50 protein-coding genes and 6 pseudogenes (1 of these 56 only partly in view) are annotated in these 56,208 nt (G+C 60.9%); 34 read left to right on the top strand and 22 right to left on the bottom strand.

The window, feature by feature from the left end; translation table 11 throughout:
* From pfkA to elyC, 3 genes are all read right to left on the bottom strand, one after another.
* A protein-coding gene (gene pfkA / locus ACF2JD_RS10680; protein ID WP_005326082.1) for a 6-phosphofructokinase crosses the window boundary here: on the bottom strand, window positions 1-184 show its beginning. Its footprint begins 788 nt before the window's first position; the window shows 184 of its 972 coding nt (coding positions 1-184); the start codon lies at window positions 182-184; the stop codon falls past the left edge of the window.
* A gap of 142 nt (window positions 185-326) precedes the next feature.
* On the bottom strand, window positions 327-1,082 hold the full coding sequence (gene tpiA, locus ACF2JD_RS10675; protein WP_106886694.1) for a triose-phosphate isomerase: 756 nt from the start codon (window positions 1,080-1,082) through the stop codon (window positions 327-329).
* Window positions 1,083-1,217: 135 nt separating this feature from the next.
* Window positions 1,218-1,988, bottom strand: a complete 771-nt coding sequence (gene elyC, locus ACF2JD_RS10670) for an envelope biogenesis factor ElyC (RefSeq protein ID WP_440987387.1) — start codon at window positions 1,986-1,988, stop codon at window positions 1,218-1,220.
* A 129-nt stretch (window positions 1,989-2,117) separates the two neighbouring features.
* Here elyC and cmoM point away from each other — a divergent pair, with 129 nt between their 5' ends.
* From cmoM to ACF2JD_RS10625, 9 genes are all read left to right on the top strand, one after another.
* Entirely contained in the window at window positions 2,118-2,894 is a 777-nt protein-coding gene (cmoM, locus tag ACF2JD_RS10665) for a tRNA uridine 5-oxyacetic acid(34) methyltransferase CmoM (protein WP_234690628.1), read from the top strand.
* Window positions 2,895-3,033: 139 nt separating this feature from the next.
* Entirely contained in the window at window positions 3,034-4,353 is a 1,320-nt protein-coding gene (gene mukF, locus ACF2JD_RS10660; RefSeq protein ID WP_163138011.1) for a chromosome partition protein MukF, read from the top strand.
* Window positions 4,334-5,071 (top strand): chromosome partition protein MukE, encoded by a 738-nt coding sequence (mukE, locus tag ACF2JD_RS10655; protein ID WP_440987386.1) that lies wholly within the window; start codon window positions 4,334-4,336, stop codon window positions 5,069-5,071. The genes mukF and mukE overlap by 20 nt, the downstream gene beginning before the upstream one ends.
* A 45-nt stretch (window positions 5,072-5,116) precedes the next feature.
* Window positions 5,117-9,544 carry a chromosome partition protein MukB gene (gene mukB / locus ACF2JD_RS10650; protein WP_440987385.1) on the top strand — a complete coding sequence of 1,476 codons (4,428 nt, stop codon included), beginning with the start codon at window positions 5,117-5,119 and terminating at the stop codon, window positions 9,542-9,544.
* Between the two features lie 169 nt (window positions 9,545-9,713).
* Window positions 9,714-10,103, top strand: a complete 390-nt coding sequence (locus ACF2JD_RS10645; RefSeq protein WP_106886699.1) for a septal ring lytic transglycosylase RlpA family protein — start codon at window positions 9,714-9,716, stop codon at window positions 10,101-10,103.
* A gap of 177 nt (window positions 10,104-10,280) precedes the next feature.
* The gene (locus ACF2JD_RS10640; RefSeq protein ID WP_411649803.1) at window positions 10,281-10,754 is read left to right on the top strand and encodes a cupin domain-containing protein; all 474 of its coding nucleotides are present in this window, start codon (window positions 10,281-10,283) and stop codon (window positions 10,752-10,754) included.
* A 35-nt stretch (window positions 10,755-10,789) separates the two neighbouring features.
* Window positions 10,790-11,239 (top strand): GNAT family N-acetyltransferase, encoded by a 450-nt coding sequence (locus ACF2JD_RS10635; protein ID WP_411649802.1) that lies wholly within the window; start codon window positions 10,790-10,792, stop codon window positions 11,237-11,239.
* A gap of 222 nt (window positions 11,240-11,461) precedes the next feature.
* Window positions 11,462-11,791, top strand: a complete 330-nt coding sequence (locus ACF2JD_RS10630; RefSeq protein ID WP_393938256.1) for a putative quinol monooxygenase — start codon at window positions 11,462-11,464, stop codon at window positions 11,789-11,791.
* Window positions 11,792-11,961: 170 nt separating this feature from the next.
* Window positions 11,962-12,453, top strand: coding sequence for a histidine phosphatase family protein (locus ACF2JD_RS10625; RefSeq protein WP_440987384.1), 492 nt, complete (start codon window positions 11,962-11,964; stop codon window positions 12,451-12,453).
* A 115-nt stretch (window positions 12,454-12,568) separates the two neighbouring features.
* On the opposite strand, the gene ACF2JD_RS10620 is transcribed toward ACF2JD_RS10625, so the two are convergent.
* Window positions 12,569-13,162 (bottom strand): hypothetical protein, encoded by a 594-nt coding sequence (locus ACF2JD_RS10620; RefSeq protein ID WP_394293438.1) that lies wholly within the window; start codon window positions 13,160-13,162, stop codon window positions 12,569-12,571.
* Between the two features lie 188 nt (window positions 13,163-13,350).
* Window positions 13,351-13,554, bottom strand: coding sequence for a hypothetical protein (locus ACF2JD_RS10615; protein ID WP_440987383.1), 204 nt, complete (start codon window positions 13,552-13,554; stop codon window positions 13,351-13,353).
* Window positions 13,555-13,754: 200 nt separating this feature from the next.
* On the opposite strand from ACF2JD_RS10615, the gene ACF2JD_RS10610 reads away from it, so the two are divergent.
* A complete protein-coding gene (locus ACF2JD_RS10610) occupies window positions 13,755-14,624 on the top strand; it encodes a PhzF family phenazine biosynthesis isomerase (protein WP_440987382.1) in 870 nt (289 codons plus the stop codon).
* Window positions 14,625-14,674: 50 nt separating this feature from the next.
* On the top strand, window positions 14,675-15,688 hold the full coding sequence (locus tag ACF2JD_RS10605; protein ID WP_404836392.1) for a Wadjet anti-phage system protein JetD domain-containing protein: 1,014 nt from the start codon (window positions 14,675-14,677) through the stop codon (window positions 15,686-15,688).
* A 452-nt stretch (window positions 15,689-16,140) separates the two neighbouring features.
* Here the strand turns inward: ACF2JD_RS10605 and ACF2JD_RS10600 are convergent, their stop codons facing one another.
* Window positions 16,141-16,719 carry a PhnA domain-containing protein gene (locus ACF2JD_RS10600; RefSeq protein ID WP_025327068.1) on the bottom strand — a complete coding sequence of 193 codons (579 nt, stop codon included), beginning with the start codon at window positions 16,717-16,719 and terminating at the stop codon, window positions 16,141-16,143.
* A gap of 192 nt (window positions 16,720-16,911) precedes the next feature.
* Here ACF2JD_RS10600 and ACF2JD_RS10595 point away from each other — a divergent pair, with 192 nt between their 5' ends.
* The 6 genes from ACF2JD_RS10595 to ACF2JD_RS10570 all read left to right on the top strand — a co-directional run bounded on the left by ACF2JD_RS10595 (window position 16,912) and on the right by ACF2JD_RS10570 (window position 21,594).
* The gene (locus ACF2JD_RS10595; protein ID WP_404836336.1) at window positions 16,912-18,105 is read left to right on the top strand and encodes a methyltransferase; all 1,194 of its coding nucleotides are present in this window, start codon (window positions 16,912-16,914) and stop codon (window positions 18,103-18,105) included.
* Between the two features lie 163 nt (window positions 18,106-18,268).
* Complete coding sequence (locus tag ACF2JD_RS10590) at window positions 18,269-19,714, top strand: chitinase (protein ID WP_404836337.1); 1,446 nt, start codon at window positions 18,269-18,271, stop codon at window positions 19,712-19,714.
* Between the two features lie 174 nt (window positions 19,715-19,888).
* Window positions 19,889-20,254 carry a VOC family protein gene (locus tag ACF2JD_RS10585; protein WP_440987381.1) on the top strand — a complete coding sequence of 122 codons (366 nt, stop codon included), beginning with the start codon at window positions 19,889-19,891 and terminating at the stop codon, window positions 20,252-20,254.
* 218 nt (window positions 20,255-20,472) lie between these two features.
* Window positions 20,473-20,871 (top strand): GFA family protein, encoded by a 399-nt coding sequence (locus ACF2JD_RS10580; RefSeq protein ID WP_025327064.1) that lies wholly within the window; start codon window positions 20,473-20,475, stop codon window positions 20,869-20,871.
* 47 nt (window positions 20,872-20,918) lie between these two features.
* Complete coding sequence (locus ACF2JD_RS10575) at window positions 20,919-21,146, top strand: DUF4287 domain-containing protein (protein WP_440987380.1); 228 nt, start codon at window positions 20,919-20,921, stop codon at window positions 21,144-21,146.
* Window positions 21,147-21,183: 37 nt separating this feature from the next.
* The gene (locus ACF2JD_RS10570) at window positions 21,184-21,594 is read left to right on the top strand and encodes an SRPBCC domain-containing protein (RefSeq protein ID WP_440987379.1); all 411 of its coding nucleotides are present in this window, start codon (window positions 21,184-21,186) and stop codon (window positions 21,592-21,594) included.
* A gap of 40 nt (window positions 21,595-21,634) precedes the next feature.
* Here the strand turns inward: ACF2JD_RS10570 and smrB are convergent.
* Window positions 21,635-22,161, bottom strand: a pseudogene (gene smrB, locus ACF2JD_RS10565) (endonuclease SmrB).
* A 65-nt stretch (window positions 22,162-22,226) separates the two neighbouring features.
* Between smrB and prmB the strand changes: the two are divergent.
* Both prmB and aroC read left to right on the top strand, forming a co-directional pair.
* A complete protein-coding gene (gene prmB / locus ACF2JD_RS10560; protein WP_106887942.1) occupies window positions 22,227-23,162 on the top strand; it encodes a 50S ribosomal protein L3 N(5)-glutamine methyltransferase in 936 nt (311 codons plus the stop codon).
* A gap of 16 nt (window positions 23,163-23,178) precedes the next feature.
* Window positions 23,179-24,267: a chorismate synthase gene (gene aroC, locus ACF2JD_RS10555; protein ID WP_025327059.1), complete on the top strand. Its 1,089-nt coding sequence runs from the start codon at window positions 23,179-23,181 to the stop codon at window positions 24,265-24,267.
* Between the two features lie 162 nt (window positions 24,268-24,429).
* Here aroC and ACF2JD_RS10550 read toward each other — a convergent pair whose 3' ends face one another.
* The gene (locus tag ACF2JD_RS10550; protein ID WP_440987378.1) at window positions 24,430-24,708 is read right to left on the bottom strand and encodes a hypothetical protein; all 279 of its coding nucleotides are present in this window, start codon (window positions 24,706-24,708) and stop codon (window positions 24,430-24,432) included.
* Between the two features lie 783 nt (window positions 24,709-25,491).
* On the opposite strand from ACF2JD_RS10550, the gene ACF2JD_RS10545 reads away from it, so the two are divergent.
* Window positions 25,492-26,880 carry a DEAD/DEAH box helicase gene (locus tag ACF2JD_RS10545; protein ID WP_111910662.1) on the top strand — a complete coding sequence of 463 codons (1,389 nt, stop codon included), beginning with the start codon at window positions 25,492-25,494 and terminating at the stop codon, window positions 26,878-26,880.
* A gap of 94 nt (window positions 26,881-26,974) precedes the next feature.
* Here ACF2JD_RS10545 and ACF2JD_RS10540 read toward each other — a convergent pair whose 3' ends face one another.
* Both ACF2JD_RS10540 and ACF2JD_RS10535 read right to left on the bottom strand, forming a co-directional pair.
* A complete protein-coding gene (locus tag ACF2JD_RS10540; protein ID WP_440987527.1) occupies window positions 26,975-27,118 on the bottom strand; it encodes a hypothetical protein in 144 nt (47 codons plus the stop codon).
* A 70-nt stretch (window positions 27,119-27,188) separates the two neighbouring features.
* Window positions 27,189-27,362: pseudogene (locus ACF2JD_RS10535) on the bottom strand (MAPEG family protein); the annotation flags it as partial.
* 590 nt (window positions 27,363-27,952) lie between these two features.
* On the opposite strand from ACF2JD_RS10535, the gene ACF2JD_RS10530 reads away from it, so the two are divergent.
* The 4 genes from ACF2JD_RS10530 (at window position 27,953) to ACF2JD_RS10515 (ending at window position 30,260) form a co-directional block, all read left to right on the top strand.
* Complete coding sequence (locus tag ACF2JD_RS10530) at window positions 27,953-28,402, top strand: DUF637 domain-containing protein (RefSeq protein ID WP_440987377.1); 450 nt, start codon at window positions 27,953-27,955, stop codon at window positions 28,400-28,402.
* A 117-nt stretch (window positions 28,403-28,519) separates the two neighbouring features.
* On the top strand, window positions 28,520-28,993 hold the full coding sequence (locus tag ACF2JD_RS10525) for a hypothetical protein (RefSeq protein WP_440987376.1): 474 nt from the start codon (window positions 28,520-28,522) through the stop codon (window positions 28,991-28,993).
* A 14-nt stretch (window positions 28,994-29,007) separates the two neighbouring features.
* Entirely contained in the window at window positions 29,008-29,337 is a 330-nt protein-coding gene (locus ACF2JD_RS10520) for a hypothetical protein (protein WP_339385209.1), read from the top strand.
* 20 nt (window positions 29,338-29,357) lie between these two features.
* Entirely contained in the window at window positions 29,358-30,260 is a 903-nt protein-coding gene (locus tag ACF2JD_RS10515) for a PoNi-like cognate immunity protein (RefSeq protein WP_111910658.1), read from the top strand.
* A gap of 77 nt (window positions 30,261-30,337) precedes the next feature.
* On the opposite strand, the gene ACF2JD_RS10510 is transcribed toward ACF2JD_RS10515, so the two are convergent.
* The 4 genes and pseudogenes from ACF2JD_RS10510 to cra form a co-directional block, all read right to left on the bottom strand.
* On the bottom strand, window positions 30,338-31,030 hold the full coding sequence (locus ACF2JD_RS10510) for an RES family NAD+ phosphorylase (protein WP_440987375.1): 693 nt from the start codon (window positions 31,028-31,030) through the stop codon (window positions 30,338-30,340).
* Entirely contained in the window at window positions 31,030-31,434 is a 405-nt protein-coding gene (locus ACF2JD_RS10505) for an MbcA/ParS/Xre antitoxin family protein (protein WP_111910656.1), read from the bottom strand. The genes ACF2JD_RS10510 and ACF2JD_RS10505 overlap by 1 nt, the downstream gene beginning before the upstream one ends.
* A gap of 230 nt (window positions 31,435-31,664) precedes the next feature.
* Window positions 31,665-32,858 (bottom strand): aromatic amino acid transport family protein, encoded by a 1,194-nt coding sequence (locus ACF2JD_RS10500; protein WP_368169579.1) that lies wholly within the window; start codon window positions 32,856-32,858, stop codon window positions 31,665-31,667.
* 329 nt (window positions 32,859-33,187) lie between these two features.
* A pseudogene (cra, locus tag ACF2JD_RS10495) lies at window positions 33,188-34,185 on the bottom strand (catabolite repressor/activator).
* Between the two features lie 306 nt (window positions 34,186-34,491).
* Between cra and fruB the strand changes: the two are divergent.
* Genes fruB through fruA form a run of 3 tightly spaced genes read left to right on the top strand, consistent with a single transcriptional unit; the run spans window position 34,492 to window position 38,314 of the window.
* Window positions 34,492-35,595 carry a fused PTS fructose transporter subunit IIA/HPr protein gene (gene fruB, locus ACF2JD_RS10490; protein ID WP_440987374.1) on the top strand — a complete coding sequence of 368 codons (1,104 nt, stop codon included), beginning with the start codon at window positions 34,492-34,494 and terminating at the stop codon, window positions 35,593-35,595.
* The gene (gene pfkB / locus ACF2JD_RS10485; RefSeq protein WP_440987373.1) at window positions 35,592-36,581 is read left to right on the top strand and encodes a 1-phosphofructokinase; all 990 of its coding nucleotides are present in this window, start codon (window positions 35,592-35,594) and stop codon (window positions 36,579-36,581) included. Before fruB ends, pfkB begins: the two co-directional genes overlap by 4 nt.
* Window positions 36,578-38,314: a PTS fructose transporter subunit IIBC gene (gene fruA, locus ACF2JD_RS10480; RefSeq protein ID WP_440987372.1), complete on the top strand. Its 1,737-nt coding sequence runs from the start codon at window positions 36,578-36,580 to the stop codon at window positions 38,312-38,314. Before pfkB ends, fruA begins: the two co-directional genes overlap by 4 nt.
* 81 nt (window positions 38,315-38,395) lie before the next feature.
* Here the strand turns inward: fruA and ACF2JD_RS10475 are convergent, their stop codons facing one another.
* A complete protein-coding gene (locus tag ACF2JD_RS10475; protein ID WP_111910651.1) occupies window positions 38,396-38,647 on the bottom strand; it encodes a DUF1289 domain-containing protein in 252 nt (83 codons plus the stop codon).
* A gap of 150 nt (window positions 38,648-38,797) precedes the next feature.
* On the opposite strand from ACF2JD_RS10475, the pseudogene mltA reads away from it, so the two are divergent.
* Window positions 38,798-39,950: pseudogene (gene mltA / locus ACF2JD_RS10470) on the top strand (murein transglycosylase A).
* Between the two features lie 112 nt (window positions 39,951-40,062).
* Here the strand turns inward: mltA and yfaE are convergent.
* From yfaE to ubiG, 5 genes are all read right to left on the bottom strand, one after another.
* A complete protein-coding gene (yfaE, locus tag ACF2JD_RS10465) occupies window positions 40,063-40,383 on the bottom strand; it encodes a class I ribonucleotide reductase maintenance protein YfaE (RefSeq protein WP_234690337.1) in 321 nt (106 codons plus the stop codon).
* A gap of 36 nt (window positions 40,384-40,419) precedes the next feature.
* On the bottom strand, window positions 40,420-41,553 hold the full coding sequence (nrdB, locus tag ACF2JD_RS10460) for a class Ia ribonucleoside-diphosphate reductase subunit beta (RefSeq protein ID WP_033130037.1): 1,134 nt from the start codon (window positions 41,551-41,553) through the stop codon (window positions 40,420-40,422).
* Window positions 41,554-41,636: 83 nt separating this feature from the next.
* The gene (gene nrdA, locus ACF2JD_RS10455) at window positions 41,637-43,904 is read right to left on the bottom strand and encodes a class 1a ribonucleoside-diphosphate reductase subunit alpha (protein ID WP_005329715.1); all 2,268 of its coding nucleotides are present in this window, start codon (window positions 43,902-43,904) and stop codon (window positions 41,637-41,639) included.
* A gap of 690 nt (window positions 43,905-44,594) precedes the next feature.
* Window positions 44,595-45,278 (bottom strand): HAD family hydrolase, encoded by a 684-nt coding sequence (locus ACF2JD_RS10450; RefSeq protein ID WP_262110451.1) that lies wholly within the window; start codon window positions 45,276-45,278, stop codon window positions 44,595-44,597.
* Complete coding sequence (gene ubiG / locus ACF2JD_RS10445) at window positions 45,278-45,994, bottom strand: bifunctional 2-polyprenyl-6-hydroxyphenol methylase/3-demethylubiquinol 3-O-methyltransferase UbiG (protein ID WP_162520018.1); 717 nt, start codon at window positions 45,992-45,994, stop codon at window positions 45,278-45,280. The genes ACF2JD_RS10450 and ubiG overlap by 1 nt, the downstream gene beginning before the upstream one ends.
* Before the next feature lie 199 nt (window positions 45,995-46,193).
* Here ubiG and gyrA point away from each other — a divergent pair, with 199 nt between their 5' ends.
* Window positions 46,194-48,992, top strand: a complete 2,799-nt coding sequence (gene gyrA, locus ACF2JD_RS10440) for a DNA topoisomerase (ATP-hydrolyzing) subunit A (protein ID WP_440987371.1) — start codon at window positions 46,194-46,196, stop codon at window positions 48,990-48,992.
* A 534-nt stretch (window positions 48,993-49,526) separates the two neighbouring features.
* Here the strand turns inward: gyrA and ACF2JD_RS10435 are convergent.
* Window positions 49,527-50,579, bottom strand: a pseudogene (locus ACF2JD_RS10435) (PA0069 family radical SAM protein).
* Between the two features lie 172 nt (window positions 50,580-50,751).
* On the opposite strand from ACF2JD_RS10435, the pseudogene ACF2JD_RS10430 reads away from it, so the two are divergent.
* The 5 genes and pseudogenes from ACF2JD_RS10430 to rplT form a co-directional block, all read left to right on the top strand.
* Window positions 50,752-51,330: pseudogene (locus ACF2JD_RS10430) on the top strand (tetratricopeptide repeat protein); the annotation flags it as partial.
* 264 nt (window positions 51,331-51,594) lie between these two features.
* Entirely contained in the window at window positions 51,595-53,523 is a 1,929-nt protein-coding gene (thrS, locus tag ACF2JD_RS10425; RefSeq protein WP_043131783.1) for a threonine--tRNA ligase, read from the top strand.
* A 3-nt stretch (window positions 53,524-53,526) separates the two neighbouring features.
* Window positions 53,527-54,075, top strand: a complete 549-nt coding sequence (infC, locus tag ACF2JD_RS10420; RefSeq protein WP_041204270.1) for a translation initiation factor IF-3 — start codon at window positions 53,527-53,529, stop codon at window positions 54,073-54,075.
* Window positions 54,076-54,160: 85 nt separating this feature from the next.
* Window positions 54,161-54,358: a 50S ribosomal protein L35 gene (gene rpmI / locus ACF2JD_RS10415; RefSeq protein ID WP_005315535.1), complete on the top strand. Its 198-nt coding sequence runs from the start codon at window positions 54,161-54,163 to the stop codon at window positions 54,356-54,358.
* A 14-nt stretch (window positions 54,359-54,372) separates the two neighbouring features.
* Window positions 54,373-54,729, top strand: a complete 357-nt coding sequence (rplT, locus tag ACF2JD_RS10410) for a 50S ribosomal protein L20 (RefSeq protein ID WP_010674800.1) — start codon at window positions 54,373-54,375, stop codon at window positions 54,727-54,729.
* Between the two features lie 248 nt (window positions 54,730-54,977).
* Here rplT and ACF2JD_RS10405 read toward each other — a convergent pair whose 3' ends face one another.
* Window positions 54,978-55,775 carry a PA3715 family protein gene (locus ACF2JD_RS10405; RefSeq protein ID WP_440987370.1) on the bottom strand — a complete coding sequence of 266 codons (798 nt, stop codon included), beginning with the start codon at window positions 55,773-55,775 and terminating at the stop codon, window positions 54,978-54,980.
* Window positions 55,776-56,208 lie beyond the last annotated feature (433 nt).

Genomic DNA, 56,208 nt, shown 5'->3' with positions numbered 1-56,208 from the left:
AGACGCTGTGGCGCTCGAGCTTGACGATCCTGTCCTGATGCAGACCGAGGTAGCCATCATAGATGCCGTAGACTTCCAGGCCATGATGCAGACCGGCGCGCACCACGGCGCGAATGGCTGCGTTCATACCCGGTGCGTCACCACCACTGGTCAAAACACCAATACGTTTGATTTGTTTGGTCATGAGTGCCTCTGGATCTGAGTTGTCGAATATCAATATCTGAAAATGGGGCCAGCCGTTTTTACTATATCGGCTTTCCTATGGAAGAAGGGGACCCATAGGAAAGCGATATCAAGAGAGGGGCCAGGCCCCTCTCTTGCGTCACTTACTGGGCGGCGCCAGCGATGATCTGGGAGAAGTCGTCCACTTTCAGGGACGCACCACCCACCAGGCCACCGTCGATGTCCGGCTGACCGAACAGATCGGCAGCGGTTGCGCCAGTGACGGAGCCACCGTACAGGATCTGTACTTTGGCAGCCACGGCGGCGTCGAAACCGGCCAGGTACTGACGGATGTGAGCGTGAACGGATTGCGCGATTTCCGGGGTGGCAGTCTTGCCGGTGCCGATGGCCCATACCGGCTCGTAAGCCACGACGGCGTTCTCGAAGGAGGCGATGCCGCAACGGTCGATGACGGCTTTGAGCTGGGTCTCGACCACGTTCTTGGTCACGCCGGCTTCGAACTGCTCCAGGGTCTCACCGATGCACAGTACCGGGATCAGGCCGCCCTTCTGGATGGCTTCGTACTTGGCAGCCACCACGTCATCGGTCTCTGCGTGCAGGGTGCGGCGCTCGCTGTGGCCGACCAGGGAGTAGGTGCAACCGAAGGCTTTGAGCATGGAGGGAGCGTTCTCGCCGGTGAAGGCGCCAGACTCGTGAACGTCGGCGTTCTGGGCACCGTAAGCAATCTTGCTGCCAGCGGTCAGCTGTTCAACCAGACCCAAAAAGATAACCGGCGGGCAGACGGCGACTTGCACGGAAGGATGAGCGGCAGCAGCCGGGGTCAGTCCTTTGATCAGAGCTTCGACAGAAGCTTTGGTGCCGTTCAGTTTCCAGTTACCCATTACCAGGTGCTGTCTCATCTTCTCAATCTCCTAGGCATTTGATTGCGCAACATTATATGAATTGAACCGAGCCCAAGATAGCTGACCCGGCGGCAAATGACGTAATTTTTTTTCGCTTTCCTGATCCAAATCAGGAATGCAAGAACCGATCGCTCAATCGTTAACCTGCCCCCGCAAACGGGCCCACCATACCCCAATCCACTCGTGAATGGCAGCCTCGGAATACATCAGGTAACGCCCCTTGGGCAGGTAGCTGTAGAGGGGCTGCGCCACCTGACTCTGCTTGGCGGTGTAGTCGGTGGGAGCCGGCACCGCATCGAGTCCCTGGCCGCGATAGAGCGCCATGGCCCTGGGCAGGTGGGTGGCCGAGCTCACCAGCGCCACCCGCTTGCCCTTGAGGTGGGCGCTGATGCTGACCGCCTCGTCGTGAGTGTCTTTGTTGTTTTCAAACAACGTCATTCGGGATCTCGCAATCCCCAGGCTCTGCGCCATGCGGGCGTTGACCTCGGCATTGGACAGGGGATCCCCGGACACATAACCGGAAAAGACCAGCTCGGCTTCTGGATAGGCCTGGGCCAGCCGTACTCCTTCCAGGGTGCGGGCCAGGGCTATGTTGTTCTGCCAGGAGCGCTCGGGCACTGCCGGATCGCTCACATGACCGTTGCCGAGCACCACTATGGCCTCGATATCCGGATGCTGGCTCACCTCGAAGGGCGGATAGGTCTGCTCCAGTGAACGGGCCAACTCATAGCTGACGGGTCTCATCCCCATCAGGGCGATGATCACCAAGGAGAGGGTCGCCAGCAGCTTGCCGCTCTTCTGAAAGCGGGTGAACCAGAGCAGCGCGAGCGCCAGCAGCAATAAGGAGAGGGAGAAGGGCAGCGGCATCAGCAGCTGGCCCAACCATTTTTTTAGCTCAAACACTGTGGTGTCGTCCTTGAGTTTTCAGCGGATCCGGGATGTGACAGAATACCCCTCTTTTTTCCTGTGGCCCAATCCTGTGTGGTTCCTCCTGCGAGCCCCCACAGCGGGGCGGCCGAAGATGAGTGTGTCTTGAAGCAAGATCAGAGTTTTGACGGGCGCGCCGACAAGTTCGCCCGCAACATTTATGACTCCACCAAGGGGCGCATTCGCACCACCGTGGTGTGGAGCGACATAGAAGCCTGCCTGGCGCGCCTTGGCAACAGGCCCCTGCGCATCCTGGATGCCGGCGGCGGCTTTGGCTACTTCGCCCAGAAGCTGGCGGCCATGGGCCACCAGGTGGAGCTGTGCGATCTGTCGGCGGAGATGCTGGAACTGGCCCGGGTCCAGATCGCCGAGAAGGGGCTGGAAGACAGAATCCGTCTCATCCATTGCCCCATTCAGGATCTCAAGGCCCATGTGACCGGCACCTTTGATCTGGTGCTCTGCCACGCTGTGCTGGAGTGGCTCGCCGAGCCCCGCCAGACCCTGCTCGGTCTGTTCCCTTTCGTCAATGCAGGGGGCATACTGTCGCTGCTTTTTTACAATCGTCATGGCCTCTTGTTCCAGAGCCTGGTGGTGGGCAATTTCGACTATGTGCGCCAGGGGCTGAACAAGAAACGTCAGACCGCGCTCACGCCCACCAACCCCCAGTTGCCGGAACAGGTCTATGACTGGATAGGCCGGGGGGGCCTCAAGATCATCGGCAAGACAGGGGTGCGGGTCATTCACGACTACATGCGCCACAAGCAGGAGCAGGTCGAGAAATTCGACGATCTGCTGGCCATGGAGCAGCACTACTGTCGTCAGGAACCCTTTGTTTCCCTCGGGCGCTACATCCATGTGATGGCCCAGAAGCCGGTCGGCTGAGGGTGGTCATGGGGGCCTGAATGGTCGGGATGCAAGGGTTTATGCGGCCGGGATACCGCCGCCGGGGTTGCCCATCCCCGGGTCCAAATCACCACGAGGGGTCTGGTACCCCCGTTTATAACAACGAGATGATAACGTCATGATGAGTACATCCCGTACCCTGCCAGAGACGGTGGGATGGGTCAGACAGGAGGGCCTCTCCTTGAATCTGCCCACCGACAGGCTGGCCTTTCTGATTGCGATCAAGACACTGTCCGAGGACGAGTCTGATCTCTCGGAGGCCGCGCTGCACGACGCCTTTGGCTATGTGAGCAGCGCCTTCGGCCAGATGGACGAGACCCTCTCCGGTCGCGCCAACAACGCCATCAACGATCTCATTCGCCAGCAACTGCTGTCGCGCTTCACCACCGACATGGTGGCGGGGGAGAGCCTCTATCGCCTGTCGCGCCTTGGCATGAGCATCGTCGACTTCTTCATGGATCAGCGCCAGGTCGATTCCATCAAGCTCTCCATCCTGCTCGAACACCTGGCATCCGAGCTCGACACCGCCCGCAAGGCGGCGCTTGAGACCAATACCCGGGAGCAGTGGGATGCAGAGGTGCTGCCGCGCCTCTCCTTCTCCCTGGAGGAGACGCTCGGGCGCATCGATCTCACCCAGCGCGCCATGGACGAGCAGCAGAATCAGGTCAAGAACGAGATAGCGGCCCTGCTGACCCAGAACTGGATCGACGCCATCCACAGCTGCGAGAAGCTGCTGCGCGAGACCGGCCAGACCCTGCGCGAGTTGCAGGATACCCTGGACGCCGCCGGCCATCGCCTGCAGGCGGGGCTGCTCAACATTCAGGAGGCGGCCCAGGGGCGCGACGATCTCTTCCACGTCGAGGAGCTGACCCATGCCCTGCAGGGGCGGCTCGACGTCATCACCTCCTGGGGCCAGCAGTGCATCGAGCTCTGGTCCCGCTATGACAGGCACGTCCACAAGTTCATCCGCAACGCCATCGACATGGACAAGAACCGCGCCTTCAGCCAGCGGCTGCGGGAATCCATTCGCAACTTCGAGCAGCACAACTTCTTGCTCCGAGTCGCCGAGGAGCCGCGCCTGTTGGAGCTGCGGGACGAAACCATCGCCATCCACGACGAGGAGGTGACCGGCGAGGTGCCCCTAGAGATGGAGTTCATGGAGATGGTGGACATCAACCAGGCGCTGGCGGAGCGCATCGAGCGCTATCTGGCTCGCTATCCCGAGCAGGGGCAGCAGCTGGACCTGGCCGACGTGCTGCGGGAATACCTGCTCGATTTCCCGGCCCACGCCCACTTCGATGTGGCGCGTCTGCTGATAGACCAGGCCGTGCGCCTCGGCCATGCCAGCGGTGAGCGCGAGCTGCACCGCCAACCCGCATGGAAACCCATTAACCAAGCTGGATCCAAGGTTCAGGCCTATGTCATTGATCAATTCTGAGTTTCCCTTGCCCCTGCGGCTCGCAGAGGCCATCGCCAACCCCTTGTTTCCGCGCATCGACACCGCCCTGCGCTCGGGGCGCCACATCAGTGCCGACGATTTCGAACAGCATTCGGCCCTGGTGGAGTTCCATGGCGAGCTCGAGATCTTCTACGGCCGCTATCAGGTCGAACTCATCAAGGCGCCTGAGGGCTTCTTCTACCTGCGCCCGCGCCCCAGCGCCGACATCGGCACGACCGTGCTCTCCGAGCTCGATATGCTGGTGGGCAAGGTGCTCTGTTACCTCTATTTGAGCCCGGACAGGCTCGCCTCCGAAGGGGTCTTCACCATGGGCGAGTTGCAGGAGGAGGTGCTGAGCCTCGCCGACGAGAAGCAACTGCTGCGCATGGTCAACAGCCGCTCCGGCGGCACCGATCTGGACAAGAAGAAGCTGCTCGAGAAGATCCGCACCTCCATGCGCCGCCTCAAGCGCCTCGGGATGATCACCGCCCTTGGCAACAGCGACAAGTTCAGGGTCAACGAATCCGTGTTTCGTTTTGCCGCCGACGTGCGCTCCGACGAGGATCCCCGCGCCGTGCAGCTGCGGATGATCCAGGAAGGGGAGGCCATCTTCCACGACGACGAGATGCCGAGCAGCGATTCGCTGTTTGACGACATCGAGGGAGATTTGGATGAAGAGCAGCTGGAGCTGGAGGTGGAAGATGATCTGCAATGTTAATGTGCTGGCACAGATGGAGTCGGCCGGTTTGATGGAGAGTGCGGCGTGAGAGGCAAATTCAAATCCCTGACCATGGTCAACTGGAACGGCTTCTTCGCCCGAACCTTCGATCTCGACCAGCTGGTCACCACCCTGTCCGGCGGCAACGGGGCGGGCAAGTCCACCACAATGGCGGCTTTTATCGCGGCCCTGATCCCGGATCAGTCCCTGCTGCATTTTCGCAACACCACGGAAGCGGGCTCCAGCAGCGCGTCCCGTGACAAGGGGCTCTACGGCAAGCTGCAGCGAGGCCACTGCTATTCGCTGCTGGAAGTGATGAACAGCCGCGAGCAGCGGATCTGGGTCGGTGTGCACCTGGAGCAGGTGGCGAATCGCGACAACAAGGTCAACATCACCCCCTTCGCCCTGGTGGACGTGCCAGAAAACCTGCAACCCACGGATCTGCTGCTGGAGAAACTCCATGACGGCAAGGGCCGGGTGCGCGCCTTCGCCGATCTGAAGGGGGCCGCCGCCGAGCTGGGGGCTATGAAGGTCGCCAAGTTCAATACGGTGACCGATTATCACAACTTCATGTTCGAGTTCGGCATCACTCCGAAAAAGCTGCGTGATCAAAAAGATCGCGGCAAGTTCTATCGCCTGATCGAGGCCTCCCTCTACGGCGGCATCTCTTCGTCCATCAGCCGTTCCTTGCGGGAATACCTGCTGCCGGAGAACTCCGGGGTGCGCAAGGCGTTCCAGGACATGGAGGCGGCCATCTACGAGAACCGCCGCACCCTGGAAGCCATCAAGGAGACCCAGGGCCAGCGGGATCTGTTCAAGAACCTCATTACCGAGACCACCCACTATGTGGCGGCCGAGTATGTGCGGGGCGCCGCCGAGAAGAACCGTCTCTCCGAGCTGGCCCTGAAGGCGCGCTCTGAGCTCGCCGGCAAGCGTCGCCTGCTGGCGGAAGAGAAGCAGCGCGCCATCTATCTGGCGGACGAGGTGGATCAGCTCACCAACCGCGAGAAGCTGTTGACCGACGAGCTGGAGTCCGCCGCCGAGCACCTGGCCAAGGTGATGGCCGCAGTGGCGCTGCAAAAGAAGATAGAGCTGTATCGCGCCGATCTGCGGGAGCTCAACGACAAGCTCGAGCAGCAGCAGGCGGTGGTGGAAGAGATCCACGGCCAGTTGCTGGAAGTGGAGGAGCGCAAGGAGCTGGCCCAGGCAGAAGTAGACAGCCTCAAGACCCAGCTCGCCGACTATCAGCAGGCGCTGGATATTCAGCAGACTCGCGCCATCCAGTACCGCCAGGCGGTGCAGGCGCTGGAGACGGCCCGCGCGCAGTGCGAACTGCCGGGACTGACCGCCGAACAGGCGAGCGACACCTTGCATCAGTTCCGCGCCGCCGAGCAGAGCCTTACCAGTCGAGTACTGGGGGCCGAGCAGCAGCTGGCGCTGGCCAAGGCCGCGGTGGCCGAGCATCAGGCCGCCCTGACGCTGCTTTTGAGCATCGCCCCCGAGACCGCCCGCGAGGCCGCCTGGCCCACGGCGCAGGCGCTGCTCAAGCGTCACATCGAAGACAAAGCCCGCATTGCGCAGGGGCAGGGGCTGCGCGCGGCGCTGGCCCGCCTTGAGAAAGAGAGCGACAGCCAGCAGGCGCTCTTCCGCTTGCGCGATGAGTTGCAGCAGGCGTCTGGCCAGCTGATCGCGAGCCAAGACGAGCTGGAGATCTTTCTCGAAGCCCAGCGCAACCGTCAGGAGGAGCTCGCCGATCAGCAGGCGGAGGCGAATCAGCGCCGCGCCAGCCTCGAGCATCAGGGCGCCCAGCTCGGCCGCGATATCACAGAGCTGACCAGGCTGGCGCCGCGCTGGCTCAAGTCGTTCGAGAAGCTCGAACAACTGCGCGAGCAGAGCGGATTGCCGCTGGCCACAGCCGAGGAACTCTCGGCCGGTATGCAGACAGTGCTCGACAAGGAGCGGGAGTTCGAGCAGGAGAGCAACCGCATCCAGGGCCAGAAACAGGCCCTGGAGCTGCAAATTCGCAACCTGCAGTTGGGTGCTGGCGAGGCGGATCCGCGCCTGGCCCGCATCGCCGAGCAGGTGGGGGGCGTGCTGCTCTCCGATGTCTATGACGACATCTCCATCGACGATGCCCCTTACTATTCGGCGCTCTATGGCCCGGCTCGCAGTGCCCTGGTGGTGCTCGACCTTGAGGGCGCCATAGAGCGACTGAAAAAGCTGGAAGATTGCCCGGAAGATATCTACCTCATTCAGGGCAACCCCGACTCCTTTGACGAGGATCTGGTGGAAGCCGACGAGCTCGGTGACGCCGTGCTGGTGCGCACCAGCAAGCGTCAGGTGCGCTTCTCCCGCTATCCCGAGCTGCCGCTCTTTGGCCGCGCCGCCCGGGAGAAACGCATAGAGCAGCTCGATCTCGAGCGGGAAAATCTTATCGAGGGCTACGCCAAGGCCGCCTTCGAGCAACAGAAGTACCACCGCCTCTACGGGCATTTTCGAGACTTTATCGGCCAGCATCTGGATATCGCCTTCCGCCCCGATCCGGAAGCCGAAGTGCAGGCCAAACAGGCCGAGCTGCGCGCGCTGCAAGGGGCCATCGGCGAGTGCGACAAGCAGCTGAGTGAGGCCAAGGCGGCCGCCGCCCAGCTGACTCGCCATATCCAGCTGGTACAGGGGATGCTGCCCTTTGCCCATCTGTTTGCCGAGACTGATCTGGCGGCCCGCCTCGAGGCGGCCCACGCCGACGTCGAGGCCCTTAAAACAGCCGAAGCCTTTATCGCCCAGCACGGCAAGGGGCTTGAGAGGCTCGAGACCCTGGTGCAGGTGCTGCGCCAGGATCCCCAGGATCTCTCTGCCCTGCAGGCAGCCTTTGACGAGGCGAGCGAACTGCTGGCCGAGCAGAAGCGCCGTTGCTACGCGCTGGATCAGTTGGTGGCCCGTCTGCCGCACTTTGCCTATCAGGATGCGCAAGACCTGCTGGGCAAAGCCTCAGAGATGAGCGAGCGACTCAAAGAGAAGCTCAAAGCCGCCGAGCTGGCGGCCCGCACCGCCGGTGAGCAGCACAAGCAGATTGCCCAGCGCCACACCGAGGCGTTGCAGCTGCGTACCGCGCTCGATTCCAGCGCCTCGGCCAAGGGCCAGACCCTGGCGGAGTTCGAGCAGGAGCTGGGGGCCATGGGGCTCACCCTGTCGGACGACATGGAAGAGAAATCCCGCGCCCACAAGAAGGAGATCGAAGAGCTGCTCATTCGCACCCGCTCCCGTCGCACCAGCGCCGAGGCCCAGTTGCAGGTGACCAAGCGCGAGATTGAATCCCTGGGCGGTCGTCTCAAGCTGGAAGGCAAGGACTACTTCGGCGCCCGTAAATCCCTGGTGGGCCACAAGGCGAACTGGTCTCGGGTAGTGCGGCTGGCGCGGGAGACAGACGTCGAGAAGCGCCTCAACAAGCGCGAGCTGGCTTATCTTGACAGCGACGAGCTGCGCTCCATGTCGGACAAGGCCCTCGGCGCCCTGCGGGTGGCGGTGGCCCACGACGAGGCCCTGCGCGATGCGCTGCGCCTCTCTGAAGGCAACCGCAGCACGGAGCAGAAGGTCGCCTTCTACGTGCAGGTCTACCGATATCTGAAAGATCGCATCCGCAACGACATCATCCGCTCGGACGATCCTGTGGAGGCCATCGAGGAGATGGAGATCGAGCTGGCGCGGCTCGCCGACGAGCTCAAGCAGCGGGAGAACCATCTGTCCCTCTCCTCCCACGAGGTGGCGGCCAAGATCACCAACATCATACGCCGGGAGCAGAACCGCATCCGGGTGCTCAACCAGGGCCTGCAGAACATCGCCTTCGGCCTGGTGCGCGGGGTGCGCCTCAACGTCAACATCCGAGAGGCCCACACTCGCCTGCTGACCGCGCTCGCCGATCAGAGCGCCATGCACAACGATCTGTTCGCCGACAAGGAGCTCAGCTTCTCCGAGGCCATGGCCAAGCTGTTCCAGCGCCTGAACCCGCAGATAGAGCAGGGGGAGCGTAACTACCAGGTGATGGGGGACGTGCTGCTGGACTATCGCAACTACCTGGAGCTCGAAATCGAGGTACAGCGTGGTGCCGATGGCTGGCTGCGTGCCGAGAGCGGCGCCCTCTCCACCGGCGAGGCGATAGGTACAGGTCAGGCCATCCTGCTGATGGTGCTGATCAGCTGGGAGGAGGAGTCCCGCCGTCTGCGCGGCAAGGACATCGCCCCCTGCCGTCTCTTGTTCCTCGACGAAGCGGCGCGCCTGGACGGCAAGTCCATCGCCACCCTGTTCGAGCTGTGCGAGCGCCAGGACATGCAGCTGCTTATCGCGGCGCCGGAGAACATCAGCCCCGAGAAGGGCACCACCTACAAGCTCATCCGCAAGGTGCAGGGCAAGCACGAGCACGTGCACGTGGTGGGGCTGCGGGGCTTCGGTTTCGCCGATGACAAGCTGATCGCCTGACCTCTTCCCCTGACAGGGGCTGACGGGTGAACACACAAACGGGAGGCTTGGGCCTCCCGTTTTCCATGGGAAATATGAGAGAGTAGGCGCCTGTTCGCGGGATCCAGACTGGCGATGCAGGGTAACGGCCATGGCACATCAACCTGACATCGCATCGAGGGAATAAAGCATGACGTGGAAATTACAAAAAGGGCTGCTGGCCTCCCTGTGCCTGCTGCTCGCGGCCTGCAGCAGCCAGCCTGATGCGGGCAGTGCGGGCAACGGGCGAGGTTATACCCAGACGGGGCTGGCCTCCTACTATGCCGATCGCTACCACAACAAGCGCACCGCAAGCGGCGAGCCCTACCAGAAGAGCGCCAACACCGCCGCCCATATGACGCTGCCCTTCGGCGCCATGGTGCGGGTGACCAACCTTGCCAACGGCAAGAGCGTGGTGGTGCGGGTCAATGACAGGGGCAACTTCCCCAGAGGCCGGATCATCGATCTCTCAAGAGCGGCATTTAGCAGCATAGGCAACACCCGCTCCGGTCTTCTCAAGGTCAAGGTCGAGGTGTTGTAGAGGGCCATAAGCCCGGCCCATTGCACAGCGGGAAACGGCAAGGCCCCGGACATTGCATCTCAGCGTTGACAGCCTCCAGCCTCCAGTCGTATCTGTGTTATTGCATGACTGCCACTCAAGGCACTCGGCTTGTCTCTTGCTGCCCCTCGCCAGGGCGCCAATATGGAGGTTGTTGAGATGACGAACCGCACACCCATTCAGGCTACACAGATCCCGGAGAACAAGGCAAAGTCCCTCTATCCGGAGCCCTTCGCCTCCCTGGTCAAACACCGCACCAGACGCAGACTGGGGGACCACTTCGGTCTTGCCAATCTGGGGGTGAACCTGACGACCCTGGCGCCGGGCGCCATCTCGGCGCTCAAGCACCACCACAGCAAGCAGGATGAGTTCATCTATGTGCTCTCGGGCACCCCTATGCTGCGTTATGGGGAGGAGGAGTACCTGATGTCGCCGGGGGAGTGCATCGGCTTCAAGGGCGGCAACGGCCTGGCCCACCAGTTGCTCAACCCTGGGGAGGTGGAGGCGGTTTATCTCGAGCTGGGGGACAGGCTGGCGGGGGACACAGTCCAATACCCGGATGACGATCTGGCCCTGGTTCAGGGCGCCGATGGCGCCTGGGCTGCCAGTCATAAGGACGGGACCCCTTATTAGGGGCCCATCACTCTTTGGGAAAGCATGATAAGCCTATGAAATTCATCCCCTTCGGTGACGTGCGCGCAGAGGATTTTCTGCCCCTGGTCAACGACGAGACGCTGCGAAAGCACCTGATTGACCATCCCTCCTTCGAGCTGGCCACGGTGCGGCGCTGGATGGAGGAGAAGATGGCGATAGATGCGCTGCCCGGTTGCCGCGTGCGCGCCGTCCTCATCGATGGCCGACTTGCGGGGTGGTGCGGCCTCCAGCCCGATGAGGAGGGAGTCGAGATAGCCATCGTCATCGCCAAGGCGGGTTGGGGCAGGGGTCTCGCCATCTTCAACGAGATGATGGGGTGGGCGCGCAGCATGGGCCATCAGGAGGTCGTCTTTCATCTGCTTGGCACCCGCCCCTTATACAAGTCCCTCGCCAGGCGCGCCACCAGGGTGACGAAGAGGACACTGTCGGGGCACCCCTTCACCACCTATTACTTCAGCGTTTAGATCTGGAGCAGGCCCTGACGGCGAGCCACGTTCTTGCTTCTGGCCGCGCTTATGTCTCTGCCGCCGTCCCGTTGTTCACCCGGGTGAACACTCTGTCCATCCTGCCCCTCTATATCGACCTGGCCGCCATGCCTACACTGGGCGCCATGTTGAGGGAGGCGGCTGCCATGAGAGGGCAGGCACCTCCCGGTCTCTTGATGATGTGACAGTGGAGAAGTAGGGATGAAGAGAGAGTCGGACAAGATAGTGTCGATCGCCGTGCTCAAGGCCAAAGCCGGCATGAGAGAGCGCCTGCGCCACGAGTTGCTCGCGCTGATAGCGCCCACCCGCCGGGAGCCTGGCAATCTCGATTATGTGCTGTTCGAGCTCAAAGACGAACCCGGCACCTTCTACATGCGCGAAGCCTTCGTCAGTCAGGCCGCCCTGGATGCCCACTGCGAGACGGACTATTTCCAGGCCTTCGCCCGCCAGGCGGACGACTTGCTGGCAGAGCCCCTTCGCCTCATCTTCATGGAAGAGGTGAGCCCGCCATCGGCCATGGGACCGGGCTGAGATCTGGCTCTGCTCTTCCCTCGAGCCAGTTTGCCCCCGTTCCCAAAGGGTGCGGATTCGCTATGATTGAGATGGCGCAGTGACTGGTACTGAGGGCGCTGCATGCAAACCCCGGTTGTCACTAGTCAAAGGTGGTATTGGGCCTATTGTCGGCCGTCACGGGAGGCGTCATGAAGAGAACCCTGATCCTGGTGCGTCACGGCAAGTCGAGCTGGGAAGAGAAGGGGCTGACTGACAGGGCGCGGCCGCTCGCCGAGCGGGGCCTGCGCGACGCGCCCCTGATGGGCAGACGGCTGGCGCACGACAAGGTGAGGCCCGATCTCATCCTCTCGAGCCCCGCCTGCCGGGCCTTGTCGACGGCGAATATCATCGCCGAGGTGCTCGGCTACCGGCCAGAGGAGATAATGACGGACGAGCGGCTCTATGGCGCAGATGTGAGGACCCTGATAGAGGTGATGGGTGAGCTGGGTGACGAGTTAAGATGCGTCATGCTCTTTGGTCACGATCCCGAGTTCACCGACCTTGCCCACCGTTTTTCCGGTAGGATCACCCGGATGCCGACTTGCGCCGTCGCCCGCTTCACCTTTGACGCCCCCTCCTGGTCGGCCGCCGCGTCGCAAACGCCGCTGACGGCCGTGCTCGACTATCCGAAAAAGGGGTAAGTGAATAGCAAGAGGAAGCGCAGGGTTGTCGCTCACCGGGGTCTGGTGAAGAAGCTGGCAAGAGAGCAAACAAGAAGGGGAGCCCAGGCTCCCCTTCGCATTTCCGTCATGTCGCTTATTTGGCGGCGATCGGCCCCTTGGTGCCCGCATCGTTATCGACCCAGCCATCTTCCCCCTTGATGCGACGATCCCCCTGTATGGTGTAGATGACCATGCCGTCCTTGAACACTAGGGCCCCGTCGGATTTCTTGGCACTGACCTTCTTGTCGTTGACCCACACCTGATCCTTGTCGTCGATGCGGATGGTGGCGACGGTGGCGCCCGTCTCGGGGAAGGTGGCGACCCAGTTGCCGGCGTAGGGGCTGGCGCTGGTGGCCGCCGCCGGAGCATCACCAAACCCGGCGGCCGCGTTCTCGGCCTTGGTCTTGTTGATGTCGCAACCACTGAGCTCGCTCACCTGGGTGCAGCCGGAGCGTTCCAGCTTCTGTTCATAGCTCATGTTCAGACCGCTGTCGGCGGCCGGGGCGGCAGCACCGAATCCCGCCTTGGCGTTCTCCGCCTTGGTCTTGTGAATATCGCAGCCCTGGGCCTCGGTCACCTGGGTGCAGCCGGAGCGCTCCAGCTGCTGGGCATATTTTGCGTTGATGGCGTGAGCCGGGGCCATGCCCAGCAGGGTCAGGGTCACGATCAGAGCAGCATTCCTGGACATAATTCATCCCTCAAAATGTGAGTCTTGCCGGTTCATCGCAGCCTTGACTGCCATGAGCAACAGCCTGGGTTCGCGGCAATATCCTGGGTGCGAGGTGGCAGGCCTGTTTCACGTTAGCACCTGGAGCTGGACTCGCACAGGGGCGCGAAAAAATAGGTGCCATCCACGGGCTCCCTGAGTCCGAGGGCTCAGCTTTGGGGCACTCTTATCCCCTTATCGAGGTAGAGGCTGCTGTAGTGGGCGCGATGGGTGACGAACATCACCTGGTGGCGGCTGCCATCGGAGAGAATGACGAAATCCCCGGTCTGGGCCGGGCTTTGCAAGAGGATCTCGTGCTCGGGGGCCGTCAGCTTGTCGACCTCTTCCCTGAAGATGAGGGTGTATGAATACATATGGCACTCCACTGCAGGCGCATATACAGACAGGTTTCCCAACTCTAGTCGCCAGTGCCCGGATCCGCGGCGCTCAAGCGGCACCTGTGCGGCCGTTAATTTTATGGGTAAGCTGACCCCTGATGCGCGCCCCCGGAAGGGGCCGCAAGGATGAGCCTATGAACCCCATTTTTCGTGAAGCAAGAAGCCAAGGAGTTGTCATGACGGAACTGGTCACTGAGCTGGTGCGGATCGCCGCCTTTTCCGAAGGATCCCGCGGGGGCAATCCCGCCGGTGTCTGGGTAGGGGCCCAACTGCCGACGGCGGAAGAGATGCAGCGGATCGCCGCAGAGGTTGGATTCTCGGAGACGGCCTTCGCCGCCCCGCTGCACAGCGAGGGGCAAGGCGTAGAGGTGCGCCAATGGCAGGTGCGCTACTTCTCTCCCGAGGCGGAGGTGCCGTTTTGCGGCCATGCGACCATAGCCCTCGGGGTGGCGCTGGCGCGCCGCTTCGGGGCAGGGGACCATGCCTTGCGTCTCAGCCAGACCCAGATTCGGGTCTCGGGCTGGCAGGATGAGCAGGGGCAATGGCAGGCGGCGCTGCAATCCCCGCCAACCCGCAGCAAACCTGCGCCGGCGGATCTGATGCGCGAAACCCTGGCGCTGTTTGGCTATGATGCGGCCAGCCTGGATCCCCGCATACCCCCGGCGATCATCCACGGCGGCGCCGATCATCTGGTGCTGGCGCTCAAGGATCGCGCAACGCTCTCGGCCATGCACTATTCGCAGGCGCAGGGGCGCCTGCTGATGCGCCGCGAGGGCCTGGTGACCATTCTGCTGGTGCATGTGGCCGGAGATCGGTTGTTCCACACCCGCAATGCCTTCGCCTACGGCGGCGTCTATGAGGACTCGGCCACCGGGGCCGCGACCGCCGCCTTCGCCGGCTATTTGCGCGACCTCCACTGGCCCCACGGCGGCGCCATCGACATAGTGCAGGGGGAAGACATGGGCATGCCGTCGCGGCTGCGCGCCGAGATCCCGGCGGAACCCGGCAGTTCAATTCGGGTGTCAGGCGGGGCGCGGTGGATCTGAACCGGCATCATACGCAATACCACGTCAGTTGAGGCAGGAGGACAATGTCGATGGGATTGTTTGAACGAGCGGATATTCGTGCATTGAGCGAAAAGCTGCTGGGGTTGTCACAGGGGCAGGGGATGCTACTGACTAGCGCCGCAGGCCGAGAGTTGGATGACATGCTCAAGCGCGTTGGCGGTGTGCAACCGCTCGGTTTGGGTGCGCGGCGTCAGCTTACCGAGCGGGGTCGTGTTTTTTTGATGGACAAGCTCGCAGAGGCAGCAGACGACAATGTCTGGTCGGGTGATGCCGTGCTGACAGAGTTGGGTTGCCAACTGCCTCGGCGCATTAACGGTGCAACCCTGAGTGGCCTTTGGCACCGAGACTGCAAGATCAGATTGTCACAGAATCACATGGAGCAGGTTACAGCGCTGGGGCTTAGGGTATTTGGTGATGAGGTCATACGATTACGTACCTTGACACCGCTGACATTGGTCGATGTGGAGGGCAGACGGCACGACATGACCGCTGTGATGATGCTTCTGGGGGAGTTGGCATTGCCAGAACGAGCCTTGGTCGGGTTGGAAGGCATGGAATGGGAAGGGCGGCAGTTAGTCACGGTGGAAAACAAGGGTGCCTTCGTGGACTACCCGCTGCAAGAGGGCGAATTGCTGCTGTATGTCCCTGGCCGCAATACCACCCTGGCAAAGCAACTGCTCCCCCTATTGCCAGAGAGCCTCCCCTGGGCACACTTTGGGGATCTGGATCAACGTGGCCTGGACATTGCCACCGAACTGGCGGGGGCTCTGGGTCGTCCTCTGGCGCTCTGGTTACCCGACAATCTCATGGATTACGTCCATCACTATGCCCGCGACTTACTCCGTCAGCCGAAAGAACAAAAGAGGCAGCGAGGCAAAATTGCTTGGCGAGACAACATAGCACCCGTTCAGGGGAGCACAGTGCTGGCAGAGGCATTGGCTCATTTGACCGCCAATAAAGCCTGGTTGGAACAAGAAGTCCTGGTCACAGCCAGACGCTGGCAGGTATGGGCACTTGGTGTTGAGAGGGAAATCGCACAATAAAAAACCGCCCTTATGAAGGGGGCGGTTTATACATGGTTGCCGACCCTTATTTCAGGGCTTTCTTCAGCTTCTTGATCTTGCCTTCGTGCTTGGCAATTTTATCCTTGCGGGCGGCGATTTTCTTCTTGATATCTTTCTTGCTGGCTTTGGCCATAGGTAGTGCTCCTTGTGTCAAGAGGACATCATGGGGTCATGATGTTCAGGATCTGTCCATGTGAATAGCCCAGAGTGCCACATGAATTCCATCCGGGCCAGTGCTTCAGGGTTCCGGGAGCGGATGCTCCCCTGACGCAAATCCGGCGAAGGGGTGGCTCGCTCATCGGGACTGGTTTGCAGGATAGTCCAGTTTCCCGGCGGCGCCACTGTGGCAGCGCCGACATTGTCGGTGGCCAGACAACAAAAAAGCGCCCATGGGGGCGCTTCTTGCATCATCCGAACCACCAGCCAGGGGATCAGGCCTTCTTCAGGTAGGCCGCGACCAGCACTATCTGCACGCCGTTGACCTTGCCTTCGATGTGCAGCGGGTTGTTGGTCAGGCGAATGCCCTTGACCAGGGTGCCACGCTTGGCGGTGAAGCCGCCGCCCTTGACCTCGAGATCCTTGATCAGGGTGACGGAATCCCCCTCCTGCAGCACGGCGCCGTTGGAGTCGACGGTGGGCACGCTGTCGTCATCGTCGCTGGCGCTGCCCGCTTCGGCCCAGGCCTTGGTCTCTTCTTCCATGTACATCATGTCCAGCATGTCCTGGGCCCAGATCTCGCCCCGGGCGGACAGGTTTTTAAGCTGGCGCCATGCCATCACCTGCACTGCCGGCACCTGGCTCCACATGCTGTCACCCAGGCAGCGCCAGTGGTTGACCTCTGTGGTGTCCGGCTGCTCCAGCTGGCCACGGCAGGTGGTGCACAGCGCCACGCTGTGGTCATCGTCACTGGCGGGGGAGTGTGGCACCGGGAAGGCAGTCAGCGCATGTTCTGCTCCACACAGCTCACACTTGGCGTCCGCACGCGCTTGCAGGATGGCATTGATGGTCATGTTTTGGTTCCGTTCATATGGGTAAAACGACCCGCTTGGGCGAGTCGCGCTAATGAGGGGGCGGAATATAGCACAAATCCCTGCTTTTTGTCAGGCTACCAGCAAGGGCGGGGGGCAGGCGCGCTGGCGAGTGCTTTTTGATGGCAGATCGCTAGAATGAGCCTCCCTTTTGGATAGCAGGACAAGCTCACCGTGCTGGCTCACCGTTTTCGACAACTGGATCGCTTGCTGACCGAAGAGAGACGCTGGTGGCAATACCAGCCCTATCATCATCTGAGCCTGGCCTTCGCCGACCAGGCCCCCGAGCTTGCCGTCTGCCTGAGCGGCCTCAGTCTTGACGAGATAGCGCGGCTCGACGGCGACATGGGGGCGCTTTGCGCCCTGCTTGCCCCCTGGATCCCGGCAGGGGCCGAGCTCCATGCCCTGAGCGAGCTGGACGCCTTTGTCCCCGAACTCATTCACTGTGCCAGGGCCATGGCGATGTACATGCCGGGGCGCAAGCAGGCGCAGATAGAAGCCTTCACCGGTTGCCTGCCCGCCCATCAGGGCCCCTATCTGGAGTGGTGCGCCGGCAAGGGCCACCTGGGGCGCCTGGTCTCCCTGCATCGAGGGGCCGAGATCCTGAGCCTCGAATTGCAGCGCACGCTCTGCGAGGAGGGGCGGCAGCTCGCGGCGCGGGATGGTGCCCGCATGCAGTTTGTGGAGGCCGACGCCTTCGCCGCCGAGTCGGGGGCGCTCATCGCCCCGCACCATCACGCCATGGCGCTCCATGCCTGTGGCGAGCTGCATACCCATCTGCTGGAGCAGGTGGCCGAGCGCGGCGCCCGGGGCGTGACCCTCTCCCCCTGTTGCTATCACCTGATCCGCACCTCTCATTACCGCCCCCTGTCACAGGCCGCCAAGGCCAGCGCCCTGCACCTTGGCAAGAGTGACTTGAAGCTGCCGCTGCAGGAGACGGTGACCGGCGGTGCCCGCATCTCCCGCCTGCGCGAGCAGGAGGTGATCTGGCGTCTCGCCTTCGATTGCCTGCAGCGTGAGGTGCGCGGGGTGGATGAGTACCTGCCGGTGCCCAACCTGCAAAAGAGCCTGCTGGCGGGCAGTTTCGAGTCCTTCTGTGACTGGGCCGCCGAGCGCAAGGAGATGGTGTTGCCTGGGGGGATAGACCATGGCGATTTCCTCGCCAGGGGGGAGCGACGCTTTGGGGACGTCGCCCGCATGGAGCTGGTGCGCCATCTGTTTCGCCGTCCGCTGGAGATCTGGCTCGCCCTGGATCGCGCCCTCTTCCTCGAGGAGCAGGGCTATGAGGTAGAGCTGGGGGCATTTTGCGACAAGCCCATGACCCCTCGCAATCTGCTGATCCGGGCGGTGCGCGTCCGCGGCGCATAAAAACGAGCGTTCCGGGATCAAAATGAGGCCGTAGCGAGGTTTCATCTGAGTGCAGAGTGAAATGGCTCACAATTTCGCCAAACTCTTAATTCTTGTCGTGAATTTAGTTGTGGGGGCGCCTATGCTCGCCCTGAACTTCACATTGAGACAAGGATTGTTATCTATGTTCACACTCAAGCGCAGCGCCTGGCTCATCACCCTTGCCTGGGCCTTGCCAAGCCAGGGGGCCATGACGATCCAGCCCGATCCGCAGACCAGCGGCGGCTATCTGATAGCGGCGCCGGATCTCGCCGCCGTTGAAAAAGCCAAGACGGCCAACCCCATGTACGGCATCTGGTCAAAGGCATTGGCCACCCGACCCAACACCCTGGTGGAGGCGATTGTGCCGAGGCGAGCCGACAACCCGGACAACGTCAAACGGGTCGAGCGGGTCTTTACCGAGTCGGACTGGGATTTTTTGACCCAGATGGCGGCGCCTGAATATACCTATGAGCGCTTCCTGCGGGCGGTCGGCAAGTTCCCCGCCTTCTGCGGCGACTACACGGACGGGCGCAATGCGGACGCCATCTGCAAAAAATCCATCGTCACCGCCTTCGCCCACTTTGCTCAGGAGACCGGCGGCCATATCGGCAAGGACAATGTGTCCGACAACCCGCTGGGGCTCGAGGAGTGGCAGCAGGCGCTGGTACATGTGCGCGAGATGGGCTGGGCCGAGGGACAACTCGGCTATACCACGGGCTGTGGCCAGAATGACTGGCAGAACAGGAAATGGCCCTGCAGCACGGGGCAAGGCTACTTTGGCCGTGGCGCTAAACAGCTCTCCTATCACTTCAACTACGGCGCCTTCTCCGAGGCGATGTTTGACGGCAACGCCTCTGTGCTGCTGAACAACCCCGGCCTGGTGGCCGACTCCTGGCTCAACCTCGCCTCCGCCATCTGGTTCTTCCTGACGCCGCAAGCCCCCAAACCCGCCATGTTGCACGTCATCGACAGAACCTGGGTGCCCTCCCAGCGCGAGATCGCGGCGGGCATCGGCTATGGCTTTGGCACCACCATCAATGTCATCAACGGTGGCATAGAGTGTGGCGAGCAGAACAAGAACAAGGGACAGCCGGTCAACCGCATCCGTTACTGGGAAGGGTTGGCCGCCCACTACGGGATCCCGCTGCTCCCGGACGAGAAGAATACCTGCTGGCAGCAGACTCCCTATGGCAGCCTCAACCTGAACGGCGCGACCGACGTGCTCTACACCAACTGGGACGGCAACTGGAAATATTATGCCGACAGGCCGGGTGGCTACTCGTTCGAGTGCGAGCTGGTGGGATTCCAGACCGCCTATTCGGCCCTGGTGCCGGGGGATTACGAGAAGTGCGTGACCAACTTTTACGGCTCCCACGCCAACTGGCCCAAGGTGCGGGTGGTGGCCAAGCTCGATCCCGCGCCCGTTGATCCGACCGACCCGCCCGTGGGAGATGTGCCTGCCTGGGTGGCCAGCAAGGTCTACACCGCAGGCAATAAAGTCAGCCACAAGGGCGTGGTGTATCAGGCGAAGTGGTGGACCCAGGGCAACGAGCCGGGCAAGGGAGATCCCTGGGCGCCGGTGAACTGAGCCCGGCAGGCCGCGTCATCAGTCATGATGGGGAAGGGGGGTGATGGGCCTCTCTTCCCCTCTTTCATGGGGATCCGGCGCAAGGGGGCTTCTGATCGGCCCGGCGGGCACTTGCCTGCGCTCTTCATCTATTCGAGGGAGCTTGGGAGCTCATCCCACACAGAGGAGTGACACATGAATATCGCCATCCATTTTGAAATTCCGGTGCAGGATCTGACGCGAGCCATCCGCTTCTATGAAGCGCTCTTCGAGATAACCCTCGAGCGGGCGCACATAGATGACAACGAGATGGCGCTGTTCCCGCTCCTTGACGGCATGGCGGGCTGCTCCGGCGCCCTGGCAAAGGGGGAGAGTTATGTGCCGAGCCAGGATGGTACCCGGGTCTATCTGAAGGTCGCGGACATAGAGCGGGCCATGGCCCGGGCGCTGACAGCGGGAGGGGAGTGTCTCTATACCATCACCCGGGTGGGGGAGCACATTCGGGTGGCCGAGATCAGGGATTGCGAAGGCAATCGCATCGCCCTGCAGGAGGGGCCCTGAGTGTTATTCATCCCGTGCATGGGGGTTGTTGAATCATTCATGTGATAAATGATGGTGGCGAATTTCCCCTTTTGGGGGGAGGCCAGGGTCGTCGGCCCCGCGGCGGGGCCCCGGGATGGTCAGTTGCCGCCGCCCGGATCCCGTGCTACTTCATCTGGTGCGGCAAGGAGTCAAGATCCACTTAGCCCCGTCTGCCGCTCAGCACTCAAGGAGGCATCATGGAAGGTCATTGTCTGTGTGGCGGGATCACCGTTTCAAGCGGCGATCACAAGGAGGTCAACCTGTGTCACTGCGCCATGTGCCGGCGCTGGTCCGGCGGGCCCATGTTCGCGGTGCATGGCGGCAAGGGGGTCAGTTTCAAGGGGCTCAGCCCTGTGGCCTACCGCTCGTCCGAGTGGGCGGAGCGCGGCTTCTGCCCCACCTGCGGCACCCACCTTTTCTACCATCTGTTGCCGACGGACGAGTACATCCTCTGTGCCGGGCTGTTTCAGGAACAGGCGTTCGAGCTCACCGGGCAGATCTTTATCGACGAGAAACCGGACTTCTACGAGCTTAAAAACGACACCCCGACCCTGACCGGGCAGCAGGTGTTCGAGCAGTTCGCCCCCAAACCCTGAGCCCGTCGCTGCGCCAGCAGTGTCGGCAAAACCCCAAGGAGACTGTCATGGATGAGCAACAGAAGGTGAGGGGGCCTGCCTCCTATTTTCCCTCCATCGAGAAAACCTATGGGCAGCCGATTGCCTACTGGCTGGCCCTGCTGGCGGGCCGGGAGGAGCGCAAACACATGGCGCTGGTGGCCTGGCTCAAGGCCGAGCACGGCCTGGGCCACGGCCATGCCAATGCCCTGGTGGCCCACTTTTTGGCGCAGCCCGATGCGCCTGGCGTGGCATAAAAATGCCGCAACGTAGGAAAGGCAGAGGAGAAGAGGGATGAAGATAAGCGTCAGCGTCCGGGTCGAGCGGCCACTCGCTCTGGTATGGGAGGGGTGGAACACTCCCGCCAGCATCATGGCATGGAATGCCGCCTCCCCCGAGTGGCACTGCCCCGGCAGTCGGGTGGATCTGCGGGTCGGCGGGCTTTTCTGTCACCGTATGGCCGCCCGGGATGGCAGCATGGGGTTTGATTTCGAGGGCACCTTCACCGAGGTGGTGCCCCTAACCTCCCTGGGTTACGTCATGGACGATGGCCGCGCCGTCAGGGTGACGTTCGTGGAGGAGCAGGGAGGCACCCGGGTGCACGAGGAGTTCGACGCCGAATCCGAACACAGCGACGAGCAGCAGCGTGCCGGCTGGCAGAGCATACTCGACAACTTCAAACGCTATATGGAAAGCGCGCCCTGAGACGCGCTTTTCGATCAACCTTCTCCTGCCCGGCGCCGGGCTACTCCTCGATATCCAGCAGCACCAGAATGGCGCTCTCGCCCCCCCATTCCCCCGCGGGGCCTGATGGAAGGCGCGCACATTGGGGTGCTGGGCCAGCCAGCTCGGAATGCGCTGCTTGAGCACATGTTTGCCGATGCCGTGCATCACGGAGGCGACGTGAATGTTCTCTTTCTGGCACAGGGTGAGCAGGGCGGCCAGCTCCTGCTTGGCCTGGAGCTGACTCATGCCATGGAGATCCAGATAGATCTCCGGCGGATAGAGGCCGCGCTTGAGCTTTTTCAGCTCGAATTTTGACACGTCTTCACGCACAAATCGGGTCGGGCCCTCTTCGTCCAGATGAGGCTGGTACTCGTCGCTGAAAAAGTGGTCAACCCCAAGCTTTTCGCGGCTTTCGCGCAGTTCGCGTTTCTGCTTGACCGGGCTTGAGGAGGCCCTTATGGTATCTTGCTTAATTTTCCGGGTACCTTTGACAGCATCACGAAACAGCAGGCTTTCCTCGTCTGTGGGTGAGGGCGATTTTTTCATCAGGTACTCGTCTTGCTCGCTGTATAGAATTCTCGGGCCGGATATTACTCGACTTGGAGGTGGATTTGGACAAGATATTTATCGACGAGGTGGTTGCCGAGATGCACACCATCCAGGACATGTTGCGCTGGGCCATGAGTCGTTTCAACGACGCCGGGATCTTCTACGGACATGGTACCGACAACGCCTGGGATGAGGCCGTGCAACTGGTGCTGCCCGCGTTACATCTGCCGCCGGACGTGGATCCGGGCATGCGCCACTCCCGCCTGACCACCAGCGAGCGCCACCGCATCGCCGAGCTGATCATCCGCCGGGTACAGGAGCGGGTGCCTGCCGCCTACCTGACCAACAAGGCCTGGTACGCGGGTTGGGAGTTCTACGTGGACGAGCGGGTGCTGATCCCGCGCTCCCCCATCGCCGAGATGGTGGCTAACCGCTTCGCCCCCTTCCTCAAACATGAACCGACCCGGATCATGGATCTCTGCACCGGCTCGGGTTGCATCGCCATCATCATGGCCCACGAGTTCCCCCATGCGGAAGTGGATGCCATCGACATCAGCGTCGATGCCCTCAACGTGGCCGAGCGCAACATCAACGACCATGGCCTCGAGCAGCAGGTCATCCCGATCCGCTCCGATCTGATGCGCGACCTGCCCGCCGGCGACAAGTACGATCTCATCGTCTCCAACCCGCCCTATGTGGACTCCGAGGACATGTCGGACTTGCCGGAGGAGTTTCGCCACGAGCCGGAGCTGGCGCTGGCATCGGGCTCCGATGGCCTCAAGCTCACCAAGCGCATCCTGGCCAACGCCGCGGACTTCCTCAAGGATGACGGTGTGCTGGTGGTCGAGGTGGGCAACAGCATGATCCACCTGGAAGCCCAATTCCCCGAGGTGCCCTTTACCTGGGTCGAGTTCGAGAACGGCGGTCACGGCGTCTTCGTGATGACCCGCGCCGAGCTGGTGCAGTACCAGGCCCATTTCGCGATTTACAAGAGCTAAGCAGCAAGGAGCACCCATGGCAGGGAACAGTTTTGGCCAACTCTTTCGGGTCACCACCTTCGGCGAGAGCCACGGCCTGGCGCTCGGCGCCGTGGTCGACGGTTGCCCCCCGGGGCTGGAGATAAGCGAAGCGGATCTGCAAATCGATCTGGACAGGCGCAAGCCCGGCACCTCCCGCTATACCACCCAGCGCCGCGAAGCGGATGAGGTGAAGATCCTGGCCGGGGTGTTCGAGGGACGCACCACGGGTACCTCCATCGGGCTCTTGATCGAGAACACCGATCAGCGCTCCAAGGACTACTCCGAGATCAAGGATCTGTTCCGTCCGGGCCACGCCGACTACACCTATCACCAGAAGTACGGTCAGCGTGACTACCGCGGCGGTGGCCGCTCCTCGGCGCGCGAGACCGCCATGCGGGTGGCGGCGGGGGCCATCGCCAAGAAGTACCTCAAGCAGATGCACGGCATCGAGATAGTGGGCTTCCTCTCCCAGCTCGGCCCCATCAAGGCCGAGGCCTTCGACGCGAGCCAGATCGAGCAGAACCCCTTCTTCTTCCCCGATGCGGGCAAGCTGGAGGCCCTCGACGAGTACATGCGGGCGCTCAAGAAAGAGGGCAACAGCATAGGCGCCAAGGTGGCTGTCATTGCGCGCAACGTGCCTGTGGGTCTGGGTGAGCCGGTGTTCGACCGGCTCGACGCCGACATTGCCCACGCCATGATGGGCATCAATGCGGTGAAAGGGGTCGAGATAGGTGACGGTTTCGCCGTGGTGGAGCAAAAAGGCTCGGAGCATCGCGACGAGATGACCCCGGCCGGCTTTGCCAGCAACCATGCGGGCGGCATCCTCGGCGGCATCTCCTCCGGCCAGGACATAGTGGTGAGCATGGCGCTCAAGCCCACCTCCAGCATCACTGTGCCGGGCAAGACCATCAACACCAGCGGCGAGGCCACCGAGATGATCACCAAGGGGCGCCACGATCCTTGTGTCGGCATCCGTGCCGTGCCCATCGCCGAGGCCATGCTGGCCCTGGTGCTGATGGATCACCTGCTGCGCCACCGTGCCCAGAACCAGGGCGTGCATACCCAGACCCCGCTGCTGCGCTGATCTGCAAGCAGCGCTGTCAGCTGATCAGTGGTGCAGCCGTGACACAGTCAAAAGGCGACCTCAGGGTCGCCTTTTTCATGGGTATTCATCGGTGCAATGTCAGGGTCGGGGGACCTTCAGCCCCGGGTTGTCGAGGCGGCACACCGGCGGGGCGGCGCCACGTCACGGCCGGGTGGGGGCATGGCGGCATCGATTGACCCGGGCGAGCTGCGCATCGCTCACCGCCTGGCTGGCAAACATCAGGCTGACCGGCTGGTGGTGCAACAGCAACTGGCAGCGGATAAAGCCGTCGGCCCCCAGCTGGGCCAGCCGGTAGCGGGCGTATTGCCACTCCATGATGACGCCATCGAGACGGCGGGCCAGCAGCAGATCGATCAGTCGGTCATCCGCGTTGTATTCGCTCGCCATTTTAAGGGCGGGACAGCTATCCATCTGATGCATGGGGCGGGTGCCGCGCAGCTTGCCAAGACGCAGCTGGCTTTGCTGGCAAAGCTGCGAACAGGTATCCCCAGCCAGGGATCCGCTGGCCCGGGATGGGGTTGTTGCTCAGCAGCACGAAGCTGGCGCGTCTGATAGGGCACCGAGAAGCGGGCAAAGGCGCGCCGCTCCGGCAGTCTTCAGGGCCCCCATGGCCACGTCCAGCTGCTGCTGCTCCAGCAGATGCATGGCCCGCGCCCAGGGCAGGTTGCGAAAGTGGGATTCCAGCCCCCGCCCACTCAGGATCTGGCGGGTCAGGGTGACGTCCAGCCCATCCGAGCTCCCTTCGGGGATCTATGTAACTGAACGGGGGCCAGTGGCTCCAGGCCACCGACAGTGGGCTCTCCTGCAGCGCCAAGGGGCCCAACTGCGAACAGGAGAGCAAGGCCAATGCCAGTGGATAGCGGTCTGGATAACACGCATGAACCTGAACCTCCTTGTTCAGTGACGGATGTAGGCGGTACGCGCCGTTAATGGCATCAGGGGCCCTGATTCGAATGCGTCTTGTGCGCCATTCTGCCGGGCGGGGACATAGCCTGCTTTTGGCAAACATGCTGGGAGGCATATCACATTTTCCTCGTCTAAGTGCGCCAACTCCGTTAGACTGCGCCTCTATTCTTTCCCCTTTGCTCTGCTCCCCGGGGAAATCGTTGTTTTCTCTATAGGCCCAGATCCTGTGAGATGGCATCGGCTCAGCAGAGGAGCCCCACCACAGATCCCCGGCGCCCCTATCCCTAGCAGGTAATTATGAGTTTTACTTCCCTCGGTCTGGCCGAACCCTTGTTGCGTGCCGTTGCCGAGCAAGGCTACGACACCCCGTCTCCCATCCAGCAACAAGCGATCCCGGCCGTCCTGGCTGGCCGTGACCTGATGGCCGCCGCCCAGACCGGGACCGGCAAGACCGCAGGCTTTACCCTGCCGATGCTGCAGCGCCTCACCGAGAGCAAGCGCAAAGTATCCCCGAACCGCATTCGTGCCCTGGTGCTGACTCCGACCCGCGAGCTGGCTGCCCAGGTGGGCGAGAGCGTGCGCAACTACGGCAAGCACCTGCCGATCCGCAGCCACGTCGTCTTCGGCGGCGTCAGCATCAACCCGCAGATGATGGCAACCCGCCGTGGTCTGGACGTGCTGGTGGCCTGCCCGGGCCGCCTGATGGATCTCTACAACCAGAACGCCGTCAAGTTCGACGAAGTCGAGATCCTGGTGCTGGACGAAGCGGACCGCATGCTCGACATGGGCTTCATCCGCGACATCCGCAAGATCCTCGCCCTGATGCCGAAGAAGCGCCAGAACCTGCTCTTCTCCGCCACCTTCGCCGACGAGATCCGCGAGCTGGCCACCGGCCTGCTGGACAACCCGGCGGTGATCGAAGTGGCCCCGCGCAACAGCACCGCCGAGCGTATCGAGCAGCTGGTGCACCCCTGTGACAAGGCCAACAAGATCGCGCTCTTGAGCCACCTGGTCACCAGCAACGACTGGCAGCAGGTACTGGTGTTCACCCGTACCAAGCACATGGCCAACCGTGTTGCCGAGACCCTCGACAAGAACGGCGTCAGCGCCGCCGCCATCCACGGCAACAAGAGCCAGGGTGCCCGTACCCGTGCCCTGGCCGGTTTCAAGGAAGGCAGCGTCAAGGTGCTGGTGGCGACCGACATCGCCGCCCGTGGTCTGGACATCGACAAGTTGCCGCAAGTGGTCAACTTCGAGCTGCCCAACGTGGCGGAAGACTATGTGCACCGTATCGGTCGTACCGGCCGTGCCGGCGCCGCCGGTCACGCCATCTCCCTGGTGGCGGCCGATGAAGGCAAGCTCATCAAGGCCATCGAGCGTCTGACCAAGCAGAACATCAAGTGCGAGCAGGTGGCTGGCTTTGAAGCCTCCCGCGAGACCCTGGACAACATCGCCCGTGGCATTGGCGCGCCGCTGCGCAAAGAGCCGCGCGATCCGAGCGAAGAGCGCCGTGCGCCGCGCCCGCAGGGTCAGCGTCAGGGGGCCGGTCGCTCCGGCAATGCTGGCGGTGCACGCACCGGTGGCAACGCGGGCAAGCCCAAGCCGCAAGGTGGCCAGCGTCCCGCCGAGGGTGCCGCCAAACCGGCTCAGGCCCGTCGTCCCCGCCGCGCCAGCCACAACCAGTAAGCGGCTCGGGAGCCAGGCTCCCCGGCTGTTCGGTTGCTAAAAAAGCCCCGCCAATCTGGCGGGGCTTTTGTCTTTCTGGCCGGTCGTGAAGCGGTCAAGAGATGAGCGCCGTGATCAAGATATGGGCCGCACTCACCAGGATCACGCTGAAGGTCAGCCCCATCCCCGCCACCCGATAGCGGAAGTTCTCCGGCGTGCGGCTCATGCCAAAGGCGTGGCAGAGGCGGCCGCACAACAAGCTGGCTCCCAGCAGATGGACAAGCCAGGGGGTCTGGCTCCGAGGCTTCGACAAAATAGATGAGCAGCAGGGCCAGGGGAACATACTCGGCAAAGTTGGCATGCACCCGCATGGCTCGCAGCATGGCGGGATCTTCCCCGTGCCCCAGCGCCACCCCGCGGCTGTGGCGGGTGCGAATGGTGCGCACGCTGAGCAACACAAAGAGCAGGGCGAGCAGGGCTGCGTAGATGGGCACTATGGTCATGGTATCTGGCTCTCGAGTGGATGTGTTTGCTTTGATATTGCTTGGCGCCTCAATGGCTTGACTCTGAGGGTAGCAGCAAGATGTGGCGAGTTGGCGAGAAACCCGAAGCATCATTGCCACCCTTGCTGCTGTTTGTCAGCCAGTGCAAAACCTATGGTCTGCCTTATAGCTTTACTGATTATCTGATGCTGGTGGACTGGACAGGTCGCTCCATAAGAGCAGACAAGCGTGGCCATATTTCAGCTATCTTGCTTCCATCCTGTCGCGGTTGGGGCTGGATGAGATTCGCTGGCTGAAGCGGGTGACGCTGCTCAGCTGCCAAGGCAACAGAGTGGTGGGTGAAGGGACTATTGCCAGTGATTTGCCCGACACTGTGGCCAGCAGCGGTGTCACCAGCCGCTACTTTGATGCGTCAGCCCCTGCTTTATCTCAAAATCAGACATTTCCCTTGTGTTGGTCATGGTCTGTCTAAATAAGGGGTTCCAACCCAATCTGACCAGTTTGCCTTCTCCGCGCATATCCCTTGCATCGACATCCATCACAGCAGAGATAACCAACCAAGACGCACCGCTCAGAAAGGTGGTAAAAAGGTGGGTGTCCTAAATACTTCGTTTAAAGCCAGTTTGCTCTCCAATATTCAGGGGGAAGTGGGTAAGTCCACTGCCAACTGGATAGGGGATCAAGGCATTAAATTTGATGCTGCCAACAGCCCGTTGGTAGAGGCTGGGAAAATCGCCGCCCATGGGATGACCAGCGGCGCCATTGCCGAGATCACCGGTGGCAACTTTGCGGCGGGGGCTGCAGGCGGTGCCATGTCGGAACTAGCCAGCAGTTGGAGCATGCAGGCCTTTGACAACCCAGAGCATCAAGTTGCCTTGAACAAGTTGTTGGGTGGTCTTGCAGCATCCGCAGTTACTGGAGATGAAAACAATTTTGACACCGGCGCAGACCGGGCGGAGACGGTGCATAGGTATAACTACCTCAGCCACCAACAAAAGGCACAAAGAGATAAAGAGTTGTCTAACTGCACCACCCCCTAAGCCTGTTTGCAAACTCGGGTTAAATGGGCTGCTATCGATCTGGGACAGGATGGGAGCTTTGCGGCGGGAATGGCTGCGGGAGTACCTGCCAGTCTGTATGAAACGGCTGAAGGGATAGTGAAAGCAGCCAGCAGCCCCATAGAAACCCTTGATGCGCTGAAGGCACTGTTTAACAGTGGTGATGCATTGGGAAAAGTCTCGGATGTAATGAAGCAATCTTACATTGCACGGATCGAGAAGCTGAAAGCTGAATACCAGAAAGCCGGAGTCAGCGGCTCATTCAACGCTGGGGTTGAAAGCGGTAAGCTGGTGACCGATATCGCGGGTCTGGTTGCTGGCGGTGCCGGTTTGGCGAAAGGTGGGGTTCTGGTTGTCACTAAAGTGACGGGCAAGGCCACTTCGGTTGCTTTGGATGCGTTAGGCGGAGGGCTGACCAGCTATGAGTTGCTGGTCAAAAATGGTGGCACATTTGCCAGCAATGGCCGTCCTCTGATGGATTTTCGGACGTTAACCAATGCGCAAAAAGGGGTAATTGGCGATGTGTTGGTTCGCAGAAGATCCAGCAGGCTATCCCTGGTGCGCAGGAAATAGGCCGAGTTCCCGGAGTGGGTCAAACTGGTATTGATGGTTTGTACAAAATCGATAAACCGGGTGTGGATTATCTTGTGGTGGAGTATAAGTTCGGCTCGTCAAAACAAGGGATGACCAAGGATGGTTTACAAGGGAGTGATGGTTGGCTATTGGGTAGTAAGACTAATTACAACCGAATATTAGAGTCGGCTGGAAACAATGAGCGCTTAGCCGACAATATAATTAAATCAATGGATGCAGGTAGAATAGAGAAGTGGTTGGTGCATACGGATCCTCACGGTAGAGTGACTGTTGGTATTATGGGCAAGGATGGGAAACTTATTTCAAATTCCGATGTGTCATAAAAAATAATGGGGAATAAGAAATGATTAGAGCGACTGAAGGAAGTCAGCATTACTGGGATGAGTGGGTAATTTATGGCGATGAGTCTATAGCTGATTTTTTTAGTCAGAGCTGTTTGCCATCAGAAAATAAAGAGTATAGGCCTCAATTTTTATTTGAAATAGTGAAAAAAAATTGGCACCAAATACTTCGCCGCTATTCACGAGGTGATGGCATTAAAGAGCTGGCCCAATATTTTCCGCCCTTGCTAGACGCTTGGGAGGAGTCCGAACGATTGGGCCGAGACGTTTTTACCGAGCAACAGCAATACACTCGTCATGCTTGGCAAGTAAACCTTGACCATTATATCGTCTGCTTCTGGCTTGTTGGATTGGCGTTGGCGTTGGAAATCCCCGATGAACAGTGGCAACGTTTACTGGCGTTGATTGGCAATGAGGGCGAGGATGCTTTGCTTGATCGAGTGATCGCCAGCCGCCAGCAAGGGCGAACAATTGGCGAAGCGCTCTGCCACCCCAAGCCTTATCAGCGGTTACTTAACGCCATAGATGCTCCCGTAGAGCAACAGCCGTGTCTACTGGCTGAGTTTGTTGAAAACTGGTACCGAGAGCTGGACCGCCCCGCTAAACCGGGGAATGTACCAGCCACTGCTATGTATGAGCGTCCATATTGGTATACCTATGGCGATAAGAATTTTGAGGGGGGCGCATATTTTGGACGGTGGTGTGTAGAGGCTGTTGCAGCAGTCAAAGCATTTGGATTGGATGATAGTTTGTGCCTTGGCCATGAACATTACCCTGGCGATTTATTGCGCCCGGATGGGCCGAGTACTCACCCAGTGCTCCCCGAGGCCGAAGAACAACCGGAGGTTTCTTCTCTTGCCACAATACCAGCCAAAAACTGGTTCAAGAAGTTGTTAGGGCAGTAAGGGCGTATTGGAACACACATCTTTTTGATAGAGCCCCGCCATTTGGCGGGGCTTCTTGTTCCAGGGGCTGGGAGTCGTCACTCCCCATAGAGTCTGATCTGCAGCACATTGGCGATGGCGCTGCCGTTCCAGTGGTATTCCAGATGCTGGGTCTGGTGAATCTTGGTGATAAGGCGGGGGCGGTAGAGCACATAGCAGTCGTGGCCGCTGTGGCGCACCGAGCGGTAGTGGATGCCGTCCGCCCCGCCGCGCTTCTGCTCCTGGGCGAAGGCCTGGGAGTGGCCATAGTCGGTGGCGTGATAGAGGGGGGAGGTGAGGTAACCATCCCCCCGGATGTCGACGAGCTTGGCGCAAAACTCGGTGTGCAGCACCCGCATCTGCAGCTTCTGGGGCGGTTCATTGGTGTAGCCGAAGACCCGCTCCTGGTGATAGACGGTCTCTTTCACCGCGGTGTCGAGCAGGGGGGCGCAGTAGTAGCCGCCAAAGTCCCCCGTCGTGAAGCGGGCCCCCTCCGGATTGAGGTGGGTGAAGGCGGCCATCACATAGTTGCCACCGGCCAGTCCCACCAGCCAATCCTCTTTCGGTACTCGCGCCAGCTCCCCGGCCTCTTCCCGCAGGCGATCGTTGGTCAGGGCCTCGACGGCCCAGACCGCCTCCAGCTCGTCCGCGTTGGCCACGTCCTCATAGAGGCAGATGGGGGGATAGCGGCTAGGGATGATGCGAAAGGCCTGCTGATCCTGCAGCTCGCTCGATTGCGGCATCGCGGACATCAGGCCATGCCTCCACGCCAGGCGTGCAGGCGGTTGGCCACTTCATAGAGATCGGCTACGCGGCCCCCCTGCATGACATCCATGGCGCTGCGCCCGGCGAAGAAGGGGTGGCTGCTCGGCTTGCGCACCCAGCCGTAGATGCTCTCATCGACGCTGAACAGCACCCGCAGGCTCTTGTGGATGTTGAGGATGTAGCTCATCCGCTCCTGCAGATCGGCGCTGAGCCGGATGCCACCGCTCGCCTCCTTGTACTTGCTCAAGGTCGAACGGGAAGAGATACCGAGCAGGGTCAGCTGTTCATCCGTGCTGCACCGCCATTTGTCCAGAATGCGGAACACCACCGGCAGCGCCTTGCTGGGATCGACGGCAGTGTCCCGGTGGTTGGCTTGTGCTGTGGCGACCATGGCTCCTCCTTATGGGTTGTATCGGGGCGAACCTCGGTGTGAGTTTGCCTTGTCCTCAGTATGGCGAAGTTGTCCATATATGTACACATATGTGGCATTTTGTTCACATCGGGACGCGGGTAGAGATGGGGCGGCAGGTGCGGCGTCCCATCGCTGGGCGGGCAAATGACGAGAGGCCCCGCCAACCAGGTTGGCGGGGCCTCTCGCGCGGGACAGGGAAAGGTTGCGGCTTAGAGCGCGGGCAGCATGCCGAGGCTGACGCTCACCTGGACGCCAACGATCAGCACCCCCATGGCGCCGGCCAGGCCCAGGGCCAGCACGCCGCCCGGGACACGGTAGTGGTGCGCCTCGGCCTGCTTGCGGCTCTGCCACACCAGGGCCACCGGCAGCAGCACCGCCAGCACCGCCAGGGCAATGGCGGCGTAACCCAGCGCCATGATGAAGCCTTGCGGGAAGTAGAGCGCGAACAGCAGAGGGGGCACGAAGGTGATCATGCCGGTCTGGCTGCGGCCCTGCCAGTTGTCCTTGCGGCGGGTGACCTTGGCCATGAAGTCAAAGAGCCCCAGGGTCACCCCGAGGAAGGAGGTGGCGAGCGCCAGATCTGCAAACAGGTGCATCGCCTGATTGAACGCCGGCCAGCTGACCAGGTTGCCGACGCTGGCGAGCAGGCTGTCGAGCGCCCCGCCGGTCTGGATCAGGGTCTGCTGACCGAGCAGGCCGAGGATGGCTACCTGCCACAGCACATAGAGGATGAGCGGTAGGGCAGAGCCCCACACAAAGACCCTGCGCAGCTGCTTGGGGCAGTCGCCCAGGTAGAGCATGACGCTCGGGATGGAGCCGTGGAAGCCGAACGAGGTGAAGATGACCGGCAGGCCCGCCAGCAGCAAGCCCTGACCGAGCGGCATGGAGAGCAGATGTTGCCCCTCGGCGCGGGGCAGCAGCAGTGCCAGCACCCCTACCATGATCACCAGTTTGACGGTGAACATCAGTCGATTGAGGTAATCCACCTGTTTGGTGCCGACGCACACCATGCCGCCAAACAGCAGGGTGAAGGCCCAGGCCGCCTGCTCCTGGCTGACGGTGGTGCCCGCATCCGCCAGCGCCTGTGCCAGCAGGCTGCTGCCGCCGCTGATGTAGGCGGAGGCCAGGGAGTAGAACAGCATCAGTATGCAGAAGGAGGCGATGCGCTTGCCCCAGGGGCCGAGCAGGTGATCCGCCAACTGGTGCAGGTACCACTTGCCGGTATTGAGGCTGGCCTCCACCTGCAGCATGGCGGTGAAGGCCATCAGGGCCCAGAGCCCGACCATCAGCAGCAAGGTGGCGGGGCCGCCGAGCGACGAGGAGGCCAGCGGCAGGGCGAGCATGCCGGCGCCTATGGTGGTGCCGGCTATCAGCAGGGTGCAACCCAGGGTTTTGGTGTTCATGGTGTCCATCCGAATCGAGAAACTGCGCCGTTAAAAGCAGTGTCAGTGGCGTGTCGGCAGGCGCCTCCGGGGATAAGGGAGGCTAGCAATATCGGAGTGAACCCATCGTTACGAAAACCTGTGGGTTGTAAAAGATGGTTGCCACGTTAGCGGATCAAAATAGTTGGATACAAGCGTGTTAAAGGCGGTTTTTGTACTGGCGGTGGGCATAGAATAAGTGGAAATAAAAGATGACAGGAGTGCGGGGGTTTGACTGGTGAAAAAACGCGCCGGCTGGCGGACCTGGTCGCAGTTTATACGGCGCACGACTGTTTCTCGTAGGAGAGGATCTAGCGGCGGCGCTTGAGGGTGCGGCTCACATAGTGCAGACCGCAGCTGTATTCGCCGTTCACCGCCTTGAGGCCAGCTCCAGCGCCTGGCTGCCAGGGCGTCGTGCTGCTGGGGCAGGGAGTTGATGCCAAAGGGGAGGAAGTCGAGCAGGCGATCGTCCCCGAAGGTGGCCATGGCCAGCCGGCTCATATCGGTCTCTTGTTCCTGCTCTAACCCAGCAAGTTTGTCGAGCACCCCCTCCATCAGGATGTAGGAGGTGGTGATCAGCGCCTCCGGGCAGCTTGACCGAGCTGCTGATGCAGCGTTTGATCAGGCGGTAGCCCTCGAGGCGGGAGAAGTCGGCCCCTCGCACACAGATGGCAAGCCGTGCTGTGGCTGGCGACGCCTGCTCGAAACCGGCGCGGCGCTCCTGGCTGATCGTAAGGCCCGGCAGCGCTGTGATCAGGGCCACGTGGCGAAGGGCGGGGGTGAGCAGGGAGGCGGTGAGATCGCAGCTCGCCTTCTGGTTTTCACTCGCCACAGTGATGAAGTGCTCGGCGGCCAGGGCCCGGTCTATGGCCAGGATCTGCACGCCATGGGTCTGCTGCTCCCGATAGAAGGGGTCCGCCGGCGGCAGGCAGCTCGCCACCAGCAGGGCATCCACATGGCGGCTGACCAGCATTCGGGCCAGCTCCTTCTCGGTCTCCGGCTCGTCTTCCGAGCAGACGATCAGCAGCTGATAGCCCTGAGCCCGGGCGCCTTGCTCGAGGCGCTTGGCGAGCTTGGCGTAACTGGCGTTCTCAAGGTCCGGCAGGATGAAGCCCAGGGTCCTGGTCTGGCCACCGCGCAGGGAGGCGGCGCGGCTGTCCGGCTGATAGTTGTGGGCCAGGACCACGGCCATCACCTTGTCACGGGTGGCCTGGCTGATGCGATATTGATCCGCCTTGCCGTTGATCACATAGCTGGCGGTGGTACGCGAGACACCGGCCAGGGCGGCGATTTCATCCAGTTTCATCATATTGGCTCTGTTTGAGTTGCAAGGCCCGCGACGGTTTCAGGTGGGGGCACCGAAAAGTGTGCGCGGGATCATATCATTGAAAAGCACTCTCAGTGGGATCTTGAACAATTGGCTGAAACGATTCAGTCTGAGTGTAAGTGAAACGATTCAGCTTGTCAGTAAGCGATGAATGTTCGACCAGGAAATGCCGCAGCGGCATCCCTGGGGGAAGATTCCCGTCTATTGTCAGCAGGCAAATTACCCGAAATCCAAGTTGAGTTGAGCCGGTGTGCCGCGAGGCGAAGCCGGACCTGATGGAGAATCTCTATGTTGAAGTTGGCGCGACAGCAAATCCTGCTGGGACAATCGGTGACGACCAAGGCGGACGCCATCGCCCTGCTGGCAGGCAAATTGACCGAAGCGGGTCTGGTGGAAGCCGGTTATGTGGATGGCATGCTGGCGCGGGAAGCCCAGCACGCCACCTACCTTGGCAGCGGCATCGCCATTCCTCACGGCACCACGGACACCCGCCATCTGGTCAAGAGCACAGGTGTCATGGTGGCCCAGTTCCCCCAGGGCATCGAGTGGGATGAGGGGCAGACTGCCTATGTGGCCATCGGCATCGCCGCCAAGTCCGACGAGCATCTGGGCATCCTGCGCCAGCTCACCCATGTACTGGGTGACGAGCAGGCGGCCGAGGCCCTTAAAAATGCCACCGATGCCGACACCATCATCAATATCCTGACCGGGGCAACGACCGCCAAAGAGGTGCAATACCTGACCCTGGCGGACTTCCCGGCCGACGATCGCGACCAGCTGCTGCTGGGAGCCGCCGCCCGCGCCAAATCCGCCGGCTGGGGGGAGGCCGCCATGGTGACCTCCCTGCTGGCAAGCGAGCCGGCCTATCTGGGGGATGGCGTCTGGCTGGCCCGTGCGCAAGCGGCCCAGACCGGCTGGGTCGTGGCGATTCCGAGCAGTGCGCTGAGCGCAGGGGAGCTGCCGGTCAGCGCCCTGTTGCTGCTGTGCGCCGCAGACAGCAGCCATCTGCCCCAGCTGGATAACTTGGCCAAGTTGGCTGCCGCCGGTCAGCTCGCAACTCTTGCCGGCAGCGACGGTCTGGCCATGCTGCAATCGGGCCCGGCGAGCGGTCTCTCAGAGACCTTCACCATCATCAACCCCCATGGCCTGCATGCCCGCCCGGGCGCCATGCTGGTCAAGGTGGCCAAGGAGTTTGCATCCGACATCCGGGTGGCGAACCTGGATGGCAGCGGCGAAGCCGTCTCCGCCAAGAGCCTGATGAAGGTCATCGGCCTTGGTGTCAAGTGTGGTCACCGTCTTGCGTTCCGTGCCGAAGGGGCGGATGCCGAGGCGGCCCTCAAGGGCATAGGCGAAGCCATTGCCGCCGGTCTGGGCGAGGGGGCACTCTCATGACACTAATGACCATCACCCTCAACCCAGCGCTGGATCTCACCGCCCGTCTGGGCACCATGAGCCTGGGGGAGGTGAACCTGGTGAGCGAGGCTTCCTTGCGCGCCGCGGGCAAGGGGATCAACGTCGCCATGGTCCTGAAAGATCTCGGCCGTGACGTGGGCCTGACCGGCTGGCTCGGCGAGGATAACCAGCAGAGCTTCGTCTCCCTGTTTGCCGAACGCTCACTGGCCGATCACTTCGTGCGCGTGGCGGGCAGCACCCGCATCAACGTCAAGATCTCCGAGCAATCGGGTCGGGTCACGGATCTCAATCTGCCGGGGCTCACCATCCACGAAGGGGAAGTGAGCGCGCTGGAGGCCGAGATAGAGAAACTGGCGCCGCGTGCCGACTGGTTCGTGCTGGCGGGCAGCCTGCCCAAGGGGGTCGAGCCTGGCTACTGCGCTAAGCTCATCAGCCTGCTCAAGGCCAAAGGCAAGCAGGTGATCTTCGATTGCAGCGGCGCGGCCCTGAGCGAGGGCATCAAGGCGGCGCCGACCCTGGTCAAGCCCAATCTGGAAGAACTTGAGCAATGGGCAGGTCGCCCCATCAAGACCCTGAGCGATCAGGCCGACTGTGCCCGCGCCCTGCAGGCCGCCGGTATCCCCCATGTGGTGATCTCCAATGGCGCCGACGGCCTCATCTGGTTTGGCCCCGATGCCGTCTGGCAGGCCATTCCGCCGCGCATGAATGTCGTCAGCACTGTGGGTGCCGGCGACTCCTTGGTGGCGGGGCTGGCCCATGGTCTCAGCCTTGGCTGGGCGCCGGAGCAGACCCTGCGCCTGGCCACCGCCGTCTCTGCCTTGGCGGTGAGTCAGGTGGCGGTCGGCTTTGACGATATCAAGGTACTCACCCCCTTACTCGAGCAGGTGCGCGTGCAGCGTCTGGATGACCTGGCACCGGCTCAATCCAATCCCCTTTCGATGACACACTCAGGAGATGCCCAATGAAAGCAATTCTGGTTACGGCTTGCCCGGCGGGCATTGCCACCAGCTTTCTCGCTGCAAAACGGATAGAACAGCAGGCCAAGCTGGCGGGCTGGGAGCTCACCCTCGACGTCGGCTCCAGCGTGCAGCCCCGCCAGGTTCCCTCGAAAGAGCAGATTGCCGCCGCCGAACTGGTGCTGGTAGTCGCTAGTGCCCCTGTGGATCTCGCCGCCTATGACGGCAAGCGCCTCTATCAGGGCAGCATGGATCTGGCGCTGCAGGATCCGGCCGCCCTGTTGGAAGCCGCCGCGAGCGGTGCCAGCCTCTATCGCCATCAGGCCGCGTCCGTGGTTGCCACTGCCGCTCCCAAGGCGACCACAGGTGCCAAGCGCATCGTTGCCGTCACCGCCTGCCCGACCGGCGTGGCCCACACCTTTATGTCGGCGGAAGCGCTGGAGACCATGGCCAAGCAGCTGGGCCATCAGATCCGTGTCGAGACCCAGGGTTCGGTCGGTGCCCAGAACGCCCTGACTGCGGATGAGATAGCCGCCGCCGATCTGGTGTTCCTCGCTACCGACATCGAGGTGGACATGGCCCGCTTCGATGGCAAGCCCGTCTATCGCACCAGCACGGGGGCTGCGCTCAAGAAGACCCGCGCCGAGCTCGACAAGGCCTGGACAGAGGCGAAGATCTATCGCCACAGCGGCGCCGCCGCGGTCAAGAAAGAGGAGAAGGCCGGCCCCTACAAGCACCTGCTGACCGGTGTCTCCTTCATGCTGCCCATGGTGGTGGCCGGTGGCCTCATCATCGCGCTCTCCTTCATCTTCGGCATAGAGGCGTTCAAGGAAGAGGGCACCCTGGCGGCTGCCCTGATGAAGATTGGCGGCGGCTCCGCCTTCGCCCTGATGATCCCGGTGCTGGCCGGCTACATCGCCTACTCCATCGCCGACCGTCCCGGTCTCGCCCCCGGCATGATTGGCGGTATGCTGGCAAGTTCGCTGGGCGCCGGTTTCCTCGGTGGCATAGTCGCCGGTTTCCTCGCCGGTTACAGCGCCAAGTACCTGAGTGACAAGGTGCGCCTGCCGGTGACCCTGGAAGCGCTCAAGCCCATCCTCATCATTCCGCTGTTTGCCAGCCTGTTCACCGGCCTGGTCATGATCTACGTGGTGGGCGGCCCCGTTGCCGGCATCATGAATGCCATGACAGAGTTCCTGAACAACATGGGCTCCGCCAACGCCGTGCTGCTGGGTGTCATCATAGGCGCCATGATGTGCTTCGACATGGGTGGCCCGGTCAACAAGGCGGCCTACGCCTTCGGGGTCGGCCTGCTCGCCTCCAAGACCTATGCCCCCATGGCTGCCGTGATGGCCGCTGGCATGGTGCCGGCCCTGGGGATGGGGATAGCCACCTTCCTGGCCAGCAAGAAGTTCATCAAGGCGGAGCAGGAAGCGGGCAAGGCCTCCTTCGTGCTGGGTCTGTGCTTCATCTCCGAGGGGGCCATTCCCTTCGCGGCCAAGGATCCGATGCGGGTCATCCCGGCCTGCATGGTGGGCGGTGCCCTGACAGGTGCGCTTTCCATGCTGTTCGGTTGCGAACTGGTGGCGCCCCACGGCGGTCTGTTCGTGCTCTTCATCCCGAACGCCATCAGCCACGTGATGATGTACATACTGGCGATTGCCGCAGGCTCGCTCCTGACCGGGGTCTCCTACGCCATGCTCAAGCGCGGCGAGGAGCAGGCCAAGCTGGCAACGGCCTGACTGGCATCCCTCCGATGAATGACAAGGCGGCCTGCGGGCCGCCTTTTGTTTTGGTGGGCAGGAAGGAGGGTAGGGAAGGGGTCAGAAATCCCAGCCGGGTTGCGATGGCGGCTCGACGGGGTCACCCTCTCTGGCCTTGCGGCGGGCGGCGTCGACCCGCGCCTTGCGGTTACGGCACAGGCGCATCACCTCCTGCTGCTGAGTCGGTGTCATGACCTGCCAGTTGAATCGCTCTTCCCGGCTGCGCAGGCACCCCTTGCAATATCCCTTGTTGTTCACTTCGCAGACCCCGACACAGGGGCTTGTCAGGGGGAAGATTTCGAGCTGTTCCATCCACGACCTCTCACATCTTGTCACCTTGTTATAACCCAGAAGATCCCCTTTGGAGAAATAGGGCGCCCGGGGGCGGATGGCGTTTGCTTTCCCCCGGCAAATTTGGCATCTTCCCCGCCGAACATGATGCTCGGTGTTATATGAGGACATATGAATAAACATGCGTACTGGCTTGCCGCCGCCGTCGTGGGGCTGGCCGGTTGTGCGGGCAACCCTGAACCCGCCAAGGTGCCCCAGAAGAAGGCGGGAATCCAGATGTTTTCTGAACTGCGAGGTGCCCGAGAATCTGGGCAAGCAGTATCTGGATGGTGCCCTGCCCGGGGATCTGGTGCGGGTGGAGCGGGTCAACAGTCGCCAGCGTGCCGACTACAGCAAGTTCGGCCCCCAGAGCCGACTGGTGCTGGAGCGCTCCGGCAAGATGACCCGCCGCTATGGCGAGCTCTATCGCCAGCTTTCCCGCTGGGTGGCCAATGGCGGTGATCCTGCCCATATCACCCAGTACGGCATCAGCCTGGCCCAGCTCGGCGGTGCCGATCGCATGGGCAACGTGCTCTTCACCGGCTACTACTCGCCGGTGCTGGAGGTGCGCCACCGCCCGGATGCCAAGTACAAGTACCCCATCTATGCCATGCCCAAGTGTGGTGGCCGCTGCCCGAGTCGTGCCGAGATCCATCAGGGGGCCCTGGCCAACCGTGGTCTGGAGCTGGGTTACAGCAAGTCCCTCATCGACAACTTCCTGATGGATGTGCAGGGCTCCGGCTTCGTGCACTACGGGGATGACGACAGGTTGCAGTACCTCGGCTACAGCGGCAAGAACGGCCACGGCTATGTCAGCATAGGTCGGGTGCTGATCGACCGGGGCGAGGTGCCCAAGGAGCAGATGTCCATGAAGGCCATCAAGGAGTGGGCGAACCGCCAGCCGGAGGCGAACGTCAAGGAGCTGGTGGAGCAGAACCCCTCCTACGTCTTCTTCGAACGTCGCCCCACCAACGACGTGGTGGGCGCCGCCGGCATTCCGCTGCTGCCCATGGCGGCGGTGGCCGCCGACAAGACGCTGCTGCCCATGGGGACACCTATCCTCGCGGAAGTGCCGCTGCTCGACAAAGCCGGCAACTGGACCGGCAAACACCAGCTGCGCCTGCTGATCGCGCTGGATGTGGGCGGCGCCGTGAAGAAGGGTCACCTCGATCTCTATCACGGCATGGGGGAGAAGGCCGGTGTGGCCGCGGGTCACTACAAGCACTTTGGCCGGGTCTGGAAGCTGGGCCTGCACCAGGGGCCGACCGCCGCTCCCTGGTTATGACCCTGTGAGGGTTCGGGCGCCTGCGCAGGGCGCCCTGATCAGATGACCCAACAAAAAGCCGCCGGATTGCTCCGGCGGCTTTTTGTTGGGTGCGATTCAACCTTGGGTGGGGTCAATCCTTCTGGATATCCAGCCGGATGGCACCGACCGGTTTGCAGCAGCAGGGCAGGCACTCCCCAGGGGAGACAAACGCCAGCGGCACGCTGGGGTAGTGCACTCTGCCTGCCAGCAGCGGGGTGCGGCAGGCGCCGCAATAGCCGCTGCGGCACTGGAACTCCACCCTGTGACCGTGGCGCTCCAGGGTATCCAACAGGCTCTCGCCGGGATGGGCGTGCAGGACGCCATCCTGGGTATGCACTCGTGGCGAACCCGCCTCGCTCTGCGCGGAGGCAGAGCAGGGGGCAGGGGGTAGCATGTTGGTGGCGTCACTCACGGCGCGACGTCACCGAGGTCATCAGGATAAACCTCATCACAGCTCGAAGTCACCGAGATCGTCTGCATGCACTTCGCTGTCGATCTGGCCGACCAGGTAGGAGCTCACTTCCACTTCCTGGGGGGCGACCTGCACGTTGTCGGACGACAGCCAGGTGTTGATCCAGGGGATGGGGTTTTGCTTGGCGCCGGCGAAGGCTGGCTGCAGACCGACCGCACTCATGCGCAGGTTGGTGATGTACTCCACGTACTGGCAGAGGATGTCCTTGTTCAGGCCTATCATGGAGCCGTCCTGGAACAGGTACTCGGCCCACTCCTTCTCCTGAATGGCGGCTTCCTTGAAGATCTCGAAGCAGGCTTGCTCGCACTCGGCGGCGATCTCCGCCATCTCGGGATCGTCCTGGCCGGTGCGCATCAGGTTCAGCATATGCTGGGTGCCGGTCAGGTGCAGGGCCTCGTCGCGGGCGATCATCTTGATGATCTTGGCGTTGCCTTCCATCAGCTCGCGCTCGGCGAAGGCAAAGGAGCAGGCGAAGCTGACGTAGAAGCGGATCGCCTCCAGGGCATTGACACTCATCAGGCACAGGTAGAGCTTCTTCTTCAGCCCCCGCAGGGTGATGGTCAGCTCGCGCTCACCCACCCTGTGGGTGCCTTCCCCGTGCAGATGATAGAGGGCGGTCGCCTCGATCAGATCGTCGTAGTAGTGGCTGATGGAGCCGGCACGCTTCAAGATCTGCTCGTTGGTGATGATGTCGTCGAACACCTGCCCCGGATTGTTGACGATGTTGCGGATGATGTGGGTGTAGGAGCGAGAGTGGATGGTCTCGGAGAAGGCCCAGGTCTCGATCCAGGTCTCCAGCTCCGGGATGGAGACCAGCGGCAGCAGCGCCACGTTCGGGCTGCGACCCTGGATGGAATCCAGCAGGGTCTGGTACTTCAGGTTGGAGATGAAGATGTGCTGCTCGTGGGGCGGCAGGGCCTGGTAGTCGATGCGATCGTGTGACACATCCACCTCTTCCGGACGCCAGAAGAAGGAGAGTTGCTTCTCGATCAGCCGCTCAAAGATGTCATGCTTTTGCTGATCATAACGGGCCACGTTGACCGACTGGCCGAAGAACATCGGCTCCTTGAGCTGGTCGTTCTGGGTCTGGCAGAAAGTTGAATAAGCCATGGTGATTTGAATGTCTTGAATGAGAGGAAACAGGAGGGCGGGAGCTTCATGCTCCCGCCCGGTTCATCAGATCGTGCTGCGACTTATATTTTACAAGCCCCGCCGGCGCAACCGTCGTCTTGCAGATCGGTCTGGGCATCGTCCGCACCATCACGGGTGTTGTGATAGTAGAGGGTCTTGAGGCCGTATTTGTAGGCGGTCAGCAAGTCCTTGAGCAGCTGCTTCATCGGGACCTTGTTGCCTTCGAAACGGGCCGGGTCGTAGTTGGTGTTGGCGGAGATCGCCTGATCCACAAACTTCTGCATGATACCGACCAGCTGCAGGTAACCGTCGACGCTCGGCTGCTTCCACAGCAGTTCGTACTGATCCTTCAGGCGATGGTACTCGGGCACCACCTGCTTGAGGATACCGTCCTTGGAGGCCTTGACCGAGACCAGGCCGCGCGGCGGCTCTATGCCGTTGGTGGCATTGGAGATCTGGCTGGAGGTCTCGCTCGGCATCAGGGCGGTCAGGGTGGAGTTGCGCAGACCCACTGTCTTTATCTCTTCACGCAAGGACTCCCAGTCCAGGTGCAGCGGCTCGTTGCACAGCACATCCAGATCCTTTTTATAGGTATCTATGGGCAGGATACCCTGGGCGTAGGTGGTCTCGTTGAAGGCCGGGCAGGGGCCGAACTCGCGGGCCAGCTGCACGGATGCCTTCAGCAGGTAGTACTGGATCGCCTCGAAGGTGCGGTGGGTCAGGGCCAGACCTGAGCCGTCGGAGTAGCGGGCGCCGTTCTTGGCCAGGTAGTAGGCGTAGTTGATGACGCCTATCCCCAGGGTGCGGCGGTTCATGCTGCCCTTCATCGCGGCCTTGAGCGGGTAGTCCTGATAGTCGAGCAGGGCATCCAGGGCGCGCACCGCCAGATCCGCCATCTCTTCCAGGTCTTCCAGCTTCTCGATGGCGCCGAGGTTGAAGGCAGACAGGGTGCACAGGGCGATTTCGCCCTCTTCGTCATCCACGTTGTTGAGCGGCTTGGTGGGCAGCGCAATCTCGAGACAGAGGTTGGACTGGCGCACCGGGGCCACGCTCGGATCGAAGGGGCTGTGGGTGTTGCAGTGATCCACGTTCTGGATGTAGATGCGACCAGTACCGGCGCGCTCCTGCATCATCAGGGAGAAGAGATCCACCGCCTTGAGGGTCTTCTTGCGAATGGACGGATCCTGCTCGTACTTGACGTAGAGCTGCTCGAACTTGTCCTGATCCGCGAAGAAGGCGTCGTACAGACCCGGCGCATCGGACGGGGAGAACAATGTGATGTCGCCGCCCTTGATGAGGCGCTGGTACATCAGCTTGTTGATCTGTACCCCGTAGTCCATGTGACGGACCCGGTTCTCTTCCACGCCGCGGTTGTTCTTCAGGACCAGCAGGCTCTCCACCTCGGTGTGCCACAGGGGGTAGAAGAGGGTGGCGGCACCGCCGCGCACGCCGCCCTGGGAGCAGCACTTCACGGCAGTCTGGAAGTACTTGTAGAAGGGGATGCAGCCGGTGTGGAAGGCTTCGCCGCCACGGATGGGGCTGCCCAGGCCACGGATGCGGCCGGCGTTGATGCCGATGCCTGCGCGCTGGGAGACGTAGCGCACTATGGCGCTGGCGGTGGCATTGATGGAATCCAGGCTGTCATCGCACTCGATCAGCACGCAGGAGCTGAACTGACGAGTCGGGGTGCGCACGCCGCTCATGATGGGGGTGGGCAGGGAGATCTTGAAGGTCGAGACCGCATCGTAGAAACGCTTGATGTAGTCCAGACGGGTATCTTTCGGATACTTGGAGAAGAGGCAGGCCGCCACCAGTATGTAGAGGAACTGCGGGCTCTCGTAGATCTCGCCGGTGACGCGGTTCTGCACCAGGTACTTGCCTTCGAGCTGCTTGACGGCAGCGTAGGAGAAGTCCATGTCACGCCAGTGATCCAGGTAGCCGTTCAGCTCCTCGAATTCGGCCTGGGTATAGTCGGTCAGCAGGTGCTTGTCGTACTTGCCCATGTCTACCAGACGGGCGACGTGCTGGTAGAGGTGGGGCGGCTCGAACTGGCCGTAGGCCTTCTTGCGCAGGTGGAAGATGGCCAGGCGGGCGGCCATGTACTGGTAATCCGGGCTCTGTTCGGAGATCAGGTCAGCAGCGGCCTTGATGACGGTTTCGTGGATATCGGCGGTACGGATACCGTCATAGAACTGGATGTGGGACTTGAGCTCCACCTGGGAGACCGACACGTTGTCGAGCTTCTCGGCGGCCCAGTCGAGCACGCGGTGAATTTTATCCAGATCGATGGGTTCTTTGTGGCCGTTACGCTTCGTCACAAACAAGTTCATTGGCTGATGACCTTTAGTTGATTCCCGAAAAACCATGGCGCCACGCATCCAGGGTTCCCTTCTCTAGGGTGGCCTGGGGGCGAAGTGCGCCATGAATCACAAGATATAGTGTTATTTTAAATTCGAACTACAAGATAGTGAGGTCGGCACGGCATTGCAATCTGTGGATAACGCATTAGCTGTGGATAAATTGTGGGTGTTCGGGCTCGAGTTAGTGACTGCTCACAGTGAGTGGGTTTTCATCCGTCCGATCCGGCAAATGCAAGTCCGATGATCGAAGATGGAAAATTTAAATAACTTTTTTTGCTTGCGAAAAGAGGGTGTTTTTACTAGCAAATTCAGCCTGGTTATCCCTTGTGCAGCCAGGGTCAAAAGCTGTCCTGTCCCCGCAGGCATGCAGTTGTCATCCCCTCAAAACAGGGGGCGCATCTGCGCCCCCTGTCATTGCCATTGTGCGGCTCGGTGAATGAGTGGCGTGCTCATCTGGGAACCTTCTGACGCTAAAGCTGCCCGGATGATCCATCTATAAGCGTTATGCAGAACAGTGCCGGCACAGGACTGGCTCAGCTCAGCTCGTAGCGCAGCCAGTGGTGCTGGGCCTGCCTTGTAGGGCGTCGAACTGCAGATACATACCCCGATGTTCCACTTATACCGTTTATGCAGTGCAGTGCAGTGCAGTGCTGGTCTGGCTCAGCTCAGCTCGTAGCGCAGCCAATGGTGGAGGGCCTGCACAGTGTCGAACTGCAGATCCGCCCCCCAGTCGGCGGTATCCTCGTCATCGCTCAGATAGCCCCAACCCGCCACCGCGGTACGCATGCCGGCGTTGCGCCCCGCCTCTATGTCCCGCACGTGATCCCCCACATAGAGACACTGGCTCGCCTCGACCCCGAGCCGCTCGCAGGCAAAGAACATGGGGGCGGGGTCGGGCTTGCGCACCGGCAAGGTATCGGCGCTGACCGTCACGCCGCAACTGGCCAGCGCCGGCAGGGCCGCCAAGAGCGGCTCGGTGAGAAAGCCCGGCTTGTTGGTGACTATGCCCCAGGGCAGTTTCTTCTCATCGAGCCACTCGATGAGATCCAGCATCCCCTCATAGGGACGGGTGCCGACGCAGAGGTTGGCCGCGTAATGGTCGAGCAGGGCGGTGCGAAGGCGCGTGGCCCCCAGCTCTTCCAGCAGATCGTCGCCGAGGCCCGCCTTGAGCAGCCCGAGCGCCCCGTGGGAGGTGGTCTGGCGGATGATGGCCTCGGGCAGCGGGGCAAAGCCTTCGCTTATCAGCACATGGTTGACGGCGGCACCGAGATCCGGGGCCGTGTCGAGCAGGGTGCCGTCCAGATCGAACAGCACGCAGCGCAGGGGCGCCTTGCCGGTGTTCATCAGACTGACTCCGGGCGCACGAAGGCCACCATGTAGTTGACGTCGACGTTCTTGCCGAGCTTGAAGCTGTTGGAGAGCGGTGCGTAGTGCACCCCGCTCATGTCCCGCACCAAGAGGCCCGCGGCTTCACCCATGCGACACAGCTCGGCGGGGGTGATGAACTTTTTGTGATCGTGGGTGCCCTTGGGCACCATCTTCAGCAGGTACTCGGCCCCCAGGATCATCATCAGGTAGGCTTTCGGGTTGCGATTGATGGTGGAGACGAACACCTTGCCCCCCGGACGCACCAGGGTGGCGATGGCGCGCAGCACTGAGGCCGGATCCGGCACGTGCTCCAGCATCTCCATGCAGGTGACCACATCATACTGGCCAGGGGCCTCGTCCGCGTGGGCTTCGGCGGTCATCTGGCGGTATTCGAGCTCCACCCCCTGTTCGAGGGCGTGCAGACGGGCGACCCCGAGGGGCTCCTTGCCCATGTCGATGCCGGTCACGCGAGCACCACGGCGGGCCATGCTCTCGGAGAGGATGCCGCCACCGCAGCCGATGTCGAGCACGCGTTTGCCAAACAGGCCGCCGCTCTTGTCGGTGATCCAGTCAAGGCGCACCGGGTTGATTTGATGCAGGGGTTTGAACTCGCCCTCCATGTCCCACCAGCGGGAGGCGATGGCTTCAAATTTGGCGATTTCTGTCAGATCGACATTGGCATCACTGTTCATTTTTTGATGATCCTGTGGCAGGGCGCGCAGCGGGCAGGGCGCGCGCAATCTATTGTCCTGGCGGGCATTATAACGGACGGACTTGGTCACACCAGCCCGACGTGTTACCCGGATTTGTGGCTTAAGGTATTTGGCTCAGTGTGTTACCATGTCGCGCTGTTTAAGCCAAAGAACAACTAATTAGGGATTAAGGCTTTCTATGAGCGATCTGGCCAGAGAGATCACGCCGGTCAACATCGAAGAAGAGCTCAAGAGTTCCTATCTGGATTACGCCATGAGCGTGATCGTAGGACGAGCTCTGCCGGATGTGCGTGATGGCTTGAAACCGGTTCACCGCCGCGTTCTGTTTGCTATGAACGAGTTGGGGAACGACTGGAACAAGCCCTATAAGAAATCGGCCCGTGTGGTCGGTGACGTAATCGGTAAATATCACCCGCACGGCGACAGCGCCGTGTATGACACCATTGTCCGGATGGCGCAGGATTTCTCCATGCGTTACATGCTGGTCGATGGTCAGGGCAACTTCGGCTCGGTCGATGGCGACAACGCTGCGGCCATGCGTTACACCGAAGTGCGGATGGCGCGCATCTCCCACGAGTTGCTGGCCGATCTGGACAAAGAGACAGTGGACTGGGTGCCGAACTACGACGGCACCGAGATGATCCCGGCTGTCATGCCCACCAAGGTACCCACCCTGTTGATCAACGGCTCCTCCGGTATCGCGGTGGGCATGGCGACCAACATTCCTCCTCATAACCTCACCGAGATAGTCAACGGCTGTCTGGCGTTGATCGAGAATGGCACCCTCACCATTGACGAGCTGATGACCTATGTCACCGGGCCCGATTTCCCCACCGGCGGCATCATCAACGGGCGTTCCGGCATCATACAGGCCTACCGCACCGGTCGCGGCTCCGTCTATGTGCGGGCCAAGGCCGAGGTGGAAGTGGACGAGAAGACGAGTCGCGAGACCATCATCGTTCACGAGATCCCCTATCAGGTGAACAAGGCGCGGCTGATTGAGAAGATCGCCGAGCTGGTCAAAGAGAAGAAGGTCGAGGGCATCAGTGCCCTGCGCGATGAGTCTGACAAAGACGGCATGCGCATCGTTATCGAGATCAAGCGCGGCGAGTCCGGCGAGATTGTGCTGAACAATCTCTACAAGCACACCCAGATGCAGACCACGTTCGGCATCAACATGGTGGCGCTCGATAACAACCAGCCCAAGGTGATGAACCTCAAAGAGATCCTGGATGCCTTCCTGCTGCACCGCCGTGAGGTGGTGACTCGCCGGACTGTGTTCGAACTGCGCAAGGCGCGGGATCGGGCGCACATCCTGGAAGGTCTGGCGGTGGCGCTGGCCAACATAGACCCCATCATCGAGCTGATCCGCCACAGTGCGACCCCGGCGGATGCGAAAGCGGGCCTGGTTGCCAAGGGCTGGGAACTCGGCAACGTGGCCGCCATGCTGGAAAAAGCGGGCGACGACGCGGCTCGGCCGGAGTGGCTGGAGCCGGAATTCGGTATCCGTGAAGGGCAGTACTTCCTGACCGAGATCCAGGCCCAGGCCATCCTTGACCTGCGTCTGCACAAGCTGACCGGCCTCGAGCACGAGAAGATCCTGGAAGAGTACCAATCTCTGCTGGATCTCATCGCCGAGCTGCTGTTCATCCTGGCAAGCCCGGAACGCCTGATGGAAGTGATCCGCGATGAACTGCTGGCCGTGCGCGAGCAGTATGGCGACGAGCGTCGCACCGAGATCAGCATGTCCAGTGCCGAGATCAACATCGAAGATCTGATCACCCCGGAAGACGTGGTCGTCACCCTGTCTCACCAGGGCTATGTGAAGTATCAGCCGCTCTCCGACTACGAGGCCCAGCGCCGCGGTGGTCGTGGCAAGTCGGCCACCCGGATCAAGGAAGAGGACTTTGTGGAGCGTCTGCTGGTGGCCAACACCCACGACACCATTCTGTGCTTCTCCACCCGTGGCAAGGTCTACTGGCTCAAGGTCTATCAGCTGCCGGAAGCGTCCCGTGGCGCTCGTGGTCGTCCCATCATCAACCTGCTGCCGCTGGAAGAGGGTGAGCGCATCACCGCCATCCTGCCGGTGAAGGAATATGATGCCGACAAGTACGTCTTCTTCGCCACCGCCAACGGCACCGTGAAGAAGACCAGCCTGTCCGACTTCAGCCGTCCACTCTCCTCCGGTATTCGCGCCATCAACCTCAAAGAGGGTGATGAGCTGATCGGGGTAGACATCACCGACGGCAGCAACGAGATCATGCTCTTCTCCGATGCGGGCAAGGTGGTTCGCTTCGCTGAAGGCAGCGGTCGCGCCGATGTAGCCGATGCGGATGCCAGTGATGACGTCGAGACCGACGACGACGCCGGCAACGACGATGATGGCAGCGACAACGGCGAAGGCACTGAAGGCACCGAAAGCAAGGGTACCTTCAAGGGCGTACGTCCCATGGGTCGTACCGCCGCCGGTGTCCGCGGCATCAAGCTGGCCGCTGGCGACAAGGTGGTTTCCCTTATCGTTCCGCGCGGGATCGGGGCCATCCTCACCGCCACCGAGAACGGTTACGGCAAGCGTACCGCACTCGAAGAGTACCCGACCAAGAGCCGTGGTACCCAGGGCGTTCGCTCCATCAAGGTGGACGAGCGCAACGGCAAGGTGATCGATGCGATCCAGGTCGAAGATACCGACCAGATCATGCTGATCACCAACGGCGGCACCCTGGTCCGTACTCGCGTTGCCGAGGTGAGCGTCATTGGCCGTAACACCGGCGGTGTCCGTCTGATCCGTACCGGTGAAGACGAGACAGTGGTCGGCCTGCAGCGCATCGCCGAGAGCGACGAGGAAGAGAACGACGCTCTGGTCACTGAGGGCATGGCCATCGACGGCGAGCAGGTGGAAGGGGCAGAGACTGCGCCAGACGCCGGTGCTGCCGACGATGCTGGCTCCAGCGAAGAGGGTGTGGCTGACGACGAATAATCGTTACCTGCCTCGATAAAAAAGAGCGGCCCTTGGGTCGCTCTTTTTATTTGTCCTGCCCTTGTCGCCGTTCGCTCCCGCCGTGGCGATCCACCCGAATTCTTCCGAGCCACATCGACGTGAGGGCGCCACTCTGCCCAAGTCTGGGCGCCAGTTCATTCTCATACCCAATCCTTCATCCCGACGTCATCTGGCTGTCATCCCGGCGGGACAGACTGCGGCTGTTCAGGTGGGGCATGACCAAGCGGGCCTGGCGCCTGCATCCATCAACAGGAGCATCTTATGATCAGCTGGGTAATGTGGGAGATCTGGTGGAGCCGGGGTATGGGGCGAACATCAGCAGGATTACTGACAGAGGAGCATGAGGACGAAGTGGCCCATGAGCCATCACGACTGCCCGCCGAATTGACTGCAGGGCAAGGGCACGTACGCGCCTCGGCCAAGGGGTTGATGCCCTGCTTGTCGGCATGGTTAACCTTGTGGTGCGCCGATTAAGGGGAGGCGTTGTGATCCTTGTTGATGCTGTCGTGGCGATCAGAAGAGCCGACGCTTTACCCGGCGGATAAAGCCGTCCCGCCGCAGCTGAAGATGGCGCTTGCCCAGGCCCAAACGTTTGTTGATAAGCCGAAAGCGCTGGGCGAGCAAGTCCGCAAACTGGCCCTCACCGCGCATGCGGGTGCCAAAGGCGGGGCTGTTGAGCCCGCCATCCCGACTGGCTCGCAACTGGTTCAGGATGGCCTCCTTCTGGCCGGGGTAGTGCTCCTCCAGCCAGTCGCTGAACAGGATGGTCAGCCGCGGGCAATCGCAGCAGTATGTAGTCGGCGCTCTGGGCGCCGGCTTCGGCTGCCGCCTTGATGATATGCTCGAGCTCAGGTTCGTTGAGGCGCGGGATCATGGGGCGCCGCCAGCACGCCGACCGGTACTCCTGCCTGTGCCAGCTTTTCAATCACCTTGAGCCGACCCGTGCCTGTGCTTGCTCTGGGTTCCAGCTGACGGCGAAAGGTTTCATTTAATGTCGTCACCGACACCTATCACCTGGCACAGCCCCTCCCGGGCCAGCTCGGCCAGCAGATCGAGATCGCGCAATATCATGGCGCTCTTGGTGATGATCCCCACCGGGTGGCGATGGGCCAGCATCACCTCCAGCAGCTCGCGGGTGAGGCGATAGTGGTGCTCTATGGGCTGGTAGGGATCGGTATTGGCCCCGAGCACTATGGTCTGCGGCTGATAGCCGGGTTTGGCAAACTCCCGGCGCAGCAGCGTGGCCGCATTGAGCTTGGCAAACAGCCTGGTCTCGAAATCCAGGCCGGGGGAGAGCTCCGAATACAGGCTGTACTCGGGTCCAGCAGTAGATGCAGCCGTAGCCCCACAGCCCTGATAGGGGTTGATGGAGCGACCAAAGGGCACATCCGGCGAGCGGTTGAACTGATGATGCTGCGGGCGGTTATCTCCTTCACCTCGGTGCGGGGATCACTGGCGGCAATCTGCTGCTTCCCACTCGGGTTGAGCCCAGCCGTCATCGACCGCGTCGACCCGCTGGCCGCTGAAGCGGTGATCAACATTTTGGAAACTGCCTCGTCCTGCCATAGCGTTACACCTGCACTGTTTATATATACAGTCATCTTGCAAGCCTAGTGCCAGACATCAAGCTCTCGCCATCGCTTCCTTGCTTAAACAGCATGACAAATGGATCTCTTGCTTGATCGCCGCTACATTTCGTTTACATAGACAAAATGCGAACTGGATCACGGAAATCATCATGAAACCCCACTGTCTCCCGCTGGCTGTTTATCGGTGTCATTGCCTGGTCATCTGGCGTCTGCTCCCGCTCTCCACCGAGCAGGAGCTGGCAGCGGCCAACCGCGCCTGGCGCACCGGCCAGTTCGATGAGGCGACCCGGATCTGGCAACCGCTGGCCGATCAAGGCCAACCTCGGGCGCAAGCGCTGATGGGCTGGAGCCGTGACGAGGTGGGGCAGGGCACAGATCAGGACATGGATCGGGCCATCAGCCTCTATCGCCAGTCGGCGCAGGCGGGCGATGCCTTCGGCCAGTACCGGCTGGCGGAGGTCTATCTGCGCGGCGCCGGGGTGAAGCGGGACCTGCGGCAGGCATTTCTCACTCGATGGAGCTGGCGGCCCGCAACGGTGACGTGCCCGCCATGCTGAAAGTCGGTGTGCTGCACCTGATGGGGGTGAGTGGTCGGGTCGATCTGCCCAGGCGAAGCAGTGGCTCTATCAGGCTTCGCAGAAGGGCAACAAGCTTGCGCTTGAAGGTGTTGGAGGAGCTCGCCCTGGCCGAGGAAGGGGAGCAGTGACTTTGACTTCAACTGGCGCCCCTGCTGGGTGAGTGACTGGCAAGCGATTCATTTGGTTGTAGAAAATCTCACCAAACTGCGATTTGACTGTCACAGCCGATACCGCCTACTTCTGGTAGCATGGTCCGGTTTTTGGTTTGCCTTGTGCCGTTAAGCAAGCTGTTTGCGTCGCAGTGCACCTCTGCAAAGTGCTGTGGAGAGAGCCAGAACATCACCCTTTTTGACTCTCTTTTCCATCCCGCATGTGACCTTTGGTAGGGGGCACCACTGTATAAGGAAACACCTAATGCCAATCATTACTCTGCCTGACGGCAGCCAACGTCAATTTCCCCACGCCGTTTCCGTCATGGACGTCGCCGCCGACATAGGTCCCGGTCTCGCCAAGGCGTGCATTGCCGGCCGGGTGAACGGTGAACTGGTGGATGCGTGCGAGCTGATCGAAGCCGATGCCTCCCTGGCCATCATCACCGCCAAAGACGAAGACGGTCTGGACATTCTGCGCCACTCCTGCGCCCACCTGCTGGGTCATGCCATCAAGCAACTCTGGCCCCAGACCAAGATGGCCATAGGTCCTGTCATCGACAACGGTTTTTACTACGACGTTGATCTCGACCGCACCCTGACCGATGAAGATCTGGCTGCCCTGGAAGAGCGCATGCTGGCGCTGGCCGCCAAGGATTACGACGTCGTCAAGAAGAAGGTCTCCTGGCAGGAGGCGCGCGATGTGTTCGAGGCCCGCGGCGAGACCTACAAGGTCGAGATCCTGGATCAGAACATCGCCCGCGATGACCAGCCCGGTCTCTATCATCACGAAGAGTACGTCGACATGTGTCGCGGCCCCCACGTGCCGAACATGCGTCACTGCCACCATTTCAAGCTGCAGAAGATGTCCGGCGCCTACTGGCGCGGCGACTCCAACAACAAGATGCTGCAGCGCATCTACGGCACCGCCTGGGCCGACAAGAAGCAGCTCAAGGCCTACCTGCAGCGTCTCGAAGAGGCCGCCAAGCGCGACCACCGCAAGATTGGCAAGCAGCTCGACCTGTACCACATGCAGGAAGAGGCCCCCGGCATGGTGTTCTGGCACAACGATGGCTGGACCATCTTCCGTGAGCTGGAAACCTTTATCCGCGGCAAGCTCAAGGAGTACGACTATCAGGAGGTGAAAGGCCCCTTCATGATGGATCGCGTGCTGTGGGAACGCTCCGGCCACTGGGAGAAGTATGCCCAGGCCATGTTCACCACCCAGTCCGAGAACCGCGAGTACGCCATCAAGCCGATGAACTGCCCGGGTCACGTGCAGATCTTCAACCAGGGTCTGAAGTCCTACCGGGACTTGCCCCTGCGCATGGCCGAGTTCGGCTCCTGCCACCGCAACGAACCCTCTGGCTCCCTGCATGGTCTGATGCGGGTGCGTGGCTTCACCCAGGATGACGCGCACATCTTCTGTACCGAAGATCAGATCATGGAAGAGGTCTCGGCCTGTATTCGCATGGTCTATGACGTCTACGGCACCTTTGGCTTCGAAAACATCGTGGTCAAGCTCTCCACCCGTCCGGAGCAGCGCATCGGTTCCGATGAAGCCTGGGATCGCGCGGAAGCCGCCCTGGCTGAAGCCCTGGTGCTCAACGGTCTGAAGTACGATCTGCAGCCGGGGGAGGGGGCGTTCTACGGTCCCAAGATCGAATTCACCCTGCACGATTGTCTTGATCGTGCCTGGCAGTGTGGTACCGTGCAGCTCGATTTTGCCTTGCCGGGCCGTCTTGGCGCCACTTATGTGGGCGAAGACAACGAACGTCACGTACCCGTGATGATCCACCGGGCCATTCTCGGGTCCCTCGAGCGTTTCATCGGTATCCTGACCGAAGAGTACGCCGGACTGTTCCCGACCTGGCTGGCACCGACTCAGGCCGTGGTCATGAATATCACGGATAATCAGGCCGATTATGCGGTGAAAGTTGCCAAGGCATTGAATGATGCGGGCCTTCGCGCAAAAGCGGACTTGAGAAATGAGAAGATTGGCTTTAAAATCCGCGAGCATACTTTGAAGCGAGTGCCTTTCATGCTGGTCTGCGGCGATAAAGAAGTAGAAGCCGGCAAGATTGCAGTACGGACTCGTAAAGGGGCTGACCTGGGTTCTTATCCTGTTGAAGAGCTGATAGCTCTGTTAACCCAGGAAGTTCAGACCCGCGGACAAAAGAAAGTGGAGGAATAAGCTATAAAAGGCGGAAAAAAACTGGGCAAGCAACCGCAAGCCCGCGCTCACCGGATCAATGAAGAGATCCGTCTGAAAGAAGTTCGTCTGACTGGTTTGGACGGTGAGGCCATTGGCATCACTACCATTCAGGATGCACTGAACTTGGCCCTTGAAGCCGGAGTGGATCTGGTCGAGATCAGTCCTAACGCTGAGCCGCCCGTTTGCCGAATCATGGATTACGGCAAATTCCTCTACGAAAAGAGCAAGACCACCAAAGAACAGAAGAAAAAGCAGAAAGTCGTTCAGGTAAAGGAAATCAAATTCCGTCCTGGCACTGACGAAGGCGACTATCAGGTAAAACTACGCAACCTGGTTCGCTTTCTGGAAGACGGGGACAAGGCGAAGGTCACCCTGCGCTTCCGTGGTCGTGAAATGGCCCACCAGGATCTTGGTATCAAGGTTCTGGAGCGAGTCAAGAACGATCTGGAAGAGTTGGCCGTAGTCGAATCGTTCCCGAAAGTCGAAGGCCGTCAAGCTGTGATGGTCCTCGCACCCAAGAAGAAATCTTAAGGCCCACAAGAAATTGACTCATGGGTTCGCCCCATGAGTCGGTTCGCCTTGCGATTTTGTTGTCACTCACAATGCGGAGTATGAAATGCCGAAGATGAAAACCAACCGGGGTGCTGCAAAGCGCTTCAAGAAGACTGGCTCAGGTCGCTTCAAGTGCAAGCACAACCACCTGCGTCACATCCTGACCAAGAAGAGCAGTAAGCGTAAGCGTAAGCTGGGGCCGAAGTTCATGGTTTCTGCTGCCGACCACAAACGTGTTGTCGCTTGTCTGCCGTACGCATAAGGGGGATGTGAAAAATGCCAAGAGTTAAACGTGGTGTGACTGCTCGCGCTCGTCACAAGAAAGTAATGAAAGCCGCCAAGGGTTACTACGGCGCCCGTTCCCGTGTCTACCGCGTAGCGGTACAAGCGGTAACCAAAGCTGGTCAGTATGCCTACCGTGACCGTCGCCAGAAGAAGCGTCAGTTCCGTCAGCTGTGGATTGCGCGTATCAACGCTGCAGCCCGTCAGAACGGTCTGTCCTACAGCCGTCTGATCGACGGTCTGAAGAAGGCTTCTATCGAGATCGATCGCAAGATCCTGTCCGATATCGCCGTTCACGACAAGCTGGCTTTCACCGCCCTGGTTGAAAAGGCCAAAGCAGCTCTGGTTTAATCCGGTTCTGTTATGAAAGATAAAAGGAGGCTCAGGCCTCCTTTTTTGTATCTGTAACTTACTGTTTTACATCATTTTTTCCTTTCTTGTGTCCACATACTGTCCACGCATTTTCTGGATGTGGTCACTCCGAAAGTTGGTTCTATCTCACTTCGAGTTGCAAACGATTGGGTCTCCCCAGTTTGTTACAACAAACATTCAGCGCCTGTTGAACCTGCTCGGCCCTTACGTTTAGAACCCGTTTTTATTCACTTATCCCACCACTCCTTGCTCGGTAAAGTATCCCATTCTCCCAATGGATATTCATGACCATTAAAGCGCAGGGTAGTGCTCAATGTTCTCTGACTTGAAGTTTGGGTGGAACCATCTTGTTCAACGGTCTCGGTTTTCGCTTTGGTTACAATTCTAAGATCGTGTAGCCCGTTGGACATCCCCGGCAGGACTTGGATGTAGGACACTCCCCGTTCTAAATCTATTGCCTCTGGTGAACAAGGCGTGCCTTTTCGTATGTAGGTGTGCAGCATTGGGGCGCCGTTCATGATGTGCTGAAGGGTTCCGTTATGCTTTCGGAAGAGATGCAAGAATCTGGATCTATGACCATCGGCACAAGAGGGGCCATAACCAATATCTAATCTTACGCCAAAGGCCCGTTCTCCTTTGGTCAGTAGGTAGGGTGCAGTATCGAGCCATATACTGGAGCTACCGATACGGATACTGGCATCTTCTTCAATGACCTCTTCAAACCGGTCTCTTACTTGTCCTTGGGAAAATAGTTCTACTCGCCAGAGACTTATGGGGAGAGACATATCATTATTCTGTTTCCCATTATTTGGGAAAATGTATGAGATTAAGGTTACCTCTGGCTGGTTTGGCAACGTCTTGCAGGCACTGGCTGTCAGCTCGGTGTTTGAAGGCAAACTAGTCTTGATAGCCGCTAGTTGATTGGATGAGCAGATTTGTTCTCCTTCAGCCCGTGCGCCAAAGCTGATCCCCTGTAGCAGCAGCGTTGCTATCGTTGCACATACCAGCGATTTTGTTATCCCCATAGCTTTTACCTACCATTTTTGCGCTTTATAGATTGTTGAGTTTTATGCGGGCTGGCACTTTAACAATGTTTTGGGGGTTGTGCGAGTCCATATGGTTGGGGGTAGCAGACCGTACAATCGTGAAGGGATGAAAGCACCAAGATTGAGCGATGCAATGAAAAAATTCATTAAACAGATGATTGCCGACAGCACTTAACTATCTGAAAAAAAGGCTTTTTTCGCTATCCCCTCGCAACAAGCGAGATCCTTTTCCCATCGTTCGAATACCCACGAAAAGTACGCCACTCCCAATATATTCAATGGGTTACCTTTCCAGTGCCGCTATCCAGAGCCACACCAAACTGTAAAACCCCGCAAAAAAGATCCTTCTTTACAGATCCTCAACGCTCTGTGGATCCTTGATGTGGCGCGGTCTGGCCCTATGGTTTTGCGG

The sequence above is a fragment of the Aeromonas ichthyocola genome, from assembly GCF_046087985.1.
In the GTDB taxonomy this organism is placed as follows: domain Bacteria; phylum Pseudomonadota; class Gammaproteobacteria; order Enterobacterales; family Aeromonadaceae; genus Aeromonas; species Aeromonas rivipollensis.
The sequence above is the reverse complement of the archived record's forward strand: the minus strand, read 5'-3'. Positions and strand labels throughout refer to the sequence as shown.

What these genes read in the sequence shown, in the direction of transcription:
- ACF2JD_RS10590 (WP_404836337.1), top strand. Translation starts at nt 18,269, where the DNA reads ATGTTCACACTCAAGCGCAGCGCCTGGCTCATCACCCTTGCCTGGGCC.
- ACF2JD_RS10585 (WP_440987381.1), top strand. Translation starts at nt 19,889, where the DNA reads ATGAATATCGCCATCCATTTTGAAATTCCGGTGCAGGATCTGACGCGA.
- nrdB (WP_033130037.1), bottom strand. Translation starts at nt 41,553, where the DNA reads ATGGCTTATTCAACTTTCTGCCAGACCCAGAACGACCAGCTCAAGGAG.
- ACF2JD_RS10475 (WP_111910651.1), bottom strand. Translation starts at nt 38,647, where the DNA reads ATGGAACAGCTCGAAATCTTCCCCCTGACAAGCCCCTGTGTCGGGGTC.
- ACF2JD_RS10450 (WP_262110451.1), bottom strand. Translation starts at nt 45,278, where the DNA reads ATGAACACCGGCAAGGCGCCCCTGCGCTGCGTGCTGTTCGATCTGGAC.
- ACF2JD_RS10620 (WP_394293438.1), bottom strand. Translation starts at nt 13,162, where the DNA reads ATGTCCAGGAATGCTGCTCTGATCGTGACCCTGACCCTGCTGGGCATG.
- ACF2JD_RS10405 (WP_440987370.1), bottom strand. Translation starts at nt 55,775, where the DNA reads ATGGGGATAACAAAATCGCTGGTATGTGCAACGATAGCAACGCTGCTG.
- ACF2JD_RS10605 (WP_404836392.1), top strand. Translation starts at nt 14,675, where the DNA reads ATGGGATTGTTTGAACGAGCGGATATTCGTGCATTGAGCGAAAAGCTG.
- ACF2JD_RS10500 (WP_368169579.1), bottom strand. Translation starts at nt 32,858, where the DNA reads ATGAACACCAAAACCCTGGGTTGCACCCTGCTGATAGCCGGCACCACC.
- ACF2JD_RS10545 (WP_111910662.1), top strand. Translation starts at nt 25,492, where the DNA reads ATGAGTTTTACTTCCCTCGGTCTGGCCGAACCCTTGTTGCGTGCCGTT.
- ACF2JD_RS10635 (WP_411649802.1), top strand. Translation starts at nt 10,790, where the DNA reads ATGAAATTCATCCCCTTCGGTGACGTGCGCGCAGAGGATTTTCTGCCC.
- ACF2JD_RS10610 (WP_440987382.1), top strand. Translation starts at nt 13,755, where the DNA reads ATGACGGAACTGGTCACTGAGCTGGTGCGGATCGCCGCCTTTTCCGAA.
- ACF2JD_RS10570 (WP_440987379.1), top strand. Translation starts at nt 21,184, where the DNA reads ATGAAGATAAGCGTCAGCGTCCGGGTCGAGCGGCCACTCGCTCTGGTA.
- ubiG (WP_162520018.1), bottom strand. Translation starts at nt 45,994, where the DNA reads ATGAACAGTGATGCCAATGTCGATCTGACAGAAATCGCCAAATTTGAA.
- ACF2JD_RS10615 (WP_440987383.1), bottom strand. Translation starts at nt 13,554, where the DNA reads ATGTATTCATACACCCTCATCTTCAGGGAAGAGGTCGACAAGCTGACG.
- nrdA (WP_005329715.1), bottom strand. Translation starts at nt 43,904, where the DNA reads ATGAACTTGTTTGTGACGAAGCGTAACGGCCACAAAGAACCCATCGAT.
- ACF2JD_RS10575 (WP_440987380.1), top strand. Translation starts at nt 20,919, where the DNA reads ATGGATGAGCAACAGAAGGTGAGGGGGCCTGCCTCCTATTTTCCCTCC.
- ACF2JD_RS10625 (WP_440987384.1), top strand. Translation starts at nt 11,962, where the DNA reads ATGAAGAGAACCCTGATCCTGGTGCGTCACGGCAAGTCGAGCTGGGAA.
- ACF2JD_RS10630 (WP_393938256.1), top strand. Translation starts at nt 11,462, where the DNA reads ATGAAGAGAGAGTCGGACAAGATAGTGTCGATCGCCGTGCTCAAGGCC.
- ACF2JD_RS10640 (WP_411649803.1), top strand. Translation starts at nt 10,281, where the DNA reads ATGACGAACCGCACACCCATTCAGGCTACACAGATCCCGGAGAACAAG.
- ACF2JD_RS10645 (WP_106886699.1), top strand. Translation starts at nt 9,714, where the DNA reads ATGACGTGGAAATTACAAAAAGGGCTGCTGGCCTCCCTGTGCCTGCTG.
- tpiA (WP_106886694.1), bottom strand. Translation starts at nt 1,082, where the DNA reads ATGAGACAGCACCTGGTAATGGGTAACTGGAAACTGAACGGCACCAAA.
- ACF2JD_RS10510 (WP_440987375.1), bottom strand. Translation starts at nt 31,030, where the DNA reads ATGTCCGCGATGCCGCAATCGAGCGAGCTGCAGGATCAGCAGGCCTTT.
- aroC (WP_025327059.1), top strand. Translation starts at nt 23,179, where the DNA reads ATGGCAGGGAACAGTTTTGGCCAACTCTTTCGGGTCACCACCTTCGGC.
- pfkB (WP_440987373.1), top strand. Translation starts at nt 35,592, where the DNA reads ATGACACTAATGACCATCACCCTCAACCCAGCGCTGGATCTCACCGCC.
- ACF2JD_RS10505 (WP_111910656.1), bottom strand. Translation starts at nt 31,434, where the DNA reads ATGGTCGCCACAGCACAAGCCAACCACCGGGACACTGCCGTCGATCCC.
- ACF2JD_RS10515 (WP_111910658.1), top strand. Translation starts at nt 29,358, where the DNA reads ATGATTAGAGCGACTGAAGGAAGTCAGCATTACTGGGATGAGTGGGTA.
- ACF2JD_RS10580 (WP_025327064.1), top strand. Translation starts at nt 20,473, where the DNA reads ATGGAAGGTCATTGTCTGTGTGGCGGGATCACCGTTTCAAGCGGCGAT.
- fruA (WP_440987372.1), top strand. Translation starts at nt 36,578, where the DNA reads ATGAAAGCAATTCTGGTTACGGCTTGCCCGGCGGGCATTGCCACCAGC.
- mukE (WP_440987386.1), top strand. Translation starts at nt 4,334, where the DNA reads ATGTCATTGATCAATTCTGAGTTTCCCTTGCCCCTGCGGCTCGCAGAG.
- rplT (WP_010674800.1), top strand. Translation starts at nt 54,373, where the DNA reads ATGCCAAGAGTTAAACGTGGTGTGACTGCTCGCGCTCGTCACAAGAAA.
- rpmI (WP_005315535.1), top strand. Translation starts at nt 54,161, where the DNA reads ATGCCGAAGATGAAAACCAACCGGGGTGCTGCAAAGCGCTTCAAGAAG.
- gyrA (WP_440987371.1), top strand. Translation starts at nt 46,194, where the DNA reads ATGAGCGATCTGGCCAGAGAGATCACGCCGGTCAACATCGAAGAAGAG.
- fruB (WP_440987374.1), top strand. Translation starts at nt 34,492, where the DNA reads ATGTTGAAGTTGGCGCGACAGCAAATCCTGCTGGGACAATCGGTGACG.
- mukF (WP_163138011.1), top strand. Translation starts at nt 3,034, where the DNA reads ATGATGAGTACATCCCGTACCCTGCCAGAGACGGTGGGATGGGTCAGA.
- ACF2JD_RS10600 (WP_025327068.1), bottom strand. Translation starts at nt 16,719, where the DNA reads ATGACCATCAATGCCATCCTGCAAGCGCGTGCGGACGCCAAGTGTGAG.
- thrS (WP_043131783.1), top strand. Translation starts at nt 51,595, where the DNA reads ATGCCAATCATTACTCTGCCTGACGGCAGCCAACGTCAATTTCCCCAC.
- ACF2JD_RS10550 (WP_440987378.1), bottom strand. Translation starts at nt 24,708, where the DNA reads ATGCATCAGATGGATAGCTGTCCCGCCCTTAAAATGGCGAGCGAATAC.